The 56,677-nt window shown below is 60.1% G+C and carries 52 protein-coding genes (2 of these 52 only partly in view); 27 read left to right on the top strand and 25 right to left on the bottom strand.

All coding sequences use genetic code 11. The annotated features are described in order from the left end of the window. From AXW84_RS16085 to AXW84_RS16070, 4 genes are all read right to left on the bottom strand, one after another. Positions 1 to 1,993, bottom strand: partial view of a hypothetical protein gene (locus AXW84_RS16085; protein WP_068235414.1) — the 5' portion only. The gene continues 737 nt to the left of window position 1, outside the view; the window shows 1,993 of its 2,730 coding nt (coding positions 1-1,993); its start codon is at positions 1,991 to 1,993; the stop codon falls past the left edge of the window. Further along, the gene (gatC, locus tag AXW84_RS16080) at positions 1,994 to 2,281 is read right to left on the bottom strand and encodes an Asp-tRNA(Asn)/Glu-tRNA(Gln) amidotransferase subunit GatC (protein ID WP_068235413.1); all 288 of its coding nucleotides are present in this window, start codon (positions 2,279 to 2,281) and stop codon (positions 1,994 to 1,996) included. 199 nt (positions 2,282 to 2,480) lie between these two features. Next, positions 2,481 to 3,257, bottom strand: a complete 777-nt coding sequence (locus tag AXW84_RS16075) for a lysophospholipid acyltransferase family protein (RefSeq protein WP_068235410.1) — start codon at positions 3,255 to 3,257, stop codon at positions 2,481 to 2,483. Between the two features lie 13 nt (positions 3,258 to 3,270). Further along, positions 3,271 to 3,849: an NUDIX domain-containing protein gene (locus AXW84_RS16070; RefSeq protein WP_068239562.1), complete on the bottom strand. Its 579-nt coding sequence runs from the start codon at positions 3,847 to 3,849 to the stop codon at positions 3,271 to 3,273. 398 nt (positions 3,850 to 4,247) lie between these two features. Between AXW84_RS16070 and AXW84_RS16065 the strand changes: the two genes are divergently transcribed. Then, positions 4,248 to 4,493, top strand: a complete 246-nt coding sequence (locus AXW84_RS16065) for a hypothetical protein (protein WP_068235407.1) — start codon at positions 4,248 to 4,250, stop codon at positions 4,491 to 4,493. Between the two features lie 86 nt (positions 4,494 to 4,579). On the opposite strand, the gene AXW84_RS16060 is transcribed toward AXW84_RS16065, so the two are convergent. The 4 genes from AXW84_RS16060 to AXW84_RS16045 are packed head-to-tail and all read right to left on the bottom strand — an operon-like array spanning position 4,580 to position 7,630. Next, on the bottom strand, positions 4,580 to 5,179 hold the full coding sequence (locus tag AXW84_RS16060; protein ID WP_236943150.1) for a ribonuclease HII: 600 nt from the start codon (positions 5,177 to 5,179) through the stop codon (positions 4,580 to 4,582). After that, positions 5,176 to 5,616 carry a response regulator gene (locus AXW84_RS16055; RefSeq protein WP_068235404.1) on the bottom strand — a complete coding sequence of 147 codons (441 nt, stop codon included), beginning with the start codon at positions 5,614 to 5,616 and terminating at the stop codon, positions 5,176 to 5,178. The genes AXW84_RS16060 and AXW84_RS16055 overlap by 4 nt, the downstream gene beginning before the upstream one ends. A 54-nt stretch (positions 5,617 to 5,670) precedes the next feature. Beyond that, entirely contained in the window at positions 5,671 to 7,218 is a 1,548-nt protein-coding gene (locus AXW84_RS16050) for a sensor histidine kinase (RefSeq protein WP_071891437.1), read from the bottom strand. 43 nt (positions 7,219 to 7,261) lie between these two features. Continuing rightward, positions 7,262 to 7,630, bottom strand: coding sequence for a CZB domain-containing protein (locus AXW84_RS16045; RefSeq protein ID WP_068235401.1), 369 nt, complete (start codon positions 7,628 to 7,630; stop codon positions 7,262 to 7,264). 102 nt (positions 7,631 to 7,732) lie between these two features. Between AXW84_RS16045 and gcvT the strand changes: the two genes are divergently transcribed. Further along, positions 7,733 to 8,842, top strand: a complete 1,110-nt coding sequence (gcvT, locus tag AXW84_RS16040) for a glycine cleavage system aminomethyltransferase GcvT (RefSeq protein ID WP_068235396.1) — start codon at positions 7,733 to 7,735, stop codon at positions 8,840 to 8,842. A gap of 223 nt (positions 8,843 to 9,065) precedes the next feature. Further along, a complete protein-coding gene (locus tag AXW84_RS16035) occupies positions 9,066 to 9,752 on the top strand; it encodes a 2-phosphosulfolactate phosphatase (RefSeq protein WP_236943149.1) in 687 nt (228 codons plus the stop codon). A gap of 136 nt (positions 9,753 to 9,888) precedes the next feature. Here AXW84_RS16035 and AXW84_RS16030 read toward each other — a convergent pair whose 3' ends face one another. Continuing rightward, positions 9,889 to 10,215 (bottom strand): nucleotide pyrophosphohydrolase, encoded by a 327-nt coding sequence (locus AXW84_RS16030; RefSeq protein WP_068235389.1) that lies wholly within the window; start codon positions 10,213 to 10,215, stop codon positions 9,889 to 9,891. Positions 10,216 to 10,271: 56 nt separating this feature from the next. Next, a complete protein-coding gene (dtd, locus tag AXW84_RS16025) occupies positions 10,272 to 10,721 on the bottom strand; it encodes a D-aminoacyl-tRNA deacylase (protein WP_068235384.1) in 450 nt (149 codons plus the stop codon). Between the two features lie 97 nt (positions 10,722 to 10,818). On the opposite strand from dtd, the gene AXW84_RS16020 reads away from it, so the two are divergent. Next, entirely contained in the window at positions 10,819 to 12,384 is a 1,566-nt protein-coding gene (locus AXW84_RS16020; protein ID WP_068235381.1) for a hypothetical protein, read from the top strand. Positions 12,385 to 12,565: 181 nt separating this feature from the next. On the opposite strand, the gene mltG is transcribed toward AXW84_RS16020, so the two are convergent. The 3 genes from mltG to AXW84_RS16010 are packed head-to-tail and all read right to left on the bottom strand — an operon-like array spanning position 12,566 to position 13,994. Beyond that, the gene (gene mltG / locus AXW84_RS16015; RefSeq protein ID WP_068235380.1) at positions 12,566 to 13,612 is read right to left on the bottom strand and encodes an endolytic transglycosylase MltG; all 1,047 of its coding nucleotides are present in this window, start codon (positions 13,610 to 13,612) and stop codon (positions 12,566 to 12,568) included. 41 nt (positions 13,613 to 13,653) lie between these two features. Continuing rightward, entirely contained in the window at positions 13,654 to 13,782 is a 129-nt protein-coding gene (locus AXW84_RS26265) for a hypothetical protein (protein ID WP_257722067.1), read from the bottom strand. Positions 13,783 to 13,793: 11 nt separating this feature from the next. Next, complete coding sequence (locus tag AXW84_RS16010) at positions 13,794 to 13,994, bottom strand: hypothetical protein (protein WP_068235378.1); 201 nt, start codon at positions 13,992 to 13,994, stop codon at positions 13,794 to 13,796. Positions 13,995 to 14,152: 158 nt separating this feature from the next. Here AXW84_RS16010 and AXW84_RS25990 point away from each other — a divergent pair, with 158 nt between their 5' ends. Both AXW84_RS25990 and AXW84_RS16005 read left to right on the top strand, forming a co-directional pair. Next, a complete protein-coding gene (locus AXW84_RS25990; RefSeq protein ID WP_335339472.1) occupies positions 14,153 to 14,638 on the top strand; it encodes a hypothetical protein in 486 nt (161 codons plus the stop codon). Next, positions 14,557 to 15,099, top strand: coding sequence for a hypothetical protein (locus AXW84_RS16005; protein ID WP_335339490.1), 543 nt, complete (start codon positions 14,557 to 14,559; stop codon positions 15,097 to 15,099). The genes AXW84_RS25990 and AXW84_RS16005 overlap by 82 nt, the downstream gene beginning before the upstream one ends. A gap of 176 nt (positions 15,100 to 15,275) precedes the next feature. On the opposite strand, the gene AXW84_RS16000 is transcribed toward AXW84_RS16005, so the two are convergent. Beyond that, positions 15,276 to 16,448 carry a ribonuclease D gene (locus tag AXW84_RS16000; protein ID WP_162268271.1) on the bottom strand — a complete coding sequence of 391 codons (1,173 nt, stop codon included), beginning with the start codon at positions 16,446 to 16,448 and terminating at the stop codon, positions 15,276 to 15,278. Positions 16,449 to 16,677: 229 nt separating this feature from the next. On the opposite strand from AXW84_RS16000, the gene AXW84_RS15995 reads away from it, so the two are divergent. Next, positions 16,678 to 19,737, top strand: coding sequence for a SusC/RagA family TonB-linked outer membrane protein (locus AXW84_RS15995; protein WP_236943148.1), 3,060 nt, complete (start codon positions 16,678 to 16,680; stop codon positions 19,735 to 19,737). Between the two features lie 21 nt (positions 19,738 to 19,758). Then, positions 19,759 to 21,180: a RagB/SusD family nutrient uptake outer membrane protein gene (locus tag AXW84_RS15990; RefSeq protein WP_068235374.1), complete on the top strand. Its 1,422-nt coding sequence runs from the start codon at positions 19,759 to 19,761 to the stop codon at positions 21,178 to 21,180. A gap of 76 nt (positions 21,181 to 21,256) precedes the next feature. On the opposite strand, the gene AXW84_RS15985 is transcribed toward AXW84_RS15990, so the two are convergent. Together AXW84_RS15985 and AXW84_RS15980 are read right to left on the bottom strand one after the other, a co-directional pair. Next, positions 21,257 to 22,168, bottom strand: a complete 912-nt coding sequence (locus AXW84_RS15985) for a prohibitin family protein (RefSeq protein WP_068235373.1) — start codon at positions 22,166 to 22,168, stop codon at positions 21,257 to 21,259. Between the two features lie 96 nt (positions 22,169 to 22,264). Next, positions 22,265 to 22,732, bottom strand: a complete 468-nt coding sequence (locus AXW84_RS15980; protein ID WP_068235371.1) for a hypothetical protein — start codon at positions 22,730 to 22,732, stop codon at positions 22,265 to 22,267. A 118-nt stretch (positions 22,733 to 22,850) separates the two neighbouring features. Between AXW84_RS15980 and AXW84_RS15975 the strand changes: the two genes are divergently transcribed. Next, positions 22,851 to 23,090: a hypothetical protein gene (locus AXW84_RS15975; protein WP_068235369.1), complete on the top strand. Its 240-nt coding sequence runs from the start codon at positions 22,851 to 22,853 to the stop codon at positions 23,088 to 23,090. A gap of 65 nt (positions 23,091 to 23,155) precedes the next feature. Here the strand turns inward: AXW84_RS15975 and AXW84_RS15970 are convergent, their stop codons facing one another. From AXW84_RS15970 to AXW84_RS15960, 3 genes are all read right to left on the bottom strand, one after another. Further along, positions 23,156 to 23,464, bottom strand: a complete 309-nt coding sequence (locus tag AXW84_RS15970) for a hypothetical protein (protein ID WP_068235365.1) — start codon at positions 23,462 to 23,464, stop codon at positions 23,156 to 23,158. Positions 23,465 to 23,569: 105 nt separating this feature from the next. Beyond that, a complete protein-coding gene (locus tag AXW84_RS15965) occupies positions 23,570 to 24,808 on the bottom strand; it encodes an S-adenosylmethionine:tRNA ribosyltransferase-isomerase (protein ID WP_068235361.1) in 1,239 nt (412 codons plus the stop codon). 176 nt (positions 24,809 to 24,984) lie between these two features. After that, positions 24,985 to 25,707, bottom strand: a complete 723-nt coding sequence (locus AXW84_RS15960; RefSeq protein WP_068235356.1) for a class I SAM-dependent methyltransferase — start codon at positions 25,705 to 25,707, stop codon at positions 24,985 to 24,987. Between the two features lie 287 nt (positions 25,708 to 25,994). Between AXW84_RS15960 and AXW84_RS25565 the strand changes: the two genes are divergently transcribed. Continuing rightward, positions 25,995 to 26,606 (top strand): hypothetical protein, encoded by a 612-nt coding sequence (locus tag AXW84_RS25565; RefSeq protein ID WP_068235354.1) that lies wholly within the window; start codon positions 25,995 to 25,997, stop codon positions 26,604 to 26,606. Positions 26,607 to 26,681: 75 nt separating this feature from the next. On the opposite strand, the gene priA is transcribed toward AXW84_RS25565, so the two are convergent. From priA to rpsF, 6 genes are all read right to left on the bottom strand, one after another. Then, positions 26,682 to 29,225, bottom strand: a complete 2,544-nt coding sequence (priA, locus tag AXW84_RS15950; protein WP_068235351.1) for a replication restart helicase PriA — start codon at positions 29,223 to 29,225, stop codon at positions 26,682 to 26,684. Positions 29,226 to 29,355: 130 nt separating this feature from the next. Then, complete coding sequence (locus AXW84_RS15945; protein ID WP_068235349.1) at positions 29,356 to 31,386, bottom strand: thioredoxin domain-containing protein; 2,031 nt, start codon at positions 31,384 to 31,386, stop codon at positions 29,356 to 29,358. Between the two features lie 72 nt (positions 31,387 to 31,458). Beyond that, the gene (locus AXW84_RS15940) at positions 31,459 to 34,074 is read right to left on the bottom strand and encodes a GSCFA domain-containing protein (protein ID WP_082773940.1); all 2,616 of its coding nucleotides are present in this window, start codon (positions 34,072 to 34,074) and stop codon (positions 31,459 to 31,461) included. Positions 34,075 to 34,165: 91 nt separating this feature from the next. After that, positions 34,166 to 34,609, bottom strand: coding sequence for a 50S ribosomal protein L9 (rplI, locus tag AXW84_RS15935; RefSeq protein WP_068235342.1), 444 nt, complete (start codon positions 34,607 to 34,609; stop codon positions 34,166 to 34,168). A gap of 91 nt (positions 34,610 to 34,700) precedes the next feature. Then, positions 34,701 to 34,934 carry a 30S ribosomal protein S18 gene (gene rpsR, locus AXW84_RS15930; protein WP_068239553.1) on the bottom strand — a complete coding sequence of 78 codons (234 nt, stop codon included), beginning with the start codon at positions 34,932 to 34,934 and terminating at the stop codon, positions 34,701 to 34,703. A 55-nt stretch (positions 34,935 to 34,989) separates the two neighbouring features. Next, positions 34,990 to 35,367, bottom strand: coding sequence for a 30S ribosomal protein S6 (gene rpsF / locus AXW84_RS15925; protein ID WP_068235339.1), 378 nt, complete (start codon positions 35,365 to 35,367; stop codon positions 34,990 to 34,992). Between the two features lie 360 nt (positions 35,368 to 35,727). Here rpsF and AXW84_RS15920 point away from each other — a divergent pair, with 360 nt between their 5' ends. The 17 genes from AXW84_RS15920 to AXW84_RS15845 form a co-directional block, all read left to right on the top strand. Then, positions 35,728 to 37,116 (top strand): cytochrome c3 family protein, encoded by a 1,389-nt coding sequence (locus AXW84_RS15920; protein ID WP_236943147.1) that lies wholly within the window; start codon positions 35,728 to 35,730, stop codon positions 37,114 to 37,116. 152 nt (positions 37,117 to 37,268) lie between these two features. Then, the gene (locus AXW84_RS15915; RefSeq protein ID WP_068235336.1) at positions 37,269 to 40,325 is read left to right on the top strand and encodes a TAT-variant-translocated molybdopterin oxidoreductase; all 3,057 of its coding nucleotides are present in this window, start codon (positions 37,269 to 37,271) and stop codon (positions 40,323 to 40,325) included. A 49-nt stretch (positions 40,326 to 40,374) separates the two neighbouring features. Then, positions 40,375 to 41,835, top strand: a complete 1,461-nt coding sequence (nrfD, locus tag AXW84_RS15910) for an NrfD/PsrC family molybdoenzyme membrane anchor subunit (RefSeq protein ID WP_082773938.1) — start codon at positions 40,375 to 40,377, stop codon at positions 41,833 to 41,835. Then, on the top strand, positions 41,828 to 42,355 hold the full coding sequence (locus tag AXW84_RS15905) for a DUF3341 domain-containing protein (RefSeq protein WP_068235330.1): 528 nt from the start codon (positions 41,828 to 41,830) through the stop codon (positions 42,353 to 42,355). Before nrfD ends, AXW84_RS15905 begins: the two co-directional genes overlap by 8 nt. Beyond that, complete coding sequence (locus AXW84_RS23465) at positions 42,355 to 43,101, top strand: c-type cytochrome (RefSeq protein WP_071891431.1); 747 nt, start codon at positions 42,355 to 42,357, stop codon at positions 43,099 to 43,101. Before AXW84_RS15905 ends, AXW84_RS23465 begins: the two co-directional genes overlap by 1 nt. Positions 43,102 to 43,118: 17 nt before the next feature. Then, positions 43,119 to 44,405 carry a quinol:cytochrome C oxidoreductase gene (locus AXW84_RS15900; RefSeq protein ID WP_068235327.1) on the top strand — a complete coding sequence of 429 codons (1,287 nt, stop codon included), beginning with the start codon at positions 43,119 to 43,121 and terminating at the stop codon, positions 44,403 to 44,405. A 106-nt stretch (positions 44,406 to 44,511) separates the two neighbouring features. Next, complete coding sequence (locus AXW84_RS15895) at positions 44,512 to 45,588, top strand: cytochrome c oxidase subunit II (RefSeq protein WP_068235324.1); 1,077 nt, start codon at positions 44,512 to 44,514, stop codon at positions 45,586 to 45,588. Between the two features lie 23 nt (positions 45,589 to 45,611). Beyond that, positions 45,612 to 47,492 (top strand): cytochrome c oxidase subunit I, encoded by a 1,881-nt coding sequence (locus tag AXW84_RS15890; RefSeq protein ID WP_236943146.1) that lies wholly within the window; start codon positions 45,612 to 45,614, stop codon positions 47,490 to 47,492. Between the two features lie 114 nt (positions 47,493 to 47,606). Then, positions 47,607 to 48,704 carry a COX15/CtaA family protein gene (locus AXW84_RS15885; protein ID WP_071891428.1) on the top strand — a complete coding sequence of 366 codons (1,098 nt, stop codon included), beginning with the start codon at positions 47,607 to 47,609 and terminating at the stop codon, positions 48,702 to 48,704. A 58-nt stretch (positions 48,705 to 48,762) separates the two neighbouring features. Beyond that, positions 48,763 to 49,635: a heme o synthase gene (gene cyoE / locus AXW84_RS15880; RefSeq protein WP_068235321.1), complete on the top strand. Its 873-nt coding sequence runs from the start codon at positions 48,763 to 48,765 to the stop codon at positions 49,633 to 49,635. Between the two features lie 80 nt (positions 49,636 to 49,715). Then, entirely contained in the window at positions 49,716 to 50,303 is a 588-nt protein-coding gene (locus AXW84_RS15875) for a cytochrome c oxidase subunit 3 (protein WP_068239540.1), read from the top strand. Between the two features lie 21 nt (positions 50,304 to 50,324). Then, positions 50,325 to 51,095: a cytochrome c oxidase subunit 3 gene (locus AXW84_RS15870; RefSeq protein ID WP_068235318.1), complete on the top strand. Its 771-nt coding sequence runs from the start codon at positions 50,325 to 50,327 to the stop codon at positions 51,093 to 51,095. A 90-nt stretch (positions 51,096 to 51,185) separates the two neighbouring features. Beyond that, positions 51,186 to 51,536: a cytochrome C oxidase subunit IV family protein gene (locus AXW84_RS15865; RefSeq protein WP_068235316.1), complete on the top strand. Its 351-nt coding sequence runs from the start codon at positions 51,186 to 51,188 to the stop codon at positions 51,534 to 51,536. A 3-nt stretch (positions 51,537 to 51,539) separates the two neighbouring features. Next, a complete protein-coding gene (locus AXW84_RS15860) occupies positions 51,540 to 52,211 on the top strand; it encodes an SCO family protein (RefSeq protein ID WP_068235307.1) in 672 nt (223 codons plus the stop codon). Further along, positions 52,195 to 52,764, top strand: coding sequence for a DUF420 domain-containing protein (locus AXW84_RS15855; protein WP_082773937.1), 570 nt, complete (start codon positions 52,195 to 52,197; stop codon positions 52,762 to 52,764). The genes AXW84_RS15860 and AXW84_RS15855 overlap by 17 nt, the downstream gene beginning before the upstream one ends. 63 nt (positions 52,765 to 52,827) lie before the next feature. After that, complete coding sequence (locus tag AXW84_RS15850; protein WP_068235303.1) at positions 52,828 to 53,085, top strand: hypothetical protein; 258 nt, start codon at positions 52,828 to 52,830, stop codon at positions 53,083 to 53,085. A 104-nt stretch (positions 53,086 to 53,189) separates the two neighbouring features. Then, positions 53,190 to 56,677, top strand: the 5' portion of a protein-coding gene (locus tag AXW84_RS15845; RefSeq protein ID WP_157887070.1) for a sensor histidine kinase. It continues 337 nt past the right edge of the window; the window shows 3,488 of its 3,825 coding nt (coding positions 1-3,488); it begins with the start codon at positions 53,190 to 53,192; its stop codon lies off the right edge, out of view.

Genomic DNA, 56,677 nt, shown 5'->3' with positions numbered 1-56,677 from the left:
AAAACAGCAACTGCTCGTAATAAGGCGCGTTGGCCGGGCGAGCGGCCAGGCGCGTCAGCGTGGGCAGCAGCGCGGGGCGCGCCTGGCTGGCTGCCGCCAGTGCCGCGTGATACACCGCCGCAAACTGCGCCGCGTCGAGGTCGCCGTCGGCCACGCTGGGGGCCCCCGCCGCGGGCCGGTGTTGCAGTAGCCGTAGTAGCAGCAAGTTGCTGGCTAGAGTGGGCTCATCGGCTGCGGGCTGGAAGCCGGCGGCCAGCTTTTGGGCGTCGGGCAGTAGGTTTTGTTGCAGCAAAAAGGCCAGGCGGTTGGTGCGGCTGGGGTAGGAGCCAGGGGCCAGCCGCTCGGTACGGTCCAGGTAAATAGCCACCGAGTCGGTGAGGGCCGTTTGGGTGAACAACTGGGCCAGGTCACCGGCCAGGGCGGCGCTGGTGGGCTGGCGGCGCAGGCCCTGGCGCAGGGCGTCGAGGTTGTTGAACAAGTCCTGGGGCGCGGTGCCGAGGGCGGCCACGCGCAGCGAGACTTTCTCGTTGGGAGCCGGCAGCAGGGCCCGGCGCAGGGCGTTCAGCTCGTTCTGGCGCTGCTCGCGGAAGCGGTACAGCGCCGCCCGGCCCAACTGGGCGTGCAGGTTGTTGCGGTCGAGCACGTCGCCGCTTTCGGCGTAGTAGCGCTCGGCCAGCAGGGCCAGGCCGAGGTCGTCGGGGCGGGCTTCGCTCTGGCGGCGGCCCAGGTCGCCGAGGTAGTTGAACATGCCGGCGCGCACCTGCGCCAGCAGCGGCCAGTCGAGGCGCAGCTGCACGGCCAGCAGGGCCCCCACGCCCAGCACGTACACTGTGTAGAACGGCAGCCGCCGTGGTGCAAACGCCACCCGGTACACCGGCAGTCGCTGCCGCACCAGGGGCCCAAAGTTGATGAGCACGTACCCAAAAAACGCGAACCCCAGCCCCAATAGCGCCAAGCCGCTGAAGCCGCGCGCCGCCGCCAGCAGGGGCGTATTATCAGTAGCCAGGGCATAGGCCAGGGTGCCGCCGCTGGCCATCAGCAGCAGCGGGTAGAACTGGACCACGCCCGGCGCGTAGGGCACCCAGGCGGCGTAGCTGGGGCCCCGCAGGCGCAGGCCCAGCCCCCCCACCAGCACCGCCGGCAGCAGCAGCACCAGCGGGTCGAGGCCTACGCCGCGGTATAGTGTCAGCTGGCCGTCGGTCCAGAACCACCCGGCCAGCAGGCCGATGTACACCAAGCTAGCGCCCACAAAGGGCCCCAGGCCCGTGCCCGTCGAAGCCCCGCGGCCGGCCAGCCACAGCAGGCCGCGCACGTTTTCGATGCCCACCCACAGCACCAGCGCCGCCACCAGCACCGCCCCGCCCGGGGTGGCGTAGGCGGCCAGGTGCAAGGCCAGCTCGGCGGGCGGCAGCTGGCCGCGGAAGGCCAGCAGGGCCCCCAGCCCGGCCACCAGCGCCGCGCACAGCGCCCCGCGCCCGGCCAGCGGCACCCGCTCGCCGTAGGCGTGCAGCCCGAAGGCCAGCCCGCCCACCAGTGCCAGGCTCAGGGCCAGGAAATACTGTTTTTCCACCGAAAAGACGCCCACCAAGTCCAGGTTGAGCGACATCAGCAGGAAGATGACCGGCACCAGCGCCGCCACGAAGGCCGTGCGCCGCAGCGTGGTGGCCACCGCTACCCAGCCCGCCAGGGCCCCCGCCAGCAGCGCCACCAGCCAGGTAGCGGCCGCCGGCTGCGCGAAGGGCCCCGCCAGGTCGTGCGTCAGGCTCACCACGAAGCCGCTGGCTTGCACGGGCAGCGCCAGGGGCCCCACGGCCAGGGTTTGCAGGGTAAGGGGCTGGGCCAGCAGGTGCGGCACCAGCAGCAGGGGCAGCGTGGCCGCCGGCCCCGTGAAGTAGTAGTAAACCGCCAGGCCCACGGCCAGCGCCGCTAGCCCGGCCAGGGGCCGGGGCCGCCACGCGCGGCCGGGGCCCCCGGGGAGTGCAGGAGGCGCCAACTAGTCGAGCACTTTGGGCACCCGGAAGTAATCCGAATCCTTGCGCGGGGCGTTGCGCAGGCCCTCCTGGTGGCTCACGGTGTTGCGGCCTTCGTCGTCGCGCAGCACGTTAATTTCCTGCGACAAGTGCACCAGCGGCTCCACGTCGGTCGTGTCCACGGCCTCCAGCTGGGCCACGAAGTCGAGGATGTTGTTCAGGTCGCCGAGCATCTGCTGCTCGTGGGCGGTATCAAATTCGAGGCGGGCCAGGTGGGCGAGGCCGCGCAGGGTAGCTAAGTCGGTGCTCATTTCGCTGAGTTATGAGTTATGAGTTAAAAGTTATGAGTTAGGCAATGCCGTCATGCTGAGCCTGTCGAAGCATCTCTACCGCTTCGTTGAATCGATTGGATTAGTTACGCGAGAGAGATGCTTCGGCTGCGCGGACGCCAGATGAGCATGACCGTTCTTTATAGCTGTGTCAGTATTTGTGCCTTAATAATTCGCTGCTTCACCGCCACGTGCTGGGGCCCGGTTTCTCGGCGCCTTCGGGCAGGAAGTCGGCGGTGAGCAGGGCGGCCACGCGGGCCTTGAGGGCAGGCACGTCGGCGGCGGTGAGGCCGGCGGTGGAAATGGCGGGGTGGAACACAATTTTGAGGCGGTGGTAGCGCACCCGCAGGCTGCCCTTCACGTCGGGCATGAACAGGTGGTTCAGCGGCATGCCCACGGGCACGATGGGCACGCCGGCGGCAATGGCCAGCTGAAACGCGCCGTCCTGAAACGGCAGCAGCGCGCGGCCGGGCGTGGGCGAAATGCGCCCCTCGGCAAAGATGGCGATGCTGCGCCCGGCGGCCAGGCCCTGCCGGGCCGCCACCAGGGCCCGGCCGCGGCTCACGGCGCTGGCCCGGTCCACGGTGATGTAGACCTTGCCGAATAGGGGCCCCCACAGCGGCACCTTGGCCAGCGAGTGCTTGCCCATCATGTTGAGGTAGCCGGGTATCGTTTTAAACATCAGCATGATGTCGATGTAAGAGCCGTGGTTGGCCACGTACACGCAGGGGCTGGGCAGGGGCCCCGCTTCCTCGTGGATTTCCTCAATCGGCACGCCCCATAACGCTATCGAGAACCTGGCCCAGCCGCTGTAGATGCGGTGCAGCGCCGGGTAGCTGGCCGGCGTGCGCCCCAGCCACCACTGCCAGGGGTAGGTGACCACGAACGGCAGCACGAACCAAAACGTGGCCCAGGTGGTGTAGAGGCGGTGGCCCAGGTAGCGAAACAAGTGGCGCATAGTCCGGGCAAAGTTAGCCCTTGGCGCGCGCCGCCAAAATGCGCTCAGCCTTCAGCAAGCCCGCCACGCTGATGCCGTCGGTGATGCGGTCGTCCATGGCCATGCGCACGGCCTCGGCCAGGGGCAGCTTCCAGAGGCGCAGGTCCTCGGTTTCTTCGGGCTCGGTTTCGCCCAGCGTCAGATCTTCGGCCAGGTACACGAAGCCCTCTTCGTCGGTGACGGAGTTGGAGGTGTGCAAGCGGGCGATGCGCGTCCAGCGGGCGGCCAGCAGGCCCGTTTCCTCGCGCAGCTCGCGCTGGGCCGATTCCAGCACGTCGAGCTCTACGGGGCCCCCGCCCATCGGAATCTCCCAGCTGTACTCGTTGAGCGGGTAGCGGTACTGGCCCACGAGCCAGGTATTGCCCTCGGCATCGACGGGAATGATGCCGATGGCCTTGTTCTTCATGCTCACCACGCCGTAGATGCCGGGCCCCCCGGCGGGGTTCAACACTTGGTCTTCACGTACTGAAATCCAAGGGTTTTGGTATTTCACGGCGCTGGCGAGCACGCGCCAGGGGTTGTGGGTTTCGTCGAGTTCGGCGTCAGAAAGCATGGGCACGGGCGGCGCGGGCAAGGGCCGCGCGCACGGCAAAACTACGCGGTGCCCGCCGCTACGGCGCCGTTCGGAGAGGAATATCGCCATTTCGCAGAGGATAGTACTGAACTAGTCTAAATAAATAAACAACCATCCGAAGCCCGCTGTAAGTTTGTTGCCATAAGTGCCCCGCACGGGCTGGAAATGTGGAAAGGAAGGACCTCTCGTGCGCTGGCGGGGTTGGCCAAAAAGCTGGGGTAGACAGCTTCCGGCCGGCCCTGCTGCTTATTAAGGCCGTTGCCCCCGGGCAACGGCCTTTTTTGTCTTAGGATTTTGGGGCCCCGAACCCGTTCGGGCCGCCTGCGTAAAACCGGACAGCCCCGCGCCGCCCACTTCCCGGCCCCGGGGCCCTGCCCATGGCCCAAACCCCGCCCAATAAAGCCGCCGCCCCCGACCCGTCCGACCCGCTTTTTACCCTGAAGCACGCCCAGGCCGAAGCCGACTTGGAAGCTAAAAACGGCCTCGGCCCCACCACCAACGAATACGTGAGCACTGACGAAGACGACGAAATCTCCGACGCCGAGGGCCCCCGCGACAGCCAGGGCCAGCGCCGCGGTGAAAACGACGACGTTACCAAAGGCGATTCGGCTGGCAGCCACTAGCTGCGCCCAACGTCCCCTGCAAAAGCCCCGGCCTCCATCACGAGGTTGGGGCTTTTACGTAGTCAAGAACCTCGTTTGGGCCCCGGCTACAGCAGCCGAAAACCCGGGCGGTGCCGCGGCGACGGCCCGTGGGCCCGGATGGCCGCCCGGTGGGCCGCGGTGGGGTAGCCCGCATTCTGGGCCCAGCCGTAGGCGGGAAACTCGCGGTCGAGGGCGGCCATGCGCTCGTCGCGGAAGGTTTTGGCGAGCACCGAGGCGGCGGCGATGCTGCGGTACAGGCCGTCGCCGCCCACCACGCAGGTGTGGGCAAACCCAGCCAAGGGCCGAAAGCGGTTGCCATCGACCAACAGGTGGGCCGGCGCCACGGTTAGCGCGGCTACGGCTCGGTGCATGGCCAGGTAGCTGGCCTGGGCAATGTTCAGGGCCCCAATCTCCTCTTCCGAAGCTTCGCCCACGGCCCAGGCCACGGCCTCGGCGCAAATGAGCGGGCGCAGCAAGTTGCGCTGCCGGGCACTAAGCTGCTTGGAATCGCGCAGCAGGGGCGGGGCAAAACCGGGCGGCAGGATAACAGCCGCCGCAAACACGGGCCCCGCCAGGCAGCCCCGCCCGGCCTCGTCGAGGCCGGCTTCGAGCGGCAGGCCGGTGTGGGTGGCCAGCAGCGCCGGCCGGGGCCCCGGGGCCCTCACCGCTTCAGCTGAATCAGGTCGAGGAACAGGCTGAAGCCATCGACGCTGGTGCCGCCTTCGCCGAAGGTTTCGAAGCTCAGGGGCTTGATGATGTAGCCGCTCACGGCCAGCTGCTGGGCCTTGAAGCGGTCCGCGTCGAGGTCGGAGGTGGTCATGATGAACACGTTCAGACCGGCAAACTCGGGGTCGGCACGCAGGGCCGCCAGCAGCTCCAAGCCGTTCATCCGGGGCATGTTGATGTCGAGCATTACCAGGCTGGGCTTGGCAATTTTCTCTTGGCCGTTCTCGCCGCGCAGTAGGTCCAGGGCCTCGCGGCCGTTGCGGGCGTGCGTGAGCGGTACCTCAATGTGCTGGCGGCGCAGCTCGCGTTGCACATTCATAACGTCCATCTGGTCGTCTTCGACCAACAGGATGCTTGGGGTAGATTCGGGGGACATAAGCGGAAAAGTAAACCGGCGGGGCCGGGGCGTAGAAAGGGCAAAGTAGTGGCCTTAAGCAGCCAGGGCGGGCGCAAGGGTATTAGCCTTGGCAGATTTAGTCTGGCTGCTGGGCGGCTGCTTGGGCCAAGTGAAGGCAAAGGTGGCCCCCTGCCCGGGCACTGATTCGATGCCGATGGTGCCGCCCTGGCGTTCCACAATCTTCTTCACAATGGCCAGCCCCACACCGGTGCTCTCCAGCGTGTCACGCTCGACCAAGGTTTGGAAAATGACAAAAATCCGCTCGTGGTACTCCGCCGCAATGCCCGGCCCGTCGTCCATCACCGAGAAGCGGTAGAAGTCGCCCGCGTCGTCGCACCCGATGGTGACGTTGGCCTGCTCGGGGTGCTCGTGGTACTTCACGGCGTTGCTGATGAGGTTGGTGAACACCTGCTCCAACTGCACCCGCGTGGTGACGAGGGTGGGCAAAAAGAACGGCAGCTCGAAGTGCAGGCCCGCGGGTAGGTTGAGGTTGGCCGCGATTTCGCGCAGCAGCTGGCGCACAAACACCGTTTCGTTCACTTCCGTCACGCGGCCCACCCGGGCCAGGTCGAGGATGCCGGTGATGAGGTTTTCCATGCGGTGCACCCGCTGGCGCATCAGCCCCAGAAACTCGCGGATGTGAGCCGGCAGCTTGTCAGGCCCCATGTCCTCCTCAATCCAGCGCGAGGCGCTTTCAATGCCGCGCAAGGGCGCTTTGAGGTCGTGCGACACCACGTAGGCGAATTGGTCCAACTCGCGGTTGCGGGCTTCGAGCTGGCCGATGTTGGTATTCACGGTGCGCCCCAGGCCGTTGAGGGCCCCGGTAAGCACGCTCAGCTCGTCCTGGTTGTCATCAACAAGCTGGGCGTCGTACTCGCCGGCGCTGAGGCGGCGGGCCAAGCCCACCAAGCCCGTGAGGCGCCGCGCCAGCCCCTGCGCCAAATACGCGGCCCAAGCCAGCCCGAGTACCAGCGCCGCCACGGCCGCGGTCACCGAAATCCACTGGGCCCGGCCGATGCTGGCGTCGCGGCGCGCGTCGAGCCGGCCCCGGGTAGCGTTTTCCACCACGTCGAACTGGCTGAGGTGGAAGCGCACGTTGTCCATAATTTGCTTGCCCGTGAGGCCCTCCACAAGCCGGCGGTGAGGTAGGCCCGCCAGGGCCTCCATTTCGGGGTGTTGCAAGTGCACCCGGCGCTTCTCCATGACGATGAGGTGCGTGTACGCGCTCCACTGCTGAAACAGGTGCTGCGAACGGTTGAGGTGGCCCACCTGCGCCGGGTTGTGGGCCACCAGCGTGCGTAGGTCGTTGAAGCGGCCCACCAGCTGCCGCTCGCCCTGGTAGTAAGGGTCGAGCGATTGCTCATCGCCTGAGAGCAGGTAACCGCGGAAGCCGGTTTCCATGTCTACAATGTTGCGCAGTAGGCCGTTGGCTTCTTCCGACACGCGCTGCGACTCCGCTACGGCCCGGGCGTTGCTCACTACTTGTACGGCCAGCCGGTAGTTCACAAACAGCACCGCTGCAAACAGCCCCAGCAGCAGTAAAATGCCGGCAAATATTTTGGTACTTAGCTTGACTTTCATGGAGTTGCCGGGCCGCAAGCCCAGCGCTGGGTGGAGGGCGTGCTCAGGCTTCGGTACGCAGTGTGCGTTCAATGGTTTGCAGCAGGCCCGCAATGCTTTCGGCCTGGGCCAGCACGGCGGGCAGGCCGGCGGCCGCGGCTTCGGGGCGGCCCGCCAGGCGGTGGTCCATCAGCGCGGCCGCGTTGTGGTGCAGGCGGCGGTGGGCGGCGTCGAGGGTAGCCATTTCGGGCACGTGCGCGTAGGCCCCGGCCCGGCGCTCGGCAATCCAGTGGCCCAGGGCGCACTGGTCGGGGTCGCGCAGGGGGCCCTCGGCGTAGTCGTTGCCGTACAAGAACGAGCGCAGCTTCGTCTTGAATAAGAAGTGTTTGGTAGAGGCCGACTCGAAGTCCTGCTTGATTTCGTTGGGGGTCATGGGGGCGGGGGCAGCGTAAGCTCGTCTACGGCTGTGGGCCGAAAGTAGCTACTTTCGCGGGCCGAAGCCGCGGCCGCGGCCGGCCCCATCCCCCCGTTCCCCATGACCGTTTCCTCGCTCAAAACCGTTGCCCTCGACGCCACCCACCAGCAGCTGGGGGCCAAAATGGTGCCTTTCGCCGGCTACAACATGCCCGTGCGCTACTCCTCCGACCTCGACGAGCACCACACCGTGCGCCGGGCCGTGGGCATGTTCGACGTATCGCACATGGGCGAGTTCCGGGTGCGGGGCCCCCAGGCGCTGGGCCTCATCCAGCGCGTGACGACCAACGACGCCGCCAAACTCCAGCCCGGCAAGGCCCAGTACTCGGCCCTGCCCAACCACACCGGCGGCCTCGTCGACGACCTGCTGGTGTACATGCTGGCCGAAAACGATTACCTCTTGGTGGTCAATGCCTCCAACATTGAAAAGGACTGGAACTGGATCCAGCAGTTCAACACCGAGGGCGCGGAGATGGAGGACATTTCCGACCGCACCAGCCTCTTTGCCGTGCAGGGCCCCAAGGCCGTGGCCGCGCTGCAAGGCCTCACCAACGTGGACCTGGGCGCCATTCCGTATTACTCCTTCACGCAGGGCCCCTTCGCCGGGGCCCCCGACGTCATCATCTCCGCTACCGGCTACACCGGCGCGGGCGGCTTCGAGCTGTACGTGCCCAACGAGTACGCCCAGCGCGTGTGGGACGCCATCATGGTGGCCGGTAAGCCCCACGGCCTCAAGCCCATCGGCCTGGGCGCGCGCGACACGCTGCGCCTCGAAATGGGCTACAGCCTGTACGGCAACGACATCGACGACACCACTTCGCCCCTCGAAGCCGGCCTGGGATGGATCACCAAGTTCACCAAGGAGTTCACCAACAGCGACGCCTTGAAGGCCCAAAAAGCTGCCGGCATGGCCAAAAAGCTGGTTGGATTCGTGATGGACGGCCCCGGCATTCCGCGCGGCCACTACGAGCTGGTGGACGCCGCCGGCCAGAAAATCGGCGACGTCACCAGCGGCACGCAGTCGCCGAGCCTGGGCAAGGGCGTGGGCCTGGGCTACGTGCGCGCCGAGCTGGCCGCGCCCGGTACCCAAATTTTCGTGCAAATCCGGGGCAAAAGCCTGCCTGCCACCGTGCACAAGCTGCCGCTGGTGCCGGGCACCGAGGAAGTATAAATTTTGACTAAAGACCTGTCATCCTGAGCGCAACGCAGGATCTGAGAACAAGGAAACGACTTGCAGTAAATGAGTGCTGCTAATCGTTCGGCCGTCCCCAAGTCCTTCGCTGCGCTCAGGATGCCCCGTTTTTTGCCATCCAGAATACCTGCGTGATTGCCACTTGTTTAGAAACCCAACAACCCCCCGAATGCCTGCTTTAGACGTTTGTTTTTCTCCCGATTTGCTGCCTTTATATGATTTGCGGGGGCGGGTGGCGGTTATCGTCGACGTGCTGCGGGCCAGCACCACCATCGTCACGGCCTTGGTGGCGGGCGTCACGCACGTGTTTCCGGTGGGCACCCTCGACGAGTGCGCGGCGCTGGGGGCCCAAGGTTGCCTCACGGCGGCCGAGCGCGACGGCGTGCCAGCCGAAGGCTTCGACCTAGGGAACTCGCCCTTCGGTTTCCTCGACCCCGGCCGGCCGGTGCGGGGCCGCGCCCTGGCCATCAGCACCACCAACGGCACCCAGGCCCTGCGCCGCTCGCTGGCGGCCGAGGCCGTCGTCATCGGCGGCTTCGTGAACCTGACGGCCGTGGCCGACTTTGCCCAGCAGCAGCAGCGCGACGTGCTGATCGTCTGCGCCGGTTGGAAAGGCCAATTCTGCCTTGAAGACAGCCTATTCGGTGGGGCCCTGGCTGCCCGCCTGGAGCCCCTGGGCTTCGACGTGCAACACAGCGACAGCACCCTGGCCGCGCTGCACCTCTGGCACCAGGCCGGCGACGACCTACCGGGCTACCTGCTGCAATCGGCCGCCGTGCGCCGCCTCAACGCCCTGGAAGCCAACGACGATTTTTTGTTCTGTGCGAAAATTGACACTTATGCCCACGCCCTGCCCGTGCTGCAAAACGACCGGCTGGTGCTGGCGTAGGGCCCCGGTGGCGGCGCTACTTTAGAACGTCATGCAAAGCGCAGCGAAGCATCTCTCCCGCTGGATAATCATTGACTACTGCTGCGGGAGAGATGCTTCGGCTGCGTTCAGCGTGACGTTTTACTAAGCGGCTCAGCTACTTCAGCTTCTCGTTGTCCTTGTGCCGCCGGGCGTCGCGCTGGGTTTTCTTGGCCAGGTTGCGCGTCATGGCCTCGGTGAGGTCGACGCCGGTTTGGTTGGCTAAGCAGATGACGACGAATAGGACATCGGCCAGCTCATCGCCCAACTCATGGCCTTTGTCCGATTCTTTGAACGACTGCTCGCCGTACTGCCGGGCGATGAGCCGGGCCACTTCGCCCACTTCCTCGGTGAGGATGGCCATGTTGGTGAGTTCGTTGAAGTAGCGCACACCGGTAGTCGTAATCCACTGGTCGACGGTTTGTTGGGCTTGCTCGATGGTCATGGCGCAGCGTTGGTTTCGGTGAGGTAAAAGGGAAAAAGTGCCGCTTGGCGGGGCCCCTACCCGGTGGGCGAGTCGAGCACGATGGTAACGGGACCGTCGTTCACGAGGCTCACCTGCATATCGGCCCCGAAAATGCCGGTGGGTACCGGGCGGCCCAGTAGCTCGGCCACCAGGGCCACAAATTGTTGGTACAGCGGCTCGGCCACGGCCGGCGGGGCGGCGCCCACGTAGCTGGGGCGGTTGCCCTTGCGGGCGTCGGCGAGCAGGGTGAACTGGCTCACCACCAGTACTTCGCCACCGGCGTCGAGCACGCTGCGGTTCATCTGGCCCACCTCGTCAGCAAAAATGCGGAGCTGCACCAGCTTGCGGGCCCCCCAGGCCAATTGGGCAGGGCCGTCGGTGGGGGCGAAGCCAGCCAGCACCAGCAGGCCCGGCCCAATGCGGCCCGTAACGGCCTCCGCCACGGTAACCTGCGCGCTGCGAACGCGCTGAACGACAAGGCGCATAGGAAAAATTGAGTTGAATACTAATCCGCCGGGGCCCCACCGGGCGCCCGTGCCGACCTTTGCGGCGGCCCGGCCCCGGGGCCCTAATAGCCCCCGAATGCCCGCAAATAACGCCGCGCCGCCGCTTCCTGCTCCGCCTACCGCCCGCCGGGGGCTGGTCCTGGCGCTGCTGGCGGTGCTGGGCTTGCGGCTGTGGCACCTATTTGCCGCCGGCTTGCCCGACTACGATTCGGTGCGCAACTGGCAGTTGGTGCAGGAATTGGCACATGGCGATGGCCACTCCATGTTTTTCACGGCCGGGCCGGGCTTCAACCTGCTGTTTGCCCTGCTGGCCCGCGTCACGTCCGATGTACGGGCGTTTCAGGTGGCCAATGTGGTGCTGGGCGTGGCGGGGCTGGGGCTGTTTGCACAGTTCGTGGGGCAGGCAGTAGCGGCTAGCGGGCGGCCCTGGCGCAACGCCGAAGCCGCGGCGCTGGTGCTGCTGGGCGGCACTGGACTGCTGCTCACGTTTTCGGGGCGCGATTTCACGGCCGGGGCGGGCGGGCTGGTGCTGGCCGCGGGCCTGCTGCGCAGCCACTTCCGGCGGGTGCAGGCGGGGCCGCTGGCTGGGCGGCAGGCGGCGCTGCGGCAGGCCGCCTGGTGGCTGGCCGCGGGCCTGTGCTACAGCTATAAGTTTCTGCTGGTGCTGCCTATCCTGGGGGCCCTGGAGGCGTGGCGGGCCGATTGGCCGGCCTGGCGCGGGGCCGTGAAGTGGCAGGTGCTGGGCCGCCTGGCGCTGCCCTACGTGGTGCTGATGGCCGCCGGGGCCCTGCTGGCCGGCCTGCCCTGGCACCGCTGGCCGGCCACCTACGTGCGCCTGATATTGCCCGACGCGCCCAACCCCGCCGGCCGGCAGCTGGTGCTGAGCCCCGATTTTTTCTTCTATTTCCGCTACTTGTGGGCGTTCGAGTCGCCGCTGCTGCTGCCGGGGCTAGCGGCGGGCGCGTGGCTGGGGTGGCGGCAGTGGCGGGCGCTGCCGCCGGGGCCCGCGGGCCGGCCGCTGCCGCTGCTGCTGTACCTGAGCATCTGGGCGGGGTGCTGGCTGGCGGGCATGGCCTTGCTGCAGAAAGCGCCCCGCGGCCTCACCTACGTCTTTCTGCCGCTGGCGGCGCTGGTGGTGCTCAGCCTGCGCCACCTGCCCGGCCGCTGGCGGGGCCCCGGGGCCGCCGTGCTGCTGGCCGCCCTGGCCCTGAACGGCTACCGGCTCTGGCAGCACCTCTACCGCTACCCGCCCAGCCACTACCCCGAGGTGGCCGCGTGGCTGCACGCTCATGGGGCCCGGCGCGTGGCCAGCACGGTAGGCCTGGGCCTGGCCCCGTATTTATCCGAAAACGAAGAATTTACTAGCATCGCCAACGAGTGCCAACTGGGGGCCCTGCGCCGCCAGGGCTACGACTACGTGGTGCTCGACGCCTATTGGCAAGTGGCCCACGTGGCGCAGTTCGACTCGCTGCGCCGCCAGCGCCCGCTGGCCGCCTGGCCCGAAACCCGCCTCACCGAGCCGCTGCTGTTCCTGGAGCACTCGGAATTCACCGGTCTCAACTACGACCAAACCCTGGACTGGCAGCGCATCGCCGCGCACGACTCGCGGCAACTCCGCGTGTACCGCCTGGGGCCCCAGTAGCGGGTTTTAGATGTCGGTTGCTGGTTGTCAGTTGCTTGGTATCAGCACCTAAGCCCGTCATGCTGAGCGCAGCCGAAGCATCTCTACCGCGCAAGTAATCCAGCCGATTGGGTCAGTTACGCGGTAGAGATGCTTCGGCTGCGCTCAGCATGACGGCCTGCTAGATTACTAAAGAGCATCCTCACCGCTTCACGCCCAGGCTATCCAAGTGGTGCTGGTAGCGGCGGGCGTTGCGCTTGTGCTGGGCATAGGTGGCGGCGAAGTCCGAAAAGCCGCTGCCGTCGGGGCGGGCGCAGAAAAACAGGTTGTCGTTGTGGGCGGGGCGTAGCACAGCGTCGAGCGAGCTGGCGCGGGGCGTGGTAATGGGGCCCGGCGGCAGGCCCTTGTGGCGGTAGGTGTTGTAGGGCGAGTCCACTTTTTTGTCCACATTCAGCACGCGCTTGCGGGTGCCGAGGCCATGCAGCGGCCAGAGCAGGGTGGGGTCGGCCTGCAGGGGCTGGCCCAAGCGCAGGCGGTTGAGGTACACGGCGGCAATGAGTGGCTTGTCGGTAAGCTGGGCCGTTTCGCGCTGCACAATGCTGGCCAGCACGCCCACCTGCACCGGTGTGAGGCCCAGCGAATCGGCCCGGGCCCGGCGCGGGGCCGACCAAAAACGGCGGTGCCGCGCCGCCACGGTATCCAGGAAAGCGGCGGCGCTGGTGTTCCACAGCAGGCGGTAGGGCCCCGGGATGAACAGTGTGCGCACCGTGCAGGTATCGAGGCCGTAGCGGGCGCGCAGACCGGCATTATTATTTAGCAACAAGCTGAGCTTGAACGAATCGGCCTCAATTTGGCGGCTGACTTGCCGGGGCAGGTTTTCGAGGTAATGAAACGGCGCCAGCTCGAACTGTACCGTGTCTTGCCGCCCGCTTTCCAGCAACTGCACCAGCGCCAAATTGCCCAGCCCCGGGCCCAGGCGGTAGCGGCCGGGCCGCACGTGCGCCGGGTAGCCGCGCCAGCGCGCCACCCAGTCGAACGCGCCCGGCTCGCGCAGCAGCCCCTGCCGCCGCAGCGAGTCGCGCACGGCCCCGTAGCCGCTGCCGGTGCGGACGTACAAGTACGCGTCGCCCTCCACAAACGCCACCACGTTGGGCCGGTACAGCACCCGCCACGCCGCGTAGCCGCCCGCCGCCAGCAGCCCAAGCAACCCAATCATCAGCCAACGGCGCATCGCAACTTCAGTGTACATAGGCAGAGTAGGGCCCCGGACGAAAATTGGCGGGCAAAAGTTCAGGCCCTCACCAGGGCAGCCACAGCTTCGGCGTAGGCGCGGCGCGCGGCATCCTGCTCCAGCCGGGTGGGCAGGGCGGCGCGCACCTCGCAGTTGGGCACGGCGCAGCGCTCACAGGTTTCGTTCACGGTTTTCACGGCTAGGGTAAGACCAGCGCGAAACTTGAGCTGCCGGCGCAAGGCGTCGTCGCAGCGAGGCCTATCGTCACGCTGGTGGCGGGCTGGCCGTGGTTCAGCATCGGAATATTTTTGAGGAAAACGCCGCGCACCAAAAAAAGGCCCAGCAAGGCCCTGAACGAGCGTTTGCCGTCGATGCCGAGGCCCCGCAAAGATAGAAGCATAAATTACCACCCGCTAGCGCTAGCCCAGTGGTCCTTGGTTCCCAATTTCTTCCCTCATTGCCCATGCCCTTTACCGCGCCTGCCACCGCCCCGCCGCCGGTGATGCGCACCCCCGACCGGGTGCGCATCACCGGCGACTTCGGCCTGAGTTTGCCGAAATGCTCACGCCCTCGGCCCTGGTGTTCGTGGCCGAGCTGCATCGACGCTTCGACGCCACCCGCTACGCGCTGCTGGCCCGCCGCGCGGCCCGGCAGGCCAAATTCACGGCCAGCATTTTTCCCGACTTTGTGGCGGAAACCCGGCGCTTGCGCGGGCAGGACTGGACGGTGGCCCCGCTGCCAAAGTGTTCATGGCCGATTTTGAGGATTCGAACGCGCCCACCTGGGCCAACGTGGTGGAGGGCCAGCGCAGCGCAACCCCGCTTGGCCGCCGACGTACTGGGCGTGCCCACGCTCATTGTGGCCCGCACGGATGCCGCCGCCGCCGTCCTGTTCACAGCTGACGTGGACGCCCGGGACCTGCCGTTTATCCAGCAGGCGGGCGAGCGCACCAGTGAAGACTTCTGCCGCATCCGCTGCGGTGTGGAGGCCGGCAGTGCCCGCGGCCTGGGCCCCTACGCCGACCTGATCTGGACGGAAACCTAGAACCCCGACCTGGGCCAGACCAGGCCAGGCAGTTTGCCGAAGCCATCCACACCCTTCTCCCGGGCAAGCTGCTGGCCTACAACTGCTCGCCGTCGTTCAACTGGGCCGCCCAGCTGAGCGTGGAGCAAATGGAAACCTTCCGCAAGGAGTTGGCCGCCATGGGCTACAAGTCCCAGTGCATCACCCTGGCCGGCTTCCGTGCCCTAAATATCAGCATGTTCGAACTGGCCAAAGCCTACTGTGAGCGCGGCATGGCCGGCTACTCGGAGCTCCAGAAGCGCGAATTTACTTTGCAAAAGGACGGCTACCAGGCCGTGAAACATCAAGCATTCGGGGGCACCGGCTACTTCGACGCCGTGCAAAACGTAGTGACTAGCAACCAAATCAGCGCCAGGGCCCTATGTTGGCAGTACCGAAGAAGGACAGGTCTGAACCGCAGATTAAGTGGATTTAACGGATAAGAACGGATTGTAATATCCCCTTATCTGCAACTAAAAAGGCCACTCCTAAAGTGGCCTTTTTAGTTAGACTTTGGAATTGCAGTTAGCTTAAGCTAGGCCCTCAGACTTACCACACACCGGAAAGTAGAGGGCTATGAGAATCCACTCTTATCCGTTAAATCTGCTTAATCTGCGGTTCAGGCAAACGGAGCCGCAATCTGCTCGTAGTCTTCGCCATGTTTTTCGGCGGCGGCTTTTAGTAGCTGCTGCTGCCAGGGGCGGAGGGCCCCCGCGGCGCCCTGCTCCACAATGTCGGCGATGAGGCGGTTGCTGAGCACCATGTTGGCCATCACGGGGCCCTGGTCGGCGGCGAGGTGGGCCTTGAGGGCCAGCAGCAGGGTTTCACGGGCTTCGGCGCGGTTGGCAGCAGCCCCATTCAGGCGGCGGCGAAACGGAAACTTGCGCTGGTCGGGGGGCAGCGCGGCCTCGCCGGGCAGGTCGGTGGTGCCGATGGCTAGTAGCTGGTCGGCGTAGGGCGCGCGCTTCAGCTCGGGGTGCAGGCCGTTGGCGGCGCGCAGCTGGTTGGCGGTTTCGATGGGCTGGCGGGCCAGCTCGGCCAGCCGGTCGTTGCTGATGACGTGGTAAGGCGGGCGGTCGAGCTGCCGGGCCACGGTGTCGCGTAGCTTGTACAGTTCCCGGAAGATGGGCATTTCCTCGGGCGAAATCTTGAATTTGGTGGCGTTGCGGGCCCAGGGGCGGGGCTCGTCGCGGCCGTAGCGCACGGCTTCCAAGGCGTGGTTTTCCTCGGCGGCCCACTGGGCGCGGCCCATGTCGGCGAGGCGGGCAGCCAAGCGGTCGGTCAGCTCAAACAGGTAGAGCACGTCGTTGGCAGCGTACTCCTTCTGGGCCTCGGTGAGGGGCCGCTTCAGCCAGTTCGACTTCTGCTCGCCCTTGTCCACTTCAAAACCCAACTCGCTCTGGATGAGGCGGCCCAGGGAGATGTTATTGTCCTCGGCGGCCAGCAGGCTGAACTGCAGGCTGGTATCTACGATGGTGCGACAGTTGACGCCGAACACCTCGTCGAGCAGCAGAATGTCCGACTTGCAGGAGTGGAACACCTTGGCTACGGCCGGGTCGCGCAGCACGGCAAACAGCGGCTCTAGGCCGGCGGCCATGTCGGGCTCCAGTGGCAGCGGGTCGATGAGGTACACCTCCTGCCCGTCGAACACCTGGATGAGCGCTAGGTGCCGGCCGTAGCGGTAGCGCATGTCGTCAAACTCCAGGTCGATGCCAATGCGCGGCAGGGTGGCGAAGTGGGCGGCCGCAGCGGCAATGGCGTCGGCGGCAGTGAGGTAGTGGATTGTGGGCATGGCCGGCAAAAGTAGGGGCCCGGGGCCCCGTTGCCCGTCAAACGCCCAATAGATCATTCAGTGCAAATAATTCGCTAGTCTTCTTTAAGGTAAAAAAACCAGTGATAAGTGATTTTTTTGTTAATTTATAATAGATTTGGCCTTTGTAGCCAACACTGTTTAAGAGAAAATATTAATTTTTGGTAATACATCCCTCTCGTTTTACTTCTTCAACTTTAACCCCCGCCGCATGAAAATGAGAATCTTTACGCACTACCGGTTGCTACTGCTACTGATAAGTTGGCTCGCGGCCGCGCCTGCTTGGGCCCAGACCCAAGCTGTTAGCGGCCGGGTTTTGGGCTCGGACAGCGGGGCCCTACCCGGCGTAACCGTACTGGAGCAAGGCACCACCAACGGCGCCACCACCGGCGCCGACGGCACCTACCGCCTGAGCGTGGGGCCCCGCGCTTCGCTAGTGTTCAGCTCCGTGGGCTACGCCACCCAAACCATTGCCGTGGGCGGCCAATCTATCGTTAACGTAACGCTGCAAGCCAGCGCCACCGAGCTAAGCGAGGCCGTGGTAGTGGGCTACGGCACCCAAAACAAGGCCGACCTGACGGGTTCGGTGGTGCAGATTTCGGCTAAAGAAGTCGAAAACCAGCCCGTGACCAGCTTCGAGCAGTCCATTCAGGGCCGCGTACCGGGGGTAGTCATCAACCAGGGCAGCGGTAAGCTGGGGCAGGGCATCAACATTCAGGTGCGCGGTACCTCATCGGTGACGGCCTCCAGCCGTCCGCTGTATGTGATTGATGGGGTTCCCGTTACCTCCCAGGACCCGTCGCAAGCCGGTGACGAGCCCTTGAACCCGCTGGCTGACCTCAATCCCAACGATATTGAAAGCATCAGCATTTTGAAAGACGCTTCGGCCTCGGCCATCTACGGCTCGCGGGCCTCGAACGGGGTGGTGCTCATTACCACCAAGAAAGGCAAGCAGGGCCAAACGAAAGTCACTTTGGGCTACTACTATGGAACCAGTGCCCCCACCCGGCTGCGCCAGTTTTTAAACGCCGACCAGTATCGGACGCTGCTCAGCGAGTCGATGCGCAATGGATTGAACATCAGTCCTACCGACCCTAACGCTGATTATCCTACAATAGAGGCCGCTTTCGCTGGGGAGGGCGGTATCGACTACAAATCTACTTACGATACGCCCTGGGACCGTCTGGCGTTTCGTAACAACGGCAAGTACAAGCTTTTCGGAAGCGACGCGGCCAGTGTGTCTCAGTATGATTTCAGCGCGGCGGGCGGGGATGCTAAAACGCGGTTCTATATAAGCGGCACTTTTAACGACCAAAAAGGCATCATCATTGGCAACCGCTTCCGGCGGGGTAGCCTGCGCCTCAACCTCGACCACAGCGTAACCGAGAGCGTGCGCGTCGGCCTGAACGTGTCGTTGGCGCGAACCGTGAACGAGCGGGTGTCGGGCGATAATGCTTTTTCGAACCCATTGCAGCTCAACGCGCTTACGCCGTTGCAAACAGCCTACGACCCCACTACCGGTTTGCTCAACCCGGCAACTATCTACTACAACAACCTGATTGACCAATCGCTCGGCTCGAACCGGGCCGGCACTTACCGCTCGTTCAGTACGGCCTACGTCAATTGGACGCCGATAAAGGGCTTGACGCTGCGCTCAGAAATTGGCGGGGACTTCCTCAACCTCAACGAAGACTTGGTGCGCGGAGCCGGCACCCAGGACGGTGGGGCCTCGGGCTACGCCTACAACGCGCAAACCCAGACCGTCAACTACACCAATAACAATACGGCTACTTATGCTTTCGACCTCAGCGAAGACCATCATTTTGATGTGCTGGTGGGTGAATCGTACCAGAGGAATGACCAGAAGCTGACAGCGGCCGAGGGCCGGGGCTTTCCCACGACTGAGTTCACGCGCATCGCCAGCGCAGCCATCAAAACTGGTGGCAATACTTCGTTTGGCACCGGCTACTCGTTCCTGTCGTATTTCGCTCGTGTCAACTACAATTTCCGCGGCAAGTACTTGCTCTCGGGTAGTGTGCGGCGCGACGGCTCGTCGCGCTTCGGGATTAATAAACGCTACGGGAACTTTGGAGCCGGCTCGATTGGCTATTTACTGTCGGAAGAAAGCTTTTTAAAGGGCAGCACGGTAGTTAACTATTTGAAAGTGAGGGCCAGCTACGGCCTGACCGGTAACGCCGAAATCGGTAATTTCAATTCGCGGCGCTTCGTGTCGGCCCAGCCTTATGCCGACCAGTCGGGCATCGCGCCCGACGCCAACATCGGCAATCCGAACCTGAGCTGGGAAAATACCAAGCAGGTAGATTTAGGTCTGGAATTTGGTTTCCTGAACAACCGCATCTCGGGTGAGGTGGACGTGTACCAGAAAAACACGACCGGCTTGCTACTCAATCGCCAATTGCAGCTAACCAGCGGCTACACCACCATCACGGAGAACGTGGGGGCCCTGCGCAACAAGGGCCTAGAAATAGCCCTGAACGGGCGCATTTTGGATGGCAGCTTTAAATTGAGCGTGGGCGGCAACATATCGTTCAACCGCAACCTCATCACCGACCTGCCTACGCCCATCATCCCGACCGGCAACACAATCAGCCGGGTGCAGCAGGGCGAGCCGCTGGGCGTGTTTTATGCGAAGAAGTACGCCGGCGTGGACCCGACCAACGGCGACGCGCTTTATTATGCCGCCGATGGCACGACCACGAATAAATACGCGCTGGCTACCGTCCAAAAAGTAGGCGACCCGAACCCAAAATACACGGGCGGCGTGAACATCACCGCCAGCTTTAAAGGATTTGACCTGAGCGCCCTCGGTCAGTTTTCAGAGGGTGGCAGCATCTACAACGCGGCGGGCGTATACCAATCGGCCAACGCCGATTACCTCGATAACCAGACTACGGACCAACTCAACCGCTGGCAAAAAGCGGGCGACATTACCGAGGTGCCCCAGGCCCGCTACGGCGCAAGCAACGGCACTCAGACCTCGTCGCGCTGGGTTCAGGACGGCTCGTTCTTCCGCATCAAAAACGTTACGCTGGGCTACAACCTACCGGCCACCCTCGTGAAGCACGGCTACCTGCAAACCGTGCGCATCTACCTCACGGGCCAGAACCTGGCCACTTTCACTAAGTACACCGGCTACGATCCCGAGGTGAACACCTACGGCCTGGGTGCTGCCAACTACTTGTTGGGCCACGATTTTTACACCCCGCCGCTGAATAAGACTTATTTGCTGGGCGTGAATATTGGCTTTTAACTCTTTGTCTTCGCAATTAATATGAAAAGTAACTTTATTTGGCCGGCCTGTGTGCTGGCGCTGGGCCTGAGCTTATCGGCTTGCAAGGACGCGCTGGACATCAACCCGCAGCAAAGCATTGACGCTTCCACGGCCTATGGTACGTCGCAGAAAGTGGGCGCGGCAGTGGTGGGAATTTATGCCCGCCTCGACAATTCCAGTTTGTACGGCACGGACCTGGTACTGGTGCCCGAGCTGTTGGGCGGCAACGGCTATATCAACTGGGACGGGTCTTTCCAAAACTACCGGCAATTGCGGGCCCACACGCAAATATCGAACAACTCTAACGCGGAAAATATCTGGACGCAAGCATACGATGCCATCAACCAGTGCAACCTGATTTTGGCTAATTTGGCGGCCGTAACGGACGCGGGCCAAAAAAGCCAGTACGAAGGCGAGGCCTCGTTTATTCGGGGCTCGATGTATTTCGAGTTGGTGCGCCTCTACGCCCAGCAGTACAAGCCGGGCGGCGGCAACACCCAGGACGGCGTTCCTATCAACTTGGTGCCCGTGACGGCGGTGGAGCAGGCTGACGTTAAGCTCGCCCGAAGCACCGTTGAGGACGTGTACGCCCAGGCCATCAAAGACCTGCAAAACGCCGTGGCGAAGCTGCCAGCCCAGAACATTACCCGAGCCTCCAAGTATTCGGCCGAGGCCATGCTCTCCCGGGTATACTTGCAGCAGGGCAACTACCCGGCGGCCCGAACGGCGGCCAACGACGTAATCAATAACAGCGGGGCCAGCCTGATTGGCTCGGTAGCGGCGGTATTTGCCAACCGCAACAGCGCCGAAAGTCTGTTCGAGATTCAGCAGAACGACCAGAACAACGCCGGTACCAGTAACAGCGGTTTGGCCACCTTTTTTGCTGGATACAGCCCCAACGGCGACCAGGGCGTGCTCTACGGCCGGGGTGATGTGCGGGTGCTGCCCGGCTTTGCCAACTTGTACGGCTACGGCAGCGGCGACGTGCGGGGCACGGATTCGCTTTCAGCCATCACCACGAAAACGCTCATCTACCTTAGCGACGGCAACAACAAGGCGGGCCGGCTGCGCACGCTGAAATGGCGCACCTACGGCCAAAACATTCCCATCATTCGGCTGGCTGAAATGTACCTCACCCGGGCCGAGTGCGATGTCCGGGCCGGCAAGGCCGCTTCGGCGCTGGACGACGTAAACACCATCAGGGCGCGCTCGGGGGCCTCAATAAAGCCCGCCGTCACATTGGCTGACGTGTTGCTGGAGCGCCAGTTAGAGCTGGCGTTCGAAGGGTTTCGCGTTCATGATTTGAAGCGCACGGGCCAGGCAGTTGGCACTTTGCCGGCCGACAGTCCACTGCTGATACTCCCGATTCCGCAGCGTGAAATTAACAACAACACTAATTTGAAGCAAAACGCCGGGTACTAACCAACCTGTTCAACACAAAACAGGGCCCCCAACCGCAGTTGGGGGCCCTGTTTTGTTTAGGTGGCCGGCTGGCGGGCTACTTATCCCCGATGAGTAGCTGCGGCTGGGCCCCGCGGCCGCCGCCCATGATGATGACCTTGGCGTTGGGCGAGGTAGCAATGGCCTGGTTGGCCTTGATGTTCTCGTACTGTAGCAGCTTGTCGCTCAACTCGGTGTTCACGATGCGCTGGTAGTCGGCGATGCCCTGGGCTTCTACGCGCTTGCGCTCGGCTTCCTGCTTTTCCTTTTGCAGCACGAACTGCATTTTCTGGGCATCCTGCTCGGCCGAAATCTTGCTTTCGATGCTGGCTTTCACCGACTGCGGGAGCTGGATGTTGCGGATGAGAAGCTGGTCGAGCTGGAGGCCGTTGGTGCGGAAGTCCTTCTCGATGGCTGCCAAAATGCGGGCCTGGAACTCCTCGCGCCGCGTAGAGTACAGCGCCACGGCGTCGTAGTACACGGCGTTGTCGCGGATGCGGGTGCGCGAAATGGCCCGCACAATTTTGTCCTGGTAGTCCTCGCCGATGGTGGCCAGGATTTTAGGGGCCTGGGCCGGTACCACGTGGTAGAGCACGGTGAGGTCGATGACCACTTCCAGCCCGTCGGCCGACAGCACCCGGATGGCGTCGTCGCCGGCCTGCTGGCCCTCGTTGCGCACCGCCGACATGGTGTAGTTCTGGGTGCGGGTGTCGAAGCGCGTCACGTCCACGAGCGGGTTCACCAAGCTCAGGCCGGGCTGGAGCACGCGCTGCTGCACCTGCCCAAACAGCGTTTGCACGCCCACCTGGCCCACGCCCACCTGCACCAGCGTGCTAAAGGAAGCACCTAGAATGAGCAGCGCGCTGCCCAGGAAGATGAGGCCGCCACGCAGCCGCTCCACGCGCTCCGAGAAGCGGCTGGCGTTGAGCCCCACCATCAAAATAAAGAAACCAATTATGACCAAGAACATGGGTTGGGTAGAGAAATTTGAGGGCCCACCGGCGCGCGGGCAATCGAAAGCGTCCGGGCCGGAAGCCGTTAGTTTTTAACAATTAATACCCACAATTCATTCGTCGTCTGCGTCGGCCTCAAAGTCGAGGTTGCGGGCCAGGTCCATGCCTTCGCGGGCAATTTCGGCGAGCAAGTGGGGCGTATCGGCGTCGAGGGTACGGCCGAAGAGGTTGAGCAATTCTTCGCCCTGCTCGTTCACGTACAGGTTGTCGTAGAGCTGGTCGAACAGCTGGGCTTCGCGGCCGATGATGCGGTCAATGTCCTGGGGCGAGCGGCTCTGCTCCAGGGCCCGGTGCAGCACGGCCAGGGCCCGGCGGCTCTCCTCGTGGTCGCCGAGGTCGGCCAGCAGCTTCAGCAAACTCATGGCCAGGCCCAGGCGCAGCTGCTCGAAGCGAAACGGCTGGTCGGGCGGCGCGGCGGCCCGGAACTGTTCGTGAGCCCCGCGGGCGGTGGGGGTGAGGTACTGGGCGGCTTCGGCCGGGGCGGCGAAGGCGAGGTGTAGGAGTTGTTCGTAGGGCGACATGGGGATGGAAAACACGGCCCGGGACCGTGGGCAAACGAAGGCAGGCGCGCTACCTTCGCGCCGAAAGTTACGAGGCGAACGGGCCCCGGCTTTCCACCTTCACCTTTCCCGTATTGCTATGACGCACAAGAAAAAGTGGTTGCTGTTTGCGCCCGCCGGGCTGGTGGCCATTGGGGCCGGGGCCAGCATGGTGCACTGGGCCGGGGCCCTGAAAGACCGCCGGGTGCCCGCCCCGCAGTGGGTAGCCGCCGGTACCGCGGCCCTGGTCGTGCTGAACGCCGGCGTTAGCTTGGTCGGCCGCAGCGTGGTCGAAAAAGTGCTGCACGAAGTGCGAGAGAAGCCCGCCCCGGGCGCGTAGGGCCCACGACTTTACAAAAAAAGCCCCGGATTGCTCCGGGGCTTTCTGTTAACCAAGCGGCCGAGCTATTCGCTCTTCTCCTCCATCTTAGCCGTGCTCTTTTTGAGTTTACGGCTGGCTTTCAGGCTGGCGCTTTCGGTCTTGCTGCCGGCTTTTTTGGCACCATGCTTTACTGCTTTGGCACCTTTTTTAACGAGGTTGCCGGCGGCATCGGTCGTGTTTTCGAGGGCTTGGCCTACGTTGGTTTTACCGGTCTTGGTCACCACTTTCTTGGTGCCATTGTCCCGGGTTTTTACTTCGGTGGTAGGCGTGGTTTGGGCAAAAGCAGCGGTCGTGAAAGCGAGGCTGGCGAGCAAAAGAAGTGCTTTTTTCATGGCTGGGAGTATAAAAATTGTGATGGGGCTTTGTACGACCCCGCTAGGCAAAGGTTATTGGCAAGGAGCGTGCCAGTACAATAAATCCGGCTTAAAAGTCCGTTTTTATCCCGGCAGTAGCAGCGAGCTGTCGCCGTAGCTCAGAAACCGGTAGCCGTGGGCCAGGGCGTGGTTGTACACGGCGCGCCAGCCGGGGCCCAATAGGGCCGCCACCAGCAGGAGCAAGGTGCTTTCGGGCTGGTGGAAATTGGTGATGAGCCCCTGCACCAGCCGGAAGCGGTAGCCGGGCCCGATGAGCAGCCGGGTGCTGGCCTGGAGCGTGTCGGTACCGCTGGCTTCGAGGTGGCGCAACAGGGCCCCCAAGGCCTCTTCGGCGGAGACGTCGGCGGCGTTTTCGTACGGCTGCCACTGGCCCACGGCCAGCTCGGGGCCCACCGGGGCCCCCGCGGCCAGCGCGGCGCCCAGCCAGTACAGGCTTTCGAGGGTGCGCAGGCTGGTGGTGCCCACGGCGATGACCGGCCGCGGCCGGTGGGCCAGCAGCTGGCGCAGCAGCGCAGCCGTCACCAGCAGCGGCTCGGTGTGCATGGGGTGCTCGGCCATGCGGGCGGCCTTCACGGGCTGGAAGGTGCCGGCCCCCACGTGCAGCGTGACGTGCGCTGTGGCAAAGCCTTGGGCGCGCAGCTCAGCCAGCAACTCGGGCGTGAAGTGCAGGCCGGCGGTGGGAGCGGCCACGGCGCCTTCGTGGGCGGCGTACACGGTTTGGTAGCGTACGGCATCGGCGGCGGTGTCGGGGCGGCCCAGGTAAGGCGGCAGCGGCAGGTGGCCAGCGCCTTGCAGCACCTCGGCAAAGGTGAGGGCCCCGGGTGCCCAGTAGAAGTCGATGAGGACGGTGCCGCCGGCCTCGCGGGCTTGGCGGATGGCCCACAGGGTGGCGGGCTGGCCGTCGGGGGTGGTGAATTCGACGGCCACGGGGCCCTCTTTCCAACGGCGGCCGTTGCCCACCAGGCAGCGCCAGGTGCAGGCTTCGGCCTGGGCCAGGGCGGGCTCCAGGGCCCGGTGCGGGGCCACGGGCTCCAGGCAGAACAACTCTACCGCCCCACCGGTGGGGCGGTGGGCCAGCAGCCGGGCCCGCACCACCTTGGTGTCGTTGAACACCAGCAGGGCCCCGGCGGGCAGTTCGGCGGGCAAGTCGCGGAAGGTGCGGTCCTGGATAACGCCGCCCCGGCTCACCAGCAAGCGGCTGGCGGCGCGGTCGGGCAGGGGCTCCGGGGCAATGCGCCCGGGCGGCAAATCGTAAACAAAATCTTGGATTGCGAGCTGGCGCGGGTCCGTTGGCGGGTTCATGGGCCCAAAGGTCGGGCGTTTTGGGGAAGCGGGAAGTGAGAGGCGGGGAATAGTGGTCGGTTTTTCGCCAGCGGCCCAGCACTTGTTGCGGTGAAACAATGGCAGCTAGGGCCCCTGAGAACAAGCCCAACGATGCAACAACTGCCGGGCCACCGCCCCCCACAATCCAATCCTCGCTACTTGGGCCGGCGGAATAGTAGCAGGTGCTGCTGGGGCAGGGTTTCGATGGTGCCGGCAAACTCTAGGCCCACGGCCGCCATTTCCTTGCGGGCCTGGGCTACGTCCATCTTGTGGATGCGCTTGATGGGCACGTTGGGATCTTCGGCACGGTACTCGACCAGGGCCAGGCGGCCGGTGCTGGGGCGCAGGGCCTGCCGGATGGCCCGGCCCATCTCGCGCGGGTAGTCGAATTCGTGGTAGGCGTCCACGATCAGCACTAGGTCCACGGCGCCGGCGGGCAGGTTGGGGTTGCTGGCCGTGCCCAACACGGGGCGCACGTTGGCTAGGTGGTTTTTGGCCTTGTTGGCGGTCAGCTCGGCAATCATCTCGGGCTGAATGTCGACGGCCAACACCTGCCCTTTGGGCACTAACCGGGCCATCCGAAACGAGAAGTAACCCGTGCCGGCCCCAATGTCGGCCACCACATCGGTAGGCTTCAGCTTTAGCTCTTTGAGTAGCAAGTCCGTGCCTTCTTCCTGGCTGCGGTCGCCACGCTCCAGCCAGTCGGCGCCTTCGTGGCCCATTACGTGGGCAATTTGGCGGCCCATGTAGTACTTGCCGATGCCGTTAGGGTCGCGGGGCGGGGCCAGCTCGTAGCCGCTGGTATCGGGCAACGGCGTGGCGGGGGCGGAGGCCACCAAGGGTTCCACGCGGCCAGTAGTGGCGGTTTCGGTAGGCATCTGAGCACAAGCAGCCAAGAGGGCCACCACGGCCGGGCAAAGCAACCAAATTACAGAATATTTACGCATAAGAAGAAGCAGCTATTCGCGCCGGGTTTAACAGTAAACTGGGCCGTCCCGTTCAGCGCATGGGGCCAATGCCGGGGTAAAGTAGGCAAAAACGGGGCCCGGCCCGGCGGCGCCCCAGGGCCCCCGGCGTTAAAAAACCGTGTACGAAAACCAACAGCGAATACTTTTGCGCGTAGAACGCCGTAATCCGGTTTTCATTTTACCCTTATCCACACCCCATGAAAAAATTCTCTTCTCCCTTCGCTCGCTTGCTGGCCGTGGCCGGCTGCGCCCTCGCCCTGGGCAGCTGCAACCGCTCCGAGTACGCCATGCTCCCCAAAACGTCGACCTACTACGGCAAGGCTGCGCACCGCCAAGTAGCCGCCGCGCCAGCTGCTAGCGAGCAGCCCGTTGCCGCAGCTGCCGCGCCAGTAGCGACCCCGGCCCCGGCTGTGGAGGCCGCCGCCCCCGTAGCCGCCGTGGTTCCCGCCGCGCCCCGGGCCGTAGCGCCCCAGGACCTGGCTGCGCCGTCGGCAGCTGCGGCCACCGCCGTAGTAGCCACTCCCAAGCCCACGCTGGTGCAGCGCTTTGTGGCCAAAAAGATGATGAAGAACGTGACTAAGGGCATGGACAAAATGATGGCCAAAGTGCAGGGCAAGCAGGCCACGGCCAACACGGCCCGCCTCGACGGCAACCTGCGCACGGGCATCATCGCCCTGCTCATTGCCGTGATTGCCTCGCTGTTCAGCGGCATTAGCGGTGGGGTGGGTACCATCTTCGGCGTCATCGCCATTGTGGCGGCCATCATCGGCCTTATTTTCCTGGTGCTGTGGCTGCTGGATAACATCTAGCCGAAGCAAGCTCACAAGCAAAAGGGGGCCCTGGCTACGTAGCCAGGGCCCCCTTTTGCTTGTGTTGCTGGGGCCCTACATCGGGTCCACGTCGGCCACCAGGCGGGCTTGCTTGAATTCCTTTTGGTCGCGTACTACGTCCATTGCCTCGCCAATTTGCTCCTTGGCGTGCCGAAGGACAGTATGGGCCCGCTCCAGCTTGATGGTGATTTCCTGCAAGAAGAAGTTGCGGATGCGGAAAATGTAAGGCGCCTCGGGGCCCAGCACGGCGCCCGCGCCCAGGCGCGCCACCAGCTCTTGCGCGAGCAAAATGGCCGCTTTTTCGCCCACGCCCTGCTCCACGTGCTTCACCGTCATTTTGATGATGCGGGTGAAGGGCGGGTAGCCGTGCTCGTGGCGCTGGGTGATTTCGTAGTTGTAAAACTCCTCGTAGTCGTTGCGCATCACCTTGTCGAAGATGACCTGCGTGGGGTCGGCGGTCTGAATCAGCACCTTGCCTTTTTTGCCCTTGCGCCCGGCCCGGCCGCTCACCTGCACAAACATTTGGTAGGCCCGCTCGTGGGCCCGGAAGTCGGGGTAATGGATGATGCTGTCGGCGTTGATAATGCCCACCAGGCTCACGTTGGCAAAATCGAGGCCCTTGGTCACCATCTGGGTGCCCACCAGCACGTTGGTGTTTTGCTTCTCGAAGTCGGAAATAATTTGCTGGTACGAGTTTTTGGCGCGGGTCGTGTCCAGGTCCATACGCTGCACGTTGGCCTGGGGCAGCATAATTTTCAGGTCGTCCTCAATCTTTTCGGTGCCGAAGCCCACCGTTTTCACAGCCCGCGAGCCGCAGGCGGGGCACTTAACCACCATGCTTTCGTGGTAGCCGCAGTAGTGGCAGCGCAGCTCGTGGCTGTGCTTGTGGTAGCTCAGGCTCACGGCGCAGTTCGCGCACTTCGGAATCCAGCCGCAGTCGTCGCAGGCCACCACCGGGGCGTAGCCGCGCCGGTTCTGGAACAGGATGACCTGCTCCTGGGCCCCCAGCTTGCGCTCGATTTCGCCCAGCAAGTCGGCCGTGAAATGGTTGTGCATCGTCTTCTGCTCGCGGGCCTTGCGGGTGTCCACCAGCTCCACGTCGGGCATGCCGGCCTCGCCGAAGCGCTTGCTGAGCGTGACGAGCCCGTAGCGGCCCTGGCGCGCCTGGTAGTAGGTTTCAACGGCCGGCGTGGCCGAGCCCAGCAGCACCTTAGCGCCCTGGAAGCTGCCCATCATCAGGGCCACTTCGCGGGCGTTGTAGCGCGGGGCGGGATCGTACTGCTTGTAGCTCGACTCGTGCTCCTCGTCCACGATGATGAGCGAGAGGTTGTCGAAGGGCAGAAACACCGCCGAGCGCACGCCCACCACCACCTGGAAGCGCCCGCCGAGCACGCCGTTCCACACCTCCACCCGCTCATTATCCGAGAATTTGGAGTGGTACACGCCCAGCCGGGCCCCGAATACGCGCAGCAGCCGGGTCACAATCTGGGCCGTGAGGGCAATTTCAGGCAGCAGGTACAGCACCTGCCCGCCGCCGGCCAGCGCTTGCTGAATCAGGTCGATGTAAATCTCGGTCTTGCCCGAGCCCGTTACGCCGTGCAGCAAGGCAATGTCGCGGGCCCCAAAGTGCAGCATAATCTCGTCGCGCGCCGCGAGCTGGGCCGCGGTGAGGTCGAAATTGGGCTGGGTGGCCGCGCCGTCGTCCATCGGGAAGCGCGACACAATCTGGTCGAACTGCTCCAGCACGCCGTTTTTAATCAGCGTGTTCACCGCCGAAGCCGACAGGCGCGGGCTGCTGGTAAGGGCCGCTTTTTCGAGGCCCGCGTGGTTGGCGTGTTCGTTCTGCACTACGGGCACGCGCTGCAAGTAGTGCAGCAGCGCGTCAAGCTGCTTGGGCTTGCTGCCCAGCACGTTGAACAGCTCCTCCAGGGCCCCGGCGCTCACGTAGCGATGGGCTAGGCGCACCTTTTTTAGTACCTTGGGCGCGTACTTGTCGGCAGTGTGCTCGAAGAGGAAAATCACGTCCTTCTGCATCAAGGACTTGATAACCTTGTGGAACGAGGCGATGCCCAGCAGGTCGCCCACTTCGGTAAAGGTCAGGGCCTTGCCGTCGCTCACCGTGCCCAGCGCGTCGATGATGATTTCCTCCTGGGCCGTGAGCGGGTACTCGTTTTCCTCGCGCGAGAACCCGGGGTGCAACTGGATGCGCGACTCCGAGCTGAGCTTGAGCGCGGCCGGCAGCGCGGCGTTAATCACCTCGCCCAGCGTGCAGAGGTAATAGTCCGCCATCCAGCGGAATAACTTCAGCTGCGGCTGGGTGACGACGGGCGCGTCGTCAATAAATTCGAGGATGTACTTGGCCTGGTAGTTGGCCGGCGGCGTCTCGTGCACGGCCGCCACGATGCAGCTCAGCGTCTTTTTGGCTCCAAACTGCACGATGACGCGCCCGCCAATCACCACGTTGTCATTCAGCTCGAACGGCACGCGGTAGGTGTAGAGCCGGGGCAGCGGCAGGGGTAAAATCACGTCCACGAACAGCGTCACCCGATCGGGGGTGCTGGCCGGGGTAGGCGAAACAAAATCAAGCGCTAAGGTCAAAACGGCGGCAGGGCAGGGGAGGGCCCGGAAAGTGGTGGTGTAAGTAATTGTCGCTCCGAGCGTCGCGAAAAATCGACGGCCCGCGTTCCAGCGCGCCGCTCAACGTTTCCGCAGTGCCAGAAGTAACAGCTTACCCTAAAGATAGTGCCGCTTGGGCGTCGGCCACGGTTTGTACCGGCGCCTGGCAAGCGTAGTTGCGGCACACGTACACGTCGGTGTGGCCGGGCCGCGCCGGGCGGTGCTGGAGCAGCGGCAGCTTGCCCATCTTGGGGCCCCCAGCCAGCACCGTGTCGAACAGAAACTGCTGGTTCAGCTCGGCGCGGAAGGTATCGGCCCGGTGGCCCACGATGGCAATTTCAGGCCCCGGGTGCAGCAGTGCGGCGTACAGCGACGCCCAGTTGGCGAGGTGCTGGGGCTCCTTGGCCACCAATTCGCGCACCTGGGCCAGCATGGCGGCGGCCAGGTCCACGTAGTCGGCCCGGTCGAGGTGGCGGCCCAGGCGGCGCAGGTTGTGCGCCATCACCGAGTTGGAGGCCGGAATCACGTTATCGAATAGCTCTTTCTTGCGAACAATAAGTGGCTCGGCACTGCTATCGGTGTAGAAAAACTGCGTTTCGGTGGGGTCAAAAAACTGGTCCAGCACGTACTGCATAAGGGTTTCGGCCGTGCGCAACCATTGCTCATTAAACGTCACCTCGTACAGGTTGACGTAGGCCTGAATCACCAGCGCGTAGTCTTCTAGAAAGCCGTCGATGTGCGCCGTGCCGGCCTTAAACGTGCGCCACAACTGGGGCCCCCGGCGCAGGTTTTGCTCAATGAAAGCTGCGTTGCGCTCGGCCATGGCCAGAAACTCGGGCTCGCCAAACGCCCGGTAGGCATCGGTGAGGCCTTGCAGCATGAGGGCGTTCCAGCCGGTGAGGATTTTGTCGTCGAGGCCGGGGCGCACCCGCCCGGCGCGCACGGCCATTATTTTCTGCTTCCAGCCGGCCACTGCTTCGGCCAGGGCCCCGGGCGTGAGGTGGTGATGAATGGCAAAGTCAGCGTCAGACTCGCGGCGGTGCAGGATGTTGCGGCCGTGCTCCCAATTGCCCGCCGCGGTGCAGTTATAGTAGTCGGAAAACAACGGCTCTTCGGGGCCCAAAATTGCGCGCAGCTCGTCTTTGGTGAAGACGTAAAACTTGCCCTCTTCGCCCTCGCTGTCGGCATCGAGCGACGAGAAAAAGCCACCGTCTTCGCTCGTCAGCTCCAGGCGCACAAACTCCACGGTGTCGTACACCACGCCGCGAAACAGCGGCTCGCCGGTCAACTGGAAGGCTTCGCTGTAGAGACTCACCAGCTGGCCGTTGTCGTACAGCATCTTCTCGAAGTGCGGGGCCAGCCACTCGCCGTCCACCGAGTAGCGGGCGAAGCCGCCGTGGGCTTGGTCGTAAATGCCGCCCCAGGCCATTTCGCGCAGCGTGAGCACAGCTTGCTTAAGCGCCTCCGTGCTGCCCATGGCGGCGTGGGCCCGCAGCAAAAACCGCCAGATGCTGGGCATTGGGAACTTTGGGGCCCGGTCGGTGCCGCCCCGCTCGCGGTCAAATTTCAGCCCGAGGTTGTACAGCAGCAGCTTGAACTCGTCGGCCGACACGCCACCGCCCACCGTGGCGCCGTATTTCTCCAGCTCGCTGGCCCCGATGGCGGCCACAAACCGGGCGGCCGATTGCTCCAGCTCGTCGCGGTGCGCGCCGGCGTAGGCCTCGCCGATGTTGGCGAGCAACTGCGTCCAGCTGGCCCGGGGGAAGTACGTACCGCCGTAGAACGGCTTGGCGTCGGCCGTCAGGAACACGTTCAGCGGCCAGCCGCCCTGCACGCCCATGGCGTGGAGCGCGTCCATGTACACCTGGTCCACGTCGGGCCGCTCCTCGCGGTCCACCTTTATGCACACAAAATGTGTGTTCATCACCGCCGCCACCGCCTCGTGCTCAAACGATTCACCCTCCATTACGTGGCACCAGTGGCAGGCCGCGTAGCCAATGCTCACCAGGATGGGCTTCTGCTCGGCCAGGGCGCGGGCCAGCGCCTCGGGGCCCCACGGGTACCAGTCCACGGGGTTGTAGGCGTGCTGGAGCAGATAAGGGCTGGTTTCGTGGGCCAGACGGTTAGGGGCGTGTTCGGGCATGGGCAGGGCAAAACTAGCACGGCGGTTAAACAACAAACCCGGCTAACAAGGCCGGGTTTGAATAAATGCCGGCTAAGCCGGGGAATCTGAATTGGCTGCCGAATCGGGCGAAGCAGCAGCCTTCTTTGCCCGGGACTTGGCCGGGCGCTTCGCAGCGGGGGCCGGGGCTTCTGAGGCTGGAGTAGCAGCCTTGGCTTTCGGTGCGGCTTTGGGGGCCTTTGCTTTCGGTGCTTCAGCTTTTGGCGCAGCCGCTTTTGGTACCTTAGCCTTTGAAGCAGTGGCTTTCGGTGCCACGGTTTCCGGGGCCGTAGCTTTTGGGGTGGCGGCTTCCGGTGCCGCAGATTCCGGTACAGCAGCTTTTGAGGTGGCGGCTTCAGGAGCAGCGGTTTTCAGTGCTTTAGCTTTCGGCGCAACAGCTTTGGGGGCCTTTGCTTTAGGATTGCTGGGCACGATGGCTGGGGCCGTTACAACTGCTGCCACCGCAACTTCGGGCACAGCAGTTGCTGCTGGGGCCTCTGGCTTAGCAGCTTTTGGTGCGGCCTTTTCCGGGGTAGCAGCCTTTGGCGCGTCAGTAACTTTCGGCGCAGTAGCTGCCTTCGGCGCAGCAGCTTTTGAAACGGCAGCTTTTGGTGCCACGGCTTTCTTGGCCGGTACGTTGACTATCAGCGTAGCATCGGAGCCGCGCATGCGGCCAGCGGCCACGCCAGCGGTCCGCACCTCGGTCCGAATCGGCACGATGGGCGTCATAGGCGGCGTCTCGGTAATGAGCGAAGGCCGGCGGCGATTCGACTTCTTTGCTGCTGCTGCCGGTGCTGGCTGGCTTGCAGCGGCCGCAGTGTTTGCTTCTAAGTCATCTGAAGTGCCCGGGGCCCCTTGCGCCGGCGTGGCAAACAAAGGCCGGGCTTTGGGCCCCTGGTTGCGCCGGTTGCCCGAGCGGTCATCCACCGGAGCCGTTGGCTCAGTAGCCGCGGCAGCCGCCTGTGCTACTGGCTCGTTGGTGTCCGCCTGCGGCGCGGTATCCAATTGCGGGGCCACCGCCGCTTCCGTCGAAGTCGGCGTGTATGCATCATCCGTTTCTTCCACCGAGGCCGCATCGTTCTGTGAACGGTCACGCCCACGGCCGCCGCGCTTCACGGGCACCGATTTGGTGATGACGCTCGACTTGCGAGCTTCCGGCTGCGGGTTGCGCGGTAACGCCGGGGCCCCCTCGGCCGTTGCGTCCGGCTCGGCAGGGGTAAATGCTTCATCGCCCCCACCAGCAGCCAGCTTCGCGGCGTTTTTGCGGGCCGTGCGCTTAGCACCGCCCCGCGAACGGCGCTTCTTCTTCTTCGCTGGGTCCAATTCTTCACCGTCAACAGTGGGCGAAATCGCAACAGTATTGTCGTCAAACGCTTCAATAGGCGCAGCTAGGCCAGCAGATGCCACAGCATTGGCTGTTGTGGCAGCGTCGGCAACGGGTTGCTCGGAGTTCGACTCCACGTTGCGGTCCTCACGCCGGCCTCGATCCGGCCGGTTGTTGCGCGCCGCGCGCTGCGCTCGGAACTCCTCCGGCGACAAACGTGCGGGCCGCTCATTGTTCATTGCAGGGGCCCCATCCGCGCTAGCTTCCGCCGTTGAGGCAGACGCCTCCACCACTTCAGCACTGCCAACGTCCACCCGCTCTTCTCCGTCAGGCGCCGGCTCGGGCGCTACCACGTCGGCGGGTACGGGCAATGTAGCCAGCCGCTCGTCTATTTCGCGCAGCTCGGCGGCCACGTTCACGCGCTGGCGGCTCAGGCGCTCCAGCCGCTCGCGGGTGGCCACCAGAAATTGCCGGTGCTCGGGCGCGGCTGCGTTCAGGGGCCGGTGGCCCAAGGCTTGGCTCAACCCGGCCCACTCCTTGCGGAACCGACCAAAATCGGCGTCGAAATATGTGCGGGCAAACTTTTCCCATACGTAGTCTTCTGCTACTTCTGACGGATGCAGCATATCGGCGGCATAAAACCGGTAGTCGCGTAAGTCATCCGTCAGTAGCTCGTAAGCCGGGAAATAGCTCACTTCGGGCAACAGCTCGCTGAGGTAGTGGCAGGCCACGCGCAGTACCGATTTGCTCACCGCATTCAGCGGCAAAGTATCGCGCAAGTGGCGCACTGGGCTCACCGTCAAAATGATGCGCAGCTTGGGGTTGATGCGCCGCAGGTAAGCGTGGGTTTCAGCCAGCCCGTTGATGATATCGTCGGGCGTGAGCAGCTCTTTCTCAAACAACTCAGCGGGCATCTTGTGGCAGTTGCTCACCAATTCGCCGGTTTCGCGCAGGCGGTAGGCCCAGGCTGTGCCCAGCGTAAGCAGCACCGCATCGGCCCCGCGCAGGAATTCGCCCGTGCGGCGCACCGTCTGCTGGATGTCGTGTAGCAGCTCTACCGGCGTGGGGGCCCCTTGGCTGCCGTGCAGGTCGTAGCTCTGCCAGCGGCCCCGGGCTTCCACCAAGTGCTGCTGCCAGTCTACATCTTCGCCCAGCGCCGCCCGTAACAGTTGGCCCAACGCCAAGGGCTGGAACACCGTGCCGAAAGGATTTACTACCACGTTCACTTTGTGCGCGGCCAAGCGTGCGCCAATGCTATCGGCAAAGCAGGAGCCCAGCGTGAGCACCCGCGCCGACGGCGGCAGCTGTTGCGCCACGGGCGCAAGTATCAGTTCAGTTCTAAACATTGTGGCAAAAATAGCCGCCCCGCAGCATTAAAAAGCAAAAGGCCCCGCCGTCACGGCAGGGCCTTTTTAAACAGAGCAAAGCCCAGGTAGGTTACTCGGCTACTACGCGGAAGTTCACGGTGTGCTTCACTTCTTTGTGTAGGCTCAAAGTAGCGGTATAGTCGCCAGCCGCCGAAGGCTCCTGGTCGAACGACAGACGCTTGCGGTCCACGTCGATGCCTTTAGCTTTTAAAGCTTCGGCCAACTGCAACGTGGTGACACGGCCAAAGATTTTGCCGCTTTCGCCCACTTTGGCTGGGATGTCCAACACCATGCCGCCAATCTGGTCGGCTACGGCCTGGGCATCGCCCTTCACTTTATCGGCTTTGTGAGCCGCTTGGCGCACGTTCTCAGCCGTAATCTTTTTGTTCGTTTTGTCAGCCAATATGGCCATGCCCTGCGGCAACAGGAAGTTGCGGCCATAGCCCGACTTCACGGTCACGATGTCGTTCTTGTAGCCGAGGCCCTTAACGTCGTCTTTGAGGATGATTTCCATGTCTTATTTTAATTATGAGTTTTGAGTTTTGCACGATGTCTTACTAGCCGCTACAGTAGCGGCTGCTAACCCATAGTTTATAACTCATAATTTATTTCAGGGCATCGGCGATGTAAGGCATCAGGGCCAAGTGGCGGGCCTTAGCTACGGCCTGGGTCACCTTGCGCTGGAACTTAAGGCTGGTGCCCGTGAGACGGCGGGGCAATACGCGGCCCTGCTCGTTCACAAACTTCAGCAGAAAGTTCGGGTCTTTGTAATCCACGTACTTAATGCCGTTCTTCTTAAAGCGGCAGTATTTCTTACGTGTGTCCACTGGCTTGTTCATAGCCGAGCGGTCGTTGTTGCGGTTATTCGAGGGCGTTGCCATATCTCTTCTAAAGTTATTGGGCTACGGCTTCGGTTTCTTTCGCAGCCTTTTGCTGGTTCATCTCACCGTTGCGGCGGCGGCGGTTGTAGTCCACAGCGTGCTTATCGAGCACCGTGGTCAAGAAACGGATGATGCGCTCGTCGCGGCGGTAAGCCAGCTCCAGCAGATCAACGATGTTGCCCGAACCCGTGAACTCCAAGCAGAAGTAATAACCGGTAGTTTTCTTCTGTATGGGGTAGGCTAGCTTGCGCAGGCCCCAGGCTTCGGTGGACAAAATGTCGGCGCTATTTTCCTTAAGCACCTGGGTGAACTTCTCGACCGTCTCTTGCACCTGGCCCTCGTTCAATACGGGGGTTACGATGAAGACCGTCTCGTAATTTCTTACTTCCATTACGACGGGGTGAATTTGGTGAAAAAAATTTGATTGGGGCGCAAAGGTACTGATTCTGCGACAGAAAGCCAAGCTGTTACTGGCTTTTCCCCACTAGGGTCATTTATTAGCTAAAATCATGAACAAGTTGCCTCACAAATTTGTCCAAGATAAGGCAGACAGCTACCGGCTGGCGCCTACCCCAAGGGGCCCCAACTGTTGAGTTAATGGGTTAGTGAGATTAAATAATTGGTATTTAAATAAGACGATTTTTCTTATTTAGCTATATTCCAAATAGTATTCCGCAACCGTTTCTAAGCCTATAAAACCCCTGTTAGCTTTTGCTGCCCGCGAATCGTATCCTACCTTTGTGGCCCTGAAATGCTTCGGCATTTCGTTATTTCTGCTTATTTTTGTATGAATAGCAACCGACTCAGTTCGTTATCTCACTTATTGCTGGCGCTACTGCTCACGTTTGCCGGGGCCCAGCAGGCCACGGCTCAAGATGCAAGTGCTAGCACTGCCACTGTGAGCAAAGCAGGTGTCACGCCCGGCGCTACTGCCGGTGCTACGCCTGCTACCGCGGCCGCCCCTGCCGCGGGTGGGGCTGATGCTGCCGCTGTTCAGGCGGGTGATGCCTTGTTTAAAGCCAACTGTACCCAGTGCCACGCCGTGAATGAGCAGGTGGTGGGCCCCGCACTTGGAGGCATTAGCAAGCGTCGTCCCATCACATGGATCATTCCGTGGATCAAGAATTCGGCCAAAGTAGTTGCCAGCGGCGACGAGTACGCTGTAGCCCTCTACAACAAGTTCCAGAAGCAGCAAATGCCCAGCTTCGGGCTGTCGGATAAAGAAATCACTTCGATTGTTGCTTACATCACTTCGCAAGAAGGCCAACCTGCTACAGCAGTAACGGGTGGAGCTACTGTACAGAATGCTGGTGCAGCTGATGGAGCCGCGGCAGGTGGTGCTGATACTGGTACTGGGGCTGGCAAATACGTTGATATCTTGCTTATCGCGCTAGTAGTAGTGTTGATCGTGATGGTGGTAACGCTGATCATCATCGGTAACCTGATGAAGGATGTGTTGCGGGGCCGCAAGGACCTTGACGGCCGCGACACCGAGATTTTGGAGCAGCGTTTTGATTGGGGTAAGTTTTACCGTTCGCCGGTACTGCGCGGCATTGTCGGTGTCGTATTTGCCTTGGTTTTATTGTACGAAGGGGTGCAAAGCGTGATGGCTGTGGGCCTAACCCAAGGTTACCAGCCGACTCAGCCCATTGCCTTCTCACACAAGTTGCACGCTGGGGAACATCAGATCAACTGTGCCTATTGCCACACATCTGTGTACAAAGGCAAATCGGCCAACATCCCTTCTGCCAATATCTGCATGAACTGCCACTCGCAGATTAAAACAGAGTCACCTGAAATCAAGAAGATTTACCGCGCCATTGAGCGTAAGCAGCCAGTGCAGTGGGTCCGTATCCACAACCTGCCCGACTTGGCCTACTTCAACCACTCACAACATACCCAAGTGGCTGGTCTTCAGTGCCAAACTTGCCACGGTCCGATCCAGAACATGGAAGTGGTGTACCAGTATTCGGCCCTGACCATGGGCTGGTGCATCAACTGCCACCGCGAATCACCGCTCAATACCAAGGGTAACGCTTACTACGACAACTTGGTAAAGCTCCACGATACCAAAAATGCCGGGGCCCCCTTCACCGTATCGTCGAACGGCGGTACCGAGTGCTCGAAGTGCCACTACTAACCAGTTGAGGAGGCTCTGCGATTTCTAATGCTTGTTATATAGAATTGCAGAACCGTTAGCTGCTCAACAGAAAATTCCGCTTAAAAAATTAAGTAGCTCTTGGCTTAGCTGGCTTACGGCCCCTAAGACATAGAGTCTCTAAGTCCCCGAAAATGAAGTACTGGAAAGGAATTGAGGAACTAGAAAGCACTCCGGAATTCATGAGCACGGCATTTGCCGAGTTCCTGCCGGTTAAAGAGAGCCATGAGAGCAAGGATGCCACGTCGGCTCCTCGCCGTGACTTTCTGAAGCTGATGGGTTTTGGGGTAGGCGCCGTTGCGCTAGCCTCGTGCGAGACTCCGGTGCACAAAGCCATTCCTTACCTAAACAAGCCCGAGGAGGTAGATCCTACCATCTCCAACTTTTACGCTTCGACGTACTTTACAGGCTCTGATTACAATGCCGTGCTGGTGAAAAACCGCGACGGCCGTCCCATTAAGTTAGAAGGCAACCCGGAGTCGCCCATTACTCGGGGCGGACTTTCTGCCCGGGCTCAAGCCGCGGTGCTTGACTTGTACGACAGTGGCCGTTTACAGCATTTTGCTGTCAAAGGCCAACGCACTGAAACTGCCGAAGTAGATCGTCAGATTCAGTCTAAACTAGCTGCAACGACGGGCAAAATTGCTATCGTTTCGCCTACCATTATTAGCCCAAGCACCAAGAAGGCTATTGCTGCCTTTGCTGCCCGCTACCGTACTACTGAGCACGTCATGTACGATGCGCAGTCGGCCAGTGGCTTGCTTCAGGCAAACAATGGCGTGCTACCAGGCTATGACTTTAGCCGTGCTAATGTCATTGTAAGCATTGGTGCTGACTTCCTCGGTACTTGGATCTCGCCAGTTGAGTTTGCCAAGCAGTACGTTAAAAACCGTAAGGTGAGCAGCGACAAGCGTTCTATGTCGCGCCATTTCCAGTTTGAAACCGCTATGTCGCTCACTGGCTCTAACGCTGATGTGCGCGAGTCAGTTAAGCCATCAGAGTGGGGCACTGTAGCTGTTGCGCTGTATAATGCAGTGGTGGGCGGCGGAAGTACACCTGCTTTCAGCAACACGCGAGTGGCCCCGCAAATCGCTAAAGCAGCAGCCGAATTGAAAGCAAATCGGGGCACTAGTCTCGTCGTCTCAGGATCGAATGACCCAGCCGTTCAAACGCTGGTAACTGCACTGAACCAGAGCTTGGGTAACGTAGGCACCACGGTGGACCTAACTGCCCCTAGTAATGTGCGCCAAGGCGACGATGCCCGGATGGCCGCATTAGTGAAAGAGATGAACGCCGGCACAGTAGGCGCAGTGATCTTCTACAACGCTAACCCGGTGTATAATCACCCGCTGTCTGCCCAAGTCAAGTCGGGCATTACCAAGGTGCCGTTGAGCATTTCGTTCAACGACCGGCTTGATGAGACTGGTGGCCTATGCGAATATGCTACTCCTGATCACCACTGGCTGGAGTCGTGGAATGACTTTGAGCCGAAGCGCGGTTTTCTGAGCCTGTCGCAGCCAGCTATTACCCCAATTTTTGCCACCCGCCAAGCCCAAGAGAGCTTGTTGCGCTGGGCTGGTAATAATGAGACATACTATAGCTTCTTGCGCAATAACTGGCGTGAGGTTTTAGGCAATAGCAATTTCAACGCCGCCTGGGATAAGGCTGTTCACGATGGTGTAGCTACCGGTTCGGGACTACCTGTTGCTCCAGCAATGGCTACGGCAGCATTGAGCGCTAGCGAAGCAGTAACTCGTATCACTGGGGCCCCCAAACCTGCTGCTAATCTAATAGAAGTTTCGCTCTACGAAAAAGTTGGTTTGCCTGCCAGCGGTTCAGGTGCCAATAATCCTTTCCTACAAGAGTTGCCTGACCCGGTTTCTAAAGCTACATGGGGTAACTACCTTGCTGTGCCGCGTGCCATGGCAGTAGCCAACAAGTGGGAGCAGGGTGACGTTATCAAGATCACGGCTCTCAACGTAGCTCCGATTGAATTGCCGGTGCTTGTACAACCTGGCCAAGCAGTAGGCACCGTTAGTATAGCACTAGGTTATGGCCGTGTTTTAAGTGGTAAAGCCGGTGACGGAGTAGGTGCTAACGCAGCGCCTTTGCTGGTGGCAACGCCCAATGGTATCATGTATGCCACGGCCGTAACGCTGGAAAAGACGTCGGCTAAGTCACCTATTGCTCAGACCCAGACCCACCACACCATCATGGACCGCCGCTCGGTGGTACAGGAAAATACGCTAGCTAAGTATAAGGAAAACCCTAAAGAGGTAACTGAATACGAAAAAGTTGCTACCCCTGATGGACTTGAAAAGCCCAACAAGGTGTCGTTATGGCAAGACTATCAGTATAACAACCACCACTGGGGCATGGCCATTGACCTCAACTCATGCATAGGCTGCGGCTCATGCGTGTTGGGGTGCCAAACGGAGAACAACATTGCAGTAGTAGGCAAACAGCAGGTTATCAACCGCCGCGAGATGCACTGGATGCGTATCGACCGTTACTACTCGTCGGACCACCACAAAAGTGAGTTTGATACAAAAGGCAAACTGTCGACGTACAGCGCTATGGAAGATCCTTCGGATAACCCGCAGGTAATCTTCCAACCGATGATGTGCCAGCAGTGTAACCACGCACCTTGCGAAACGGTATGCCCAGTGTTGGCTACCACGCATAGCTCGGAAGGTCTAAACCAGATGACTTACAACCGGTGCGTAGGTACGCGTTACTGTGCGAACAACTGCCCGTATAAAGTGCGTCGCTTCAACTGGTTTTCGTATTACTCTAATGAGAAATTCGAAACTGTAAATGGCCACATGTTTACTGACTTGGGCCGCATGGTTCTCAACCCTGACGTAACAGTACGGGCCCGGGGCGTAATGGAAAAATGCTCTTTCTGCATTCAGCGTATCCAACTGGGTAAGCTGGAGGCTAAAAAGCAGAAGCGCCGTCCTAAAGACGGAGAAATTGTATCGGCCTGTGCACAGTCATGCCCTACCGATGCCATCGTGTTTGGTGACATGCGTGATACCACTAGCCGTATCAGCCAGTTGTTGCGCCGTGAAGATGGTGAGCGGGCTTTCCACTCGCTTGATTCCATCAATGTGCAGCCGAACGTGACTTATTTAACGAAGATTCGCAATTCGGCTTCCGAAATGTTCGGGCCGGAGGAAGAAGCTTAATTGCATCGGAGTACTTAGTTTTTACGCACCTAAGCCCCCAATACCCATTATGCAACACGTATCAGCCATTCGTGAGCCGCTCATCACTGGGGGCAAAACGTTACATGACGTAACCCAGGACATTTGCTACCAGGTAGAGGCCAAGCCCAACATTCGTTGGATTGGCGCTATGAGTGTGGCCTTATTTTTCCTGGGAATATTTTTCTACTCTGTTTACCGCACTTTGTGGTACGGCATTGGGGAGTGGGGCCTAAACAAAACCGTCGGTTGGGCTTGGGACATCACCAACTTCGTGTGGTGGGTAGGTATCGGTCACGCTGGCACCCTCATCTCAGCAGTGCTCCTGTTGTTTCGCCAAAAATGGCGGTCGTCCATCAACCGGGCAGCAGAGGCTATGACGATCTTCGCAGTTATCTGCGCTGCCATGTTCCCAGTGCTACACATGGGCCGTCCTTGGTTGGCTTTCTATGTGTTCCCGTTGCAAAACACGTTGGGGTCCTTATGGGTAAACTTTAACTCTCCGTTGCTTTGGGACGTGTTTGCTATTTCGACTTACTTTACTGTATCTCTGGTGTTCTGGTACACAGGCTTAGTGCCTGACTTCGCTAGTATCCGTGACCGTGCCAAGGGCCCTATTGCCAAATTCAGCTATTCCATGTTGAGCTTCGGATGGACTGGGTCTGCCAAAGCTTGGTCGCGTTACGAAACGGTATCGTTGATTCTGGCTGGTGTATCTACACCACTAGTGCTTTCAGTACACACTATCGTATCGATGGATTTTGCTACGTCGGTTGTACCGGGCTGGCATACCACTATTTTCCCTCCTTACTTCGTTGCTGGCGCAATTTTCTCGGGGTTTGCGATGGTATTGACGCTGATGCTCATTACCCGCGTCGTATTCAAGCTTGAAGACTATATTACTCTCGAACATATTGCTCTCATGAATAAAATCATGATGGTGACGGGTTCCATTGTAGGGGTTGCCTATATTACAGAGTTCTTTATTGCTTGGTATTCGCAAGTAGAGTTTGAACAGTACGCTTTCATCAACCGGGCTACAGGCCCTTACTGGTGGGCTTATGCTTCTATGATGACCTGTAATGTGATTACACCGCAACTGGTGTGGTTCCGGCGGGTTCGCTACAGCATTGTTCTCACTTTCATCCTGTCTATCATTGTGAACATTGGTATGTGGTTTGAGCGCTTCGTAATTATCGTTACGTCGTTGCACCGCGACTACCTGCCTTCGAGTTGGGCTATGTTCTCGCCTACAATGATTGACATTGGGGTATATGTAGGCACATTGGGGCTATTCTTTACGCTCTTTTTGTTGTTTGCTAAGTTTTTCCCCGTCATCAACATGGCTGAGGTTAAAACTATCCTCAAGTACACCGTTGATAACGGTCCTACTTACTCCGGTAACCATGCCCATCACGTGCCGGCTACTACCCATTCAGCAACTCCCGGTGTGCCTGCTTCGGCTCCTGTAACCTACAACAAGCATGACTAAGCGTTTCGCCCTCGGCGTCTTCGAAGACGAGGATATGCTCCTGCACGCCATTGACAATGTGCGTGGCGCAGGGGTCAAGATTTACGATGTGTTCTCTCCGTATCCAGTGCACGGCATTGATGACGCATTAGGGATTGAACGTTCACGTTTGCCTATCGCTGCTTTTTTTTATGGCATGTGTGGGCTGGCATTCGCCCTTTGGCTTCAGATCTATACGCTGGGTTTTGACTGGCCAATGATTATCGGTGGCAAACCGCACATTGCGTTGCCCGCGTTCATTCCCGTTGCTTTTGAGCTAACTGTGTTCTTCACGTGCCACGGAATGGTTATAACATTCTATACCATTACCGGCCTGTACCCACGTTTCAAAACGCCAGTAATGGATGTGCGCTCAACGGACGACAAATTCGTGATGGCTATCGAGTTGGATGAAAACAACTCAGCTCTACCAAAATTGACTCAGTTGTTGCGCGAGAACGGCGCATCTGAAGTCAATCAGAAAGAAATGACTAAGAAATAATGATGCATCCGCTGAACTTGAGTCTGCGCGTTTCGGCGCTGTTGTTATCGTTGGGGGGACTGGCGTCGTCTTGTACTCCTCAAGCCGATAACCCTGGGGTAGAATACGCCCCGGAAATGTATGAGTCCATTCCGTATGAGCCACTACGCCAAACGGGTTATAACACCATTAATGCATTCGGTATTAATGAGCGGACTCCTGCTACTGGTACTGTAGCCCGTGGCAAGCTTAATTATTACGACCACATTCCCAAGGATAGTGTAGGCATTGCAGAACGCACGTTGCGCAATCCTTTCGCTTATACAAAAGCTAACCTGGAAGAAGGTAAGCTATTGTATTCACGTTACTGCCAGCACTGTCATGGCGAACAAGGCAATGGTCAGGGCCCTGTTGGACTAAAGTTCAAAGGGGTGCCAAACTATGCGGCTGGTCAGTACACGAAGATGAACGATGGTCATATATACCATGTCATCCAGTGGGGTCGTAACCGAATGATGCCTCACGGTTCGCAGGTAAATCCGGAAGAACGTTGGAAAATTGCAATGTATGTGAGAGCGTTGGAGTTGGGTAAAGGCCCTGATGGACTCACTGAAATGATTGCCAAGGGCCCTAAGTCCTCCGCTAGTGATACTACAGTTACTGCAGCAGGGGCAGGAATGACTCCTACGAGCAAAGCTGGTTCAAATACTGGTTCTGAAACACCCGGTCAGGGTAATACTAAAGGCCAGAACGGCTCTGCTAAATAACACATCTCGCACGCACTATGGCAACTCTGACGCACCAAGAAAGCGCCACGGCTGAGCAACTCGTCGTTACGGATGGCGCCCGTAAAATATTTTTTACCATAATCCTAGCCGGGGTAGTATTGCTGGTGGTAGGATTGCTTGCCGCCATTTTTCACTGGGGAGAGGCTCACGAAGCTGTTGGTGCGGTGGCCCACGAAGAGGGGAGCCCTATTTGGCTCAAGCGGTTATTGGTAAGCTTATGGCACAGTAATCTGTTCTTCTTGGGCATCTCAGCTGTTGGTACCGTCTTTATGGCTATCAATTATGTGGCTTACGCTGGATGGTCGGTTATTGTAAAGCGAATTAGTGAAGCTTTTAGCGTGTGGATCGCACCAGGCGCAGTAATTATGCTTGTAGTGTTCCTGGTAGGGCGCCATGATATATTTCACTGGACGCATGATGGTATAATGAGCAAAGGTTCACGTAATTATGATGCTATTATTGCTGCAAAAGGTGGATTCCTGAGCTTGCCATTCTATTTGATTCGGATGGTGTCTTACTTGATCATTTGGTGGACTTTTTCCTGGAAGTTGCGCAAGCTTTCGATTGAAGAAGACTTAAATGGTGGTACCCAATATTTTCACACTAGTGTCACTACTGCAGCGCTGTTTTTAGTGCTTTACGCAGTAACTTCTTCAATGTCAGCATGGGATTGGGTTATGTCAGTTGACGTACACTGGTTTAGCACTATGTTCGGCTGGTATGTATTTGCTTCTTGGTGGGTATCTGGTATTGCCGGCATTACGTTGACTGCCATTTTCTTGAAGCAGAACGGTTACCTGCGTTTTTTAAACGCAAACCATTTGCATGACCTAGGTAAGCTAATGTTTGGCTTCAGCATTTTCTGGTGCTACGTGTGGTTCTCACAATTCATGCTGATATGGTATGCAAACTTGCCTGAAGAAGCTGTGTACTTCAACCAGCGCTTGGGTGGCTTTAATGGGCAATACACAGGTCTGTTTTTTTTCAACATAGTCATCAATTTTGTTTTCCCCTTTCTAGGACTAATGACCCGCGATGCTAAGCGGCAGATGATCATTCTTAAAATTGTCTGCATTGCAATACTTGTCGGTCATTGGGGTGACTTCTATTTGATGCTAATGCCGGGCACTCTAAAAGGTGAAAATGGGTTCTTGATAGAGATTGGGGTAGCGGCGATATTCTTAGGCGCGTTCCTTCTGTTGCTGACGCGTCGATTGTCAGAAGCGTCGTTGATCCCAGTCAACCATCCTTTTGTTGATGAAAGCGTTCACCACACCACCTAGATAGCGGCCCACTTACATTAATGGTCTCGGTGTATAACTTAAGCCGGTCAGATCTGTTATTAAGGCACCTACTAGCTATTTTCTGCTGGCTACCAAATAAATCACAATGTCTGCTCTTACCATTATAGCGGTTCTGGTACTTCTGCTAGTCGTATTCGGCCTGCTGTTCCGTCTCCAGATCCTGTCTTCCATTTTTTCTGGATCATTCACTCGTGATATAGGTATGAGCAACAGTGTAAATGCTGTGCTGATGCTTGTGTTTTTGGTTGGTGGTGGCGGATGGTTCGCCTATTCTTTTGTTGAGAACTACAGCAAAATGAACCCCCCGATTGCATCAGTTCATGGTCATCACATGGAAACGATGTTCTGGACTACAATGGGGGTAATTGGTGTTGCTTTTGCAATCACACAAACATTATTGTTTGTGTATGCTTACAAGTATCAACACAAAGAAGGCCGTCGGGCTTACTTTTTTTCGCATAATAACAAGATTGAAGTAATCTGGACGATTATTCCGGCTATCGTGATGGCTTCGCTCATCTTCGCTGGTTGGAAGGCATGGACTCGTATTACGGGCCCCGCCCCTAAAGACTCTGTAGTAGTAGAGTTGATGGGTAAGCAATTTAACTGGCTGGTGCGTTATCCTGGTCGAGATCTGAAACTGGGTGTTATTAACTACCGCCTGATCGATGCTACTAACGACTTCGGTATTGATCTTAATGATCAAGCGTCGCAGGATGATTTTACAGTGAACGAGATCCACGTACCAAAGGGCCATCCTGTTCTATTTAAGATCCGTTCGCGCGATGTTCTGCATGCTGTATACATGCCAAACTTTCGGGTTCAGATGTATGCAGTACCGGGAATGCCTACCCGTTTTTGGTTTACTCCAACAACATCTACTGACGAGATGCGCGCCAAGTTGGGCAACCCGAAGTTTAATTATGAACTAGCGTGCAACCAGGTATGTGGTAAAAGCCATTATGCGATGAAGGCAACTATCATCGTAGATGAACCGGACGACTACCAGAATTGGTTTGCTTCGCAAAAATCATTTGCATCACAAAACCCTGACTTGGTTGCTTCTTTCAAAAAGAAAGCTATCCAAGACATAGCAAAGCCAACGGCACCTTCTGAATCAAAAGAGGTGACACCGGTTCCCTTAGCTAACGCCTCGTTCTAAATCTTAACCAAAAGCCTTTCGATATGTCAGATATGTCAGCCAAGCCAAATTTGTCGGCCGGGGTTCAGACGGCTGGTGGTATAGGCACTGCCCCCGTAGCGCACACGGAGCACGGCGATGCCCACGACGAGCATGAGCATCACGACCAACATTGGTTGTGGAAATACGTGTTCAGCCAAGACCATAAAGTTATTGGTAAGCAGTTTCTCATTACAGGAATATTTTGGGCCATCATCGGTGGGACTTTGTCTAGTCTTTTCCGCCTGCAATTGGGCTGGCCGGAGGGGACCATGGAGTGGCTCACTCCTATACTTGGCAAATGGGTAGAGGGAGGTAAACTCAACCCTGAGTTCTACCTTGCGTTGGTGACGATGCACGGTACCATCATGGTATTCTTCGTGCTCACTGCCGGGCTTAGTGGGACCTTTTCCAACTTTCTAATCCCGCTACAAGTGGGGGCCCGGGACATGGCATCGGGTTTCATGAACATGCTCTCATACTGGTTCTTCTTCCTGTCGAGCCTGATCATGTTCTTCTCGCTGTTTCTGGAGACGGGTCCTGCTGCTTCGGGCTGGACGATTTACCCTCCGCTTTCAGCGCTGCCGCAGGCAATTCCAGGTTCAGGCATGGGCATGACAATGTGGTTGGTAAGTATGGTGTTTTTCATCGTGTCGCAGCTTTTGGGAGGCGTTAACTATGTCACCACTGTCATTAACCTTCGGACACGTGGTATGAGTATGAGCAAGCTGCCGCTCACCATATGGGCCTTCTTTTTGACGGCTATCCTTGGTATTCTATCTTTCCCCGTGCTCTTCTCGGCAGCTTTGCTTCTGGTATTTGACCGCTCTTTTGGTACTTCTTTTTTCCTTTCGGACATATACATTGCTGGACAGGCGCTCCCTAATCAGGGTGGTTCGCCAGTGTTGTTTCAGCACTTGTTCTGGTTCCTTGGGCACCCAGAAGTATACATCGTAATTATGCCAGCGATGGGTATGGTATCGGAAGTATTGGCTACTAACGCTCGTAAGCCAATTTTTGGGTACCGTGCCATGATTGGCTCACTGATCGGTATTTCGCTGTTGTCTTTCGTTGTATGGGCTCACCATATGTTCGTAACCGGGATGAATCCCTTCTTGGGTTCGGTATTCATGTTCCTGACGCTGATCATTGCGGTTCCCTCGGGCGTGAAAGTCTTCAACTGGTTGGCGACGCTGTGGCGCGGTAATATTCGCTTTACCACTGCCATGATGTTCAGCATTGGTTTTGTATCGCTCTTCATCTCGGGCGGCCTTACGGGTATTATTCTAGGTAATGCTACTTTGGATATCCAGATGCATAATACCTATTTTGTAGTTGCACACTTTCACTTGGTAATGGGTTCAGCTGCATTCTTTGGCTTGTTTGCTGGTGTTTATCATTGGTTCCCGAAAATGTTCGGGCGCATGATGGATGAAAAACTCGGTTACATCCACTTTTGGCTAACATTTGCGGGGGTTTACTTAGTATTCCTACCCATGCATTACATAGGTATTGCTGGCTTCCCACGTCGTTACTATGCATGGACTGGCTTTGATTCTTTCTCGCAGTTTGCTGACTTGAACAAGTTCATCTCGGTTGCGGCCATCACTGCTTTTGCTGCCCAATTCATCTTCATCGTCAACTTCTTCTATAGCATTTTCCGCGGTCGTCGTGCCACTCAGAATCCTTGGAACTCAAACACTTTGGAGTGGACAACCCCCATTGTGCCGGGTCATGGCAACTGGCCAGGTGAGATCCCTGCTGTTTATCGCTGGCCCTACGACTATAGCAAGCCAGGTTCGGAGGCTGACTTCATTCCGCAAAACATTCCTTATTCTCAGACGCAATCTTCTAACTTGCCTTACGAGCAGGAGTTGGCTGACTAGTTGGGGATATGAATCGAAGTCCTGAGCGGGCCGCCTGATCGGCGGCCCGCTTTTTTTGTGGTGCAGCGCGCTACGTAAAGCGCTTTGCGACTGTCATTCAAATATTTACTACTCATGCAAAACGTTGCTTACCGACGATTCCGCTTCGTCGGGTTGCTTACTGTGGTAGCAATCTATTTATTAATTCTAGTGGGAGGGATAGTTCGAAGCACTGGGTCGGGTATGGGGTGTCCTGATTGGCCCAAGTGTTTTGGTACTTGGGTGCCGCCTACTAACATCAGTCAACTGCCCGCTAATTACAAGGAAGTGTACACTGCCCAGCGCGTAGCTAAGAACCAAAAGCTTGCCCTTACGCTGCAACGGTTGGGATTCGCTCAGGTAGCGGGTAGCATTTTCGCCCATCCTACGCAGTACATCGAAACTGATTTTAATCCCGTCAAAACTTGGATTGAGTACGTAAACCGCCTTCTTGGGGCCCTTATCGGCGTATTCGTGTTTTTGACGGTTGTATTTGCTTGGTCATACCGGCGACGCAATCCTCCAGTGTTTTGGCTGACTGTGGGAGCTTGGCTACTGACTGGCGTGCAAGGCTGGTTGGGTTCGTTGGTAGTGTCAACCAATCTCTTGCCGGTTATGGTGACGGTTCACATGGGGCTGGCTCTGCTAATTGTTGCTATGTTACTATATGCCGTGGATCGGGCTCAAATGCAAGACAAACCATCGGTTGATATTCGCCCTCAAACAGCCTCGAATAGTGGCTTACAGGCTGTACTGTGGGTAGGGCTGTTGGTCACGTTTGGGCAAATTGTGTTGGGGACCCAAGTGCGCGAGCGGGTAGATATAGTGTCGGCAGCGGCCAACTATGCTAACCGTGCCGGTTGGGTTGCCCAGTTGGGCATCAGCTTTACTGTGCACCGGGCATTCTCGGCAGCAGTGGTAGTACTGGTGCTGTACATGGTCTATGAGCTGTGGTCGCTGGGGCCCTATTTGCGGCGGCTGGCGCAGGGCATGGTGGCTTTACTGCTACTGGAGCTGCTGGCCGGCTTAGTGCTGGCGTATGGGGCCCTATCACCGGCGGTGCAACCAGTGCACCTCACGCTGGCTACTGTGCTGTTTGGGTTGCAATTCCTCGGGTTGTTGGCAGTGGGACGATTGGATGTTAAACCAGAAATTGGTGTGTCAACCCGGCCTGCCCACGAGGTTGTTGCGTAACTTTGCGGCCCCGTTTGGCTTCTATTGGGCTGGGCGGCTTTTGTAGTCATTGTACTGGATGATCAAGGCCCGCGCCTATTTTCAACTGCTCAAATTCCGGCTCTCGCTCACAGTGGCGTTTTCCAGCGCCATTGGCTATATGCTGCGGGTATCGGATTTCCGTTGGACGAATGTGCTGCTGGTGATGCTGGGCGGGCTGTTGGTAACGGGAGCGGCCAACATCATTAACCAAGTTCACGAGAAGGACTTGGACAAGCTGATGACTCGCACGGCTAAGCGGCCAATCCCGCTCGGTATCATCTCACCGGCCGAGGCGTGGGTTTTTTGTGTGCTATTGGGCGTATCCGGCTTGGCACTGCTGGCGTTGCAGTTCAACTACCTCACGGCGGCGCTGTCGCTGCTATCGTTGGTGCTGTACGGTTTCGTATACACGCCGCTGAAAACGATTTCACCTGTTTGTGTGGCGGTGGGGGCCATACCGGGCGGGTTGCCACCGCTTATTGGCTGGGTCGCGGGCATGGGTCACGCAGCCACGTTTGCGGCCATGGGGCCCCAGCCATGGGTGCTGTTTGGTATTCAGTTTATGTGGCAGTTTCCGCACTTTTGGGCCATTGCTTGGGTAGCCGATGACGATTACAAGCGGGCGGGGTTTAAGATGCTGCCCTCGCCGGGGAAGCGCGACTTGCGCACGGCTTTTCAGATAATGACTTATACGCTACTGCTCATCCCGCTGAGCCTGCTGCCGCTCGAATTCAACATTGCCGGCCGGATTTCGGCGGGGGTGGCTGTGGTATGCGGGGTGCTGTTTCTGCTGCTCACTTTCCAGCTCATGCGCACCCAGGATCGTAAGGCGGCGCTACGCATCATGTTTGCCTCTTTTCTATATTTACCCATCGTACAAATTGCGTTGGTGTTGGACAAAATACAGTAGTTTCTTGTTGTATACCCAAGGGCAAATTGCTCTTGCTGGCGCAGTTGCCGGCCGCATTTAGCAATCCGTCAAACAACCATATGAATCCCATCGAAACCTTCTCAGAAAAGGAAGTCGGCCTGGGCTGGCACCCTAAACGCGTGCTGCTGATTTTGCTCATGGTGTCGAGTACCATGATTTTCGCCTCGCTCACCAGTGGTTTTATCGTGCGGCGCGACGAAGGCAACTGGCGCGAGTTCGACCTGCCCACCATCATGGGCATCAATACCATTGTGATTGCCTTGAGTAGCATTGCCTTGCAGTGGGCCTATAGTTCAGCTAAAAAAGATGAAATAGGCCGGGCTAAAATTGGTTTGGCGCTCACCTTGGGGCTCGGATTGGTGTTCTTGGTAGGGCAGTGGCTCTGCTGGGGCGACTTGGTGGCGAGCCGCACTTTTTTCGGTGGTATAGACGCCAACGTGTCCGGCTCGTTCGTATACGTGCTTATGGGAATGCACGCTTTCCACTTGTTAGCGGGGCTAATTTTCTTGGCAGTTGTGTTGCGTCGAACCTTTAACTATCAGGTGCATTCGCGAGCGTTACTGTCCATCGGCAATGCTTCCATCCTGTGGCACTTCTTGGGGGCCCTTTGGCTGTACCTGTATTTGTTCTTACTTTTGAATCACTAAAACGCCCTATTTGTGTCCGCTATGGCCCAAACTACCACCTTGCAGCCCACTGCGGCCCCCACCCTCGACGCTCCCCGCACTGGCAACTGGGACGGTGGCAACGAACCTTTTAAGGCGAGCTACGGCAAGCTGATGATGTGGTTCTTCCTGCTGTCGGATGCTTTCACGTTTGGGGCCTTCCTGACCACTTACGGCATGATTCGCCATAAACACGAAGTGTTTACCGGCGAAGCATCGGCGTTCCATTTCAGCTCAAAATGGTGGCCGATTCCCGACCACGTGTTCAACGCATTCCCCGGGATGGGCCACGCCAACGTGCCCCTAGGCTTTGTAGCGTTGATGACGATGATACTTATCTTCAGTTCCGTGACGATGGTACTGGCCGTGGAAGCTGGCCACCGCATGGATAAAAAAGATGTGCAGAAGTGGCTGTTGTGGACCATTCTTTTCGGCACAATCTTTTTGTTGAGCCAAGCTTGGGAGTGGGGTCACTTCATTCGCGGCCATGAAGAAGGTACGCTAATGGCCGATGGCACGGTGTTCCACGGCGCTAATTTGTCGATGAACCAGTACGGCCCCGTACTATTTGCTGACTTGTTCTTTTTTATTACCGGTTTTCACGGCACGCACGTGTTTTCGGGGGTGTGCCTGCTCATCTGGTGCTTCATTGCCACTACCAATGGCACTTTTGAGAAACGCGGCCATTACGAAATGGTAGAGAAGATTGGCCTTTATTGGCACTTCGTTGACCTGGTGTGGGTATTCGTCTTCACCTTCTTCTACTTGGTTTAATGGTGAATTGAGCGCATAGAGGGTTGTGAGACTAGCATTACTCAACCACCTATGTTGCTGAGATTATTCACTTCCTCTTATTCGCATATTATGTCTGCTCCCGTTGCTCCCGACCACGCCTTTACCGGCGAAATTGCCAAACCCAACACGGGCGGGATTTGGAAAATATTTTTCGTACTAGTTGGCATCACAGCTGTTGAGTTCGCCGTCACGTTTGCTATGGAGGCGCAGAGCATACGCACCCTGCGCAATAGTATTCTGATCGGTCTCACCATCTTGAAGGCGTTCTTCATCGTGGGCGAGTTTATGCACTTGAAACACGAAACAAAAGGCCTCATCTGGACCATTTTGGTGCCGAGCGTGCTGCTAGTGTGGCTGCTGGTTGCTTTGGTCACTGAAGGTTCATTCATCGGCGAAACGCTGAGCAACATGTTCAGCTAACGAATGCGGCCCCGCCAAACCCTGTTGCTGGGCCTTCTGCTGCTGGTGCCGGTACTGGCCTTTTTATTCCTGTACCGCTTTGGCGCTAATCGTTACGCGCTGCCAACTTACCTGCCCGACCGCGTAGATTCGACGCAGGTTGGTGGTAAGTGGCAGCGCGATACTGTTTTTCACCAAATCCAGCCGTTTCAGCTGCTAGCTTCCAACGGGCGTGAATTGACCAGCCAAAGCCTCGGCCGGGGCATGTGGGTAGCGCAATTATTTGGCCCCGATGAAACTAGTGCCCGCGTGGCGCGCGAGCTGCTGCAAGTGCAGGAAAAATTTCGGCAGGAACCGCTGGTGCGCATAGTGTCAATTGTGCTGGAACCGGGGCCCTCGCCGGCCGCCACGTTGGCCCAATTGGCCGAGCAATACGGTACCATCGCCGGCAAGTGGACGTTTGCGACGGGGGCAGCCGACGCGCTGAAACAGGTGGCGCAGCAGGAACTGGGCCGCGCCGCACAGCCGCACCAGTTGCCGCCCATGGTGGGACCTAACCTCCCGCCCGGTACGTTGTTGTTGATTGACCGGGACCGCCGGGTGCGGGGCGTTTACGACGGCACCAAGCCCCGGGAAATTGACCGGCTGCTCACCGAAATTAACGTGCAACTTTACGAATATGCCCACTCCCACTGACCAACTGCACCCGCCCGTGCTGCCCGCTGGCGACTACGCACGCTACAAAATAATTCTGGGCACCTTGGGCGTAGTAGTGCCGCTGCTGGTGGCCGTGCTGTTCTCGTTTCCAAACCTGTTCCGCATTCCGGGAGCCCAAGTGAAGTTTTTGCCCGCAGTGAACGCGGGACTGAATTCATTGACGGCGGTGGCACTGCTGGTTGGGTTCTATTTTATTAAGCAAAAAAATGTGTTGGCGCACCGCGCCGCCATGGGCACGGCCTTTGGGCTGGGGGCCCTGTTTTTATTGTCGTACGTGGCCTACCATTCGCAGGTGGACAGCACCAAGTTTGGCGGCGTGGGGGCAGTGCGTTACGCGTACTTCTTCTTGCTGCTCACCCACATCAGCCTAGCGGTAGTAACGGTGGGCCTGGTACTGTTTACCCTGTATTTTGCCCTGACGGGCCAGTACACCAAGCACAAGGCCATTGCCCGGTGGACGTTTCCGGTGTGGCTGTACGTGTCGGTTACGGGCGTGGTGGTGTACTTTCTCATTGCCCCGTACTATACCTGAAGCCGGGCCCCGGGGCCCGGGCGCAGCGGAAACTTTCTTCCTAAAAACCTGTTGGTGATTCATATGAAAACGAAAGCATTTTTCCGGGGAGTGGCAGCGCTGGCGCTGGCCTTTATGTTGGGCCTGGCACCGCTGGTGGCCGGGGCCCAGTGCATTATGTGCAAAGCCCAGGTAGAAGCGGCCAAGGCTGAGCGCGACGATTATGACGTGACGGGCCTCAATAAAGGCATCGTGTACATGATGACTGTGCCCTATTTGCTAATGGGCGCCGTGGGCTACTTCTGGTACCGGCGCACCCACCCAAAGCCTACCAAAGCGTAACCGACTTGGGCCGTGGGCCGCTACAGTATTGAAACAGTTTTGCGAGAATGCCGCCAATTGGCGGCATTTTTGTTGAAAATGCGTTTCGTACCAGCCCTTCGCCCGTGAGAAAATTGTTGGCTGCCCTGCGCCCGGGCCCGGTGGCGCTGTTGGTGCTGGCGGTGGTATGCTTTGCGGGTGGCTTTTTGGCCAGCCGCTACGGGCAGTTGCCGGGCGTGGTGCGCCGCACCGATCTGCGCCGCTTGCACCAGTTGGTGCGCGCCGCCGAGACCGTGGCCGGCCGCGACGCCGATACAGTGGTTGCCCAGGTGCAGCGTGGCAGCTATAGCTATGCCCGGCTTCTGCGCCAAACGTATTACCCGACGTTCGTTTTTCAGAACGGGAAGCTGCGCTATTGGTCGTCGGCGGCGCTGCGCCCCAACCCGGATGATTTGGTAGGGGCCCCACCGGAGACGGCGGTACAAACCACGTTTGGGCAATTTTTGCTGGTGCGCCGCCGCGTGGGCAGCTGGCAGGTGCTGGCCTACGTGCCGCTGGAGCGCCACTACGGCATCAGCAACCGCTACCTGCGGGAGGGCGGCGGCGCCGACGTGTTCCAGGGACTGCGCCTGCGGGTGGCGCTTGACAGCGTGAACCGGCAGCTGCCGGCGTTCCGGGACCAGAACGGGCGGTACCTGTTTTCCATCCAGCAGCAGGCGCCGTACCGGCTCACGGGCCAGTACGCGCCGCTGGCGCTACTGCTGCTGGGCATGCTGTGCTATGTAGCCGGGTGGGCGTGGCTGGCGCTGCGCTACTGGCGGGCTGGGCGCCAGGGGGCGGCCCTGGCCGTGCTGGTTGGGCCGCTGCTGCTGCTGCGCGGGGCCCTGCTGTACTGGGGGCTGCCATTTTCTCTCATTGAGCTGCCGCTGTTCGACCCGCGGGTGTACGCCGCTTCGCGGCTGTCGCCCTCGCTGGGCGATTTGCTGCTGAACGCGGTGCTGGCTTTTGGGGCGGCGGGGGCGGTGGGCGTGCTGTGGGTGCGGGGGAGGGTGGCGGCGCGGGTGCGCGCCCCGCGCACCCTGCGGGGGCAGGTGGTGGTCATTGCCGGAGTCATATTCCTGTTTTGGACCCTGCTGCAACTGCTCTACGGCACCTACACCGACATGCTGAACAGCAGCCAGCTGAGCCTGGACGTGACGCGCGGCCTGCCCGTGACTGGGTTTCGCCTGGCCCTGGCCCTGGGCCTGGTGGTGCAGACGGGGGCTTATTTGATTGGGTTCTTCCTACTCACGCAGCTCGCCGACGCGGTTATGCGGCACGTGTCCGAATCGTTTTTGCTGCCCGCCACGGCCGGTACGGCGGCGGTAGTGCTAGCCCTGGGGGTGGCCACAGATTCGGTTCAGTGGCAGCTGCTGGGCGTGCTGGCCACTTTTGGGGCGCTGGTGCGGCTGGCGCGGCTGCGCGCCGGGGCCCTGGGCGGCTACCAATTGGGGGCCCTGGGCGTGCTGCTGGGGGCCCTGGCCGCCGCCACCGGGGCCCTGGTGCTGCACCAGCAGTTCGAGCAGCAGCTGCTGGCCGACAAGCAGCGCCTGGCCAGCAGCTTGCTGGTGGACAACGACTTCCAGGGGGAATTTTTGCTGGAGGAGCGCATCCATAAAATTGCGGACGACCCGTTTGTGCGGCAGGCGCTGACGGGTGCGTTTGGCCAAGCGGGCGACGCCGAGCGGCGCGTGGACCGCCAGTACCTGGGCGATTACTTCGACAAGTACGAGAGCCAGGTGACGCTGTACGACGCAGCCGGCCAGCCGCTCGACGCCCCGGCCGGGGCCCCCAGCCTGGCCAATATCCGGCGGGCCATCCGGCGCAACGCCACCCGCACCGACCAGCGCGGTGTGTACCTGCTGCGCTCCGACAACTCGTTCAGCTCGCGGCACTACGTGGCGCTGGCCGCGGTGGGGGGGCCCGGGCCGGGCCGGGCCGGGCCGGCGCTGGGCGCGGTGCGGGTCGACTTGACGCTGAAAAAGCTGTCGTCGTACAGCGTGCTGCCCGAGCTACTCGTCGACCAGAAGTTCTTTCAATCCAGCGTGGTGAGCCAGTTCAGCTACGCCGGCTACGACCACGGCCGCCTCGTGTACAGCGAGGGCGAGTTTGACTACGCCAACCGCCTGCCCGCCACCCGCCTGCGCGACCCCGCCCTGTACGCCAACGGCCTGGAGCTGGGCGGCTTCCAGCACCTGGCCGTGCGCGGGGCCCGGCAGCGGACCGTGGTGATGACCACCGCCCGCTACTCGCTGGCCGACGGGCTGGCCAACTTCTCGTTTCAGTTTTTGCTGTCGGCGGTGTTTTGGCTGGTGCTGGGCGGGGCGGGGCTGCTGCTGCGCCGGCGCGCGGGGGCCCGGCTGCGGCTCAATTTCAGCGGGCGCATCCAGCTGCTGCTGAACGTGGGCATTGTGGTGCCGCTGCTGGTGGTGAGCATCGCCACGGCCAGCCAGCTCATCGCCTCCTACCGCCTCGACCTGATTCGCACCTACGAGCGGCGCGGGCGCCTGGCCCTGAACAGCGTGCGCGTTCAGCGCCGCCTGCTGGCCGACTCCACGGCCCGGCCCGTGCTGGCCGAATTGGCCCGCAACGTGGCCGCCCTCACCGAAACCGACGTCAACCTTTACAACGCCCGCGGCGAGCTGCTGGCCAGCAGCCAGCCCCTCATTTTCGAGGCCGGGCTGCTGGGGCCCCTGCTGAACCCCGAGGCCGTGGCCACGCTGCGCGAGCGCGGGGCCCCACGGGCGCTGCTGACGGAGCAGGCCGGCTCGCTGGCCTTCACGGCCCTGTACCTGCCGGTGCGGGCCAGCGCGGGCGAGGTGGCCGACAGCGCCGGCTACCCGCTGGCCGGGGCCCGGCGCCGCGTGCTGGCCGACGACGAGCTGCTGCCCGACGACGCGGCGGGCCCCATCGTGGGCTACGTGGGCATCCCGTTTTTCGACTCGGCTAAAAACCTAGACACTAAGCTTACGGGGCTGTTCACGACGCTAATCAACATCGTGACGCTCATGTTTTTGTTGTTTCTGGGGCTGGCCTTTGTGGCGGCGCGCCAGCTCACGGCGCCGCTCAAGCGCATCACCGAGCGGCTCATGCGCACCACCCTCACGGGCGAGAACGAGCCGATTCCGTACCGCAGCAGCGACGACGAGATTGGCCTGCTCGTGCGCGAGTACAACGCCATGATCGGCAAGCTCGAAGCCAGCCGCCGCGAGCTGGCCGCCCAGGAAAAAGAAGTGGCCTGGCGCGAAATGGCCCGCCAGGTGGCCCACGAAATCAAGAACCCGCTCACGCCGATGAAGCTCAGCCTGCAATTTTTGCAGAAGGCCATTGCCGAGCGCCGCCCCAACGCCGAGGAGCTCATCGGCCGCATCAGCCAGACGCTCATCACGCAGGTGGACGTGCTGAGTGACATTGCCACCTCGTTCAGCACCTTCACCAACCTGCCCGCCATGCGCCCCGAGCGCCTGGACGTGGGGGCCGTGCTGCGGCAATCGGCCGATTTGTTCCGGCATAGCGATGGCGACGACGACGGCGAACTGCGCCTGGAGCTGCCGCCCGACGGCAGCTTCACGGT

This window comes from Hymenobacter sp. PAMC 26628 (assembly GCF_001562275.1).
In the GTDB taxonomy this organism is placed as follows: Bacteria; Bacteroidota; Bacteroidia; order Cytophagales; family Hymenobacteraceae; genus Hymenobacter.
This window is presented reverse-complemented; position numbering and strand designations above follow the sequence as displayed.

Excerpts from the sequence above, each read along its gene's own strand:
- AXW84_RS15895 (WP_068235324.1), top strand. The coding sequence starts at position 44,512 with ATGTCTGCTCTTACCATTATAGCGGTTCTGGTACTTCTGCTAGTCGTA.
- AXW84_RS15875 (WP_068239540.1), top strand. The coding sequence starts at position 49,716 with ATGAATCCCATCGAAACCTTCTCAGAAAAGGAAGTCGGCCTGGGCTGG.
- AXW84_RS15985 (WP_068235373.1), bottom strand. The coding sequence starts at position 22,168 with ATGTTCTTGGTCATAATTGGTTTCTTTATTTTGATGGTGGGGCTCAAC.
- AXW84_RS16010 (WP_068235378.1), bottom strand. The coding sequence starts at position 13,994 with ATGCTTCTATCTTTGCGGGGCCTCGGCATCGACGGCAAACGCTCGTTC.
- AXW84_RS16000 (WP_162268271.1), bottom strand. The coding sequence starts at position 16,448 with ATGCCCACAATCCACTACCTCACTGCCGCCGACGCCATTGCCGCTGCG.
- nrfD (WP_082773938.1), top strand. The coding sequence starts at position 40,375 with ATGCAACACGTATCAGCCATTCGTGAGCCGCTCATCACTGGGGGCAAA.
- AXW84_RS15940 (WP_082773940.1), bottom strand. The coding sequence starts at position 34,074 with ATGTTTAGAACTGAACTGATACTTGCGCCCGTGGCGCAACAGCTGCCG.
- AXW84_RS15920 (WP_236943147.1), top strand. The coding sequence starts at position 35,728 with ATGCTTCGGCATTTCGTTATTTCTGCTTATTTTTGTATGAATAGCAAC.
- rplI (WP_068235342.1), bottom strand. The coding sequence starts at position 34,609 with ATGGAAATCATCCTCAAAGACGACGTTAAGGGCCTCGGCTACAAGAAC.
- AXW84_RS15885 (WP_071891428.1), top strand. The coding sequence starts at position 47,607 with ATGCAAAACGTTGCTTACCGACGATTCCGCTTCGTCGGGTTGCTTACT.
- dtd (WP_068235384.1), bottom strand. The coding sequence starts at position 10,721 with ATGCGCCTTGTCGTTCAGCGCGTTCGCAGCGCGCAGGTTACCGTGGCG.
- rpsF (WP_068235339.1), bottom strand. The coding sequence starts at position 35,367 with ATGGAAGTAAGAAATTACGAGACGGTCTTCATCGTAACCCCCGTATTG.
- AXW84_RS15980 (WP_068235371.1), bottom strand. The coding sequence starts at position 22,732 with ATGTCGCCCTACGAACAACTCCTACACCTCGCCTTCGCCGCCCCGGCC.
- AXW84_RS15990 (WP_068235374.1), top strand. The coding sequence starts at position 19,759 with ATGAAAAGTAACTTTATTTGGCCGGCCTGTGTGCTGGCGCTGGGCCTG.
- AXW84_RS16030 (WP_068235389.1), bottom strand. The coding sequence starts at position 10,215 with ATGACCATCGAGCAAGCCCAACAAACCGTCGACCAGTGGATTACGACT.
- AXW84_RS25565 (WP_068235354.1), top strand. The coding sequence starts at position 25,995 with ATGAAAAAATTCTCTTCTCCCTTCGCTCGCTTGCTGGCCGTGGCCGGC.
- gatC (WP_068235413.1), bottom strand. The coding sequence starts at position 2,281 with ATGAGCACCGACTTAGCTACCCTGCGCGGCCTCGCCCACCTGGCCCGC.
- AXW84_RS15905 (WP_068235330.1), top strand. The coding sequence starts at position 41,828 with ATGACTAAGCGTTTCGCCCTCGGCGTCTTCGAAGACGAGGATATGCTC.
- AXW84_RS16070 (WP_068239562.1), bottom strand. The coding sequence starts at position 3,849 with ATGCTTTCTGACGCCGAACTCGACGAAACCCACAACCCCTGGCGCGTG.
- rpsR (WP_068239553.1), bottom strand. The coding sequence starts at position 34,934 with ATGAACAAGCCAGTGGACACACGTAAGAAATACTGCCGCTTTAAGAAG.
- AXW84_RS15900 (WP_068235327.1), top strand. The coding sequence starts at position 43,119 with ATGGCAACTCTGACGCACCAAGAAAGCGCCACGGCTGAGCAACTCGTC.
- AXW84_RS15850 (WP_068235303.1), top strand. The coding sequence starts at position 52,828 with ATGAAAACGAAAGCATTTTTCCGGGGAGTGGCAGCGCTGGCGCTGGCC.
- AXW84_RS16065 (WP_068235407.1), top strand. The coding sequence starts at position 4,248 with ATGGCCCAAACCCCGCCCAATAAAGCCGCCGCCCCCGACCCGTCCGAC.
- AXW84_RS15860 (WP_068235307.1), top strand. The coding sequence starts at position 51,540 with ATGCGGCCCCGCCAAACCCTGTTGCTGGGCCTTCTGCTGCTGGTGCCG.
- AXW84_RS15865 (WP_068235316.1), top strand. The coding sequence starts at position 51,186 with ATGTCTGCTCCCGTTGCTCCCGACCACGCCTTTACCGGCGAAATTGCC.
- gcvT (WP_068235396.1), top strand. The coding sequence starts at position 7,733 with ATGACCGTTTCCTCGCTCAAAACCGTTGCCCTCGACGCCACCCACCAG.
- AXW84_RS15855 (WP_082773937.1), top strand. The coding sequence starts at position 52,195 with ATGCCCACTCCCACTGACCAACTGCACCCGCCCGTGCTGCCCGCTGGC.
- AXW84_RS16020 (WP_068235381.1), top strand. The coding sequence starts at position 10,819 with ATGCCCGCAAATAACGCCGCGCCGCCGCTTCCTGCTCCGCCTACCGCC.
- AXW84_RS15975 (WP_068235369.1), top strand. The coding sequence starts at position 22,851 with ATGACGCACAAGAAAAAGTGGTTGCTGTTTGCGCCCGCCGGGCTGGTG.
- AXW84_RS15870 (WP_068235318.1), top strand. The coding sequence starts at position 50,325 with ATGGCCCAAACTACCACCTTGCAGCCCACTGCGGCCCCCACCCTCGAC.
- AXW84_RS16050 (WP_071891437.1), bottom strand. The coding sequence starts at position 7,218 with ATGAAAGTCAAGCTAAGTACCAAAATATTTGCCGGCATTTTACTGCTG.
- AXW84_RS15965 (WP_068235361.1), bottom strand. The coding sequence starts at position 24,808 with ATGAACCCGCCAACGGACCCGCGCCAGCTCGCAATCCAAGATTTTGTT.
- mltG (WP_068235380.1), bottom strand. The coding sequence starts at position 13,612 with ATGTACACTGAAGTTGCGATGCGCCGTTGGCTGATGATTGGGTTGCTT.
- AXW84_RS25990 (WP_335339472.1), top strand. The coding sequence starts at position 14,153 with ATGCTCACGCCCTCGGCCCTGGTGTTCGTGGCCGAGCTGCATCGACGC.
- AXW84_RS15960 (WP_068235356.1), bottom strand. The coding sequence starts at position 25,707 with ATGCCTACCGAAACCGCCACTACTGGCCGCGTGGAACCCTTGGTGGCC.
- AXW84_RS15890 (WP_236943146.1), top strand. The coding sequence starts at position 45,612 with ATGTCAGATATGTCAGCCAAGCCAAATTTGTCGGCCGGGGTTCAGACG.
- cyoE (WP_068235321.1), top strand. The coding sequence starts at position 48,763 with ATGATCAAGGCCCGCGCCTATTTTCAACTGCTCAAATTCCGGCTCTCG.
- AXW84_RS15915 (WP_068235336.1), top strand. The coding sequence starts at position 37,269 with ATGAAGTACTGGAAAGGAATTGAGGAACTAGAAAGCACTCCGGAATTC.
- AXW84_RS15995 (WP_236943148.1), top strand. The coding sequence starts at position 16,678 with ATGAAAATGAGAATCTTTACGCACTACCGGTTGCTACTGCTACTGATA.
- AXW84_RS16075 (WP_068235410.1), bottom strand. The coding sequence starts at position 3,257 with ATGCGCCACTTGTTTCGCTACCTGGGCCACCGCCTCTACACCACCTGG.
- AXW84_RS15945 (WP_068235349.1), bottom strand. The coding sequence starts at position 31,386 with ATGCCCGAACACGCCCCTAACCGTCTGGCCCACGAAACCAGCCCTTAT.
- AXW84_RS16045 (WP_068235401.1), bottom strand. The coding sequence starts at position 7,630 with ATGACCCCCAACGAAATCAAGCAGGACTTCGAGTCGGCCTCTACCAAA.
- AXW84_RS16055 (WP_068235404.1), bottom strand. The coding sequence starts at position 5,616 with ATGTCCCCCGAATCTACCCCAAGCATCCTGTTGGTCGAAGACGACCAG.
- AXW84_RS15970 (WP_068235365.1), bottom strand. The coding sequence starts at position 23,464 with ATGAAAAAAGCACTTCTTTTGCTCGCCAGCCTCGCTTTCACGACCGCT.
- AXW84_RS23465 (WP_071891431.1), top strand. The coding sequence starts at position 42,355 with ATGATGCATCCGCTGAACTTGAGTCTGCGCGTTTCGGCGCTGTTGTTA.